Source organism: Streptomyces sp. NPDC001880 (assembly GCF_053594575.1).
In genome coordinates this window covers 1-56,503 of record NZ_JBSFET010000023.1, presented here as the reverse complement: position 1 = coordinate 56,503, position 56,503 = coordinate 1, and the positions used below count along the sequence as shown (strand labels likewise).

At 70.8% G+C, this 56,503-nt stretch carries 51 protein-coding genes (1 of these 51 cut by a window edge); 18 read left to right on the top strand and 33 right to left on the bottom strand.

Annotation, left to right across the window (positions count from 1 at the left end; all coding sequences use genetic code 11):
• The 3 genes from ACWCQ6_RS15980 to ACWCQ6_RS15970 form a co-directional block, all read left to right on the top strand.
• Nucleotides 1-595 carry the 3' portion of an AIM24 family protein gene (locus ACWCQ6_RS15980; RefSeq protein WP_451089523.1) on the top strand. The gene continues 56 nt to the left of window position 1, outside the view, so the window shows 595 of its 651 coding nt (coding positions 57-651); the start codon falls outside the window, past its left edge; it ends in the stop codon at nt 593-595.
• Nucleotides 592-1,356 carry an AIM24 family protein gene (locus tag ACWCQ6_RS15975; protein WP_451089521.1) on the top strand — a complete coding sequence of 255 codons (765 nt, stop codon included), beginning with the start codon at nt 592-594 and terminating at the stop codon, nt 1,354-1,356. Before ACWCQ6_RS15980 ends, ACWCQ6_RS15975 begins: the two co-directional genes overlap by 4 nt.
• A 125-nt stretch (nt 1,357-1,481) precedes the next feature.
• Entirely contained in the window at nt 1,482-1,958 is a 477-nt protein-coding gene (locus tag ACWCQ6_RS15970; RefSeq protein ID WP_451089519.1) for a MarR family winged helix-turn-helix transcriptional regulator, read from the top strand.
• A gap of 18 nt (nt 1,959-1,976) precedes the next feature.
• Here ACWCQ6_RS15970 and ACWCQ6_RS15965 read toward each other — a convergent pair whose 3' ends face one another.
• A complete protein-coding gene (locus tag ACWCQ6_RS15965; RefSeq protein ID WP_451089517.1) occupies nt 1,977-3,452 on the bottom strand; it encodes an ATP-binding protein in 1,476 nt (491 codons plus the stop codon).
• Nucleotides 3,449-4,111 carry a response regulator transcription factor gene (locus ACWCQ6_RS15960; RefSeq protein ID WP_451089515.1) on the bottom strand — a complete coding sequence of 221 codons (663 nt, stop codon included), beginning with the start codon at nt 4,109-4,111 and terminating at the stop codon, nt 3,449-3,451. Before ACWCQ6_RS15960 ends, ACWCQ6_RS15965 begins: the two co-directional genes overlap by 4 nt.
• 118 nt (nt 4,112-4,229) lie before the next feature.
• On the opposite strand from ACWCQ6_RS15960, the gene ACWCQ6_RS15955 reads away from it, so the two are divergent.
• Nucleotides 4,230-4,811 carry a PepSY domain-containing protein gene (locus ACWCQ6_RS15955; protein ID WP_451089513.1) on the top strand — a complete coding sequence of 194 codons (582 nt, stop codon included), beginning with the start codon at nt 4,230-4,232 and terminating at the stop codon, nt 4,809-4,811.
• Nucleotides 4,812-4,817: 6 nt separating this feature from the next.
• Here ACWCQ6_RS15955 and ACWCQ6_RS15950 read toward each other — a convergent pair whose 3' ends face one another.
• From ACWCQ6_RS15950 to ACWCQ6_RS15935, 4 genes are all read right to left on the bottom strand, one after another.
• The gene (locus ACWCQ6_RS15950) at nt 4,818-7,112 is read right to left on the bottom strand and encodes a protein kinase domain-containing protein (RefSeq protein WP_451089511.1); all 2,295 of its coding nucleotides are present in this window, start codon (nt 7,110-7,112) and stop codon (nt 4,818-4,820) included.
• Between the two features lie 35 nt (nt 7,113-7,147).
• Nucleotides 7,148-9,643 carry a protein kinase domain-containing protein gene (locus tag ACWCQ6_RS15945; RefSeq protein WP_451089509.1) on the bottom strand — a complete coding sequence of 832 codons (2,496 nt, stop codon included), beginning with the start codon at nt 9,641-9,643 and terminating at the stop codon, nt 7,148-7,150.
• A gap of 182 nt (nt 9,644-9,825) precedes the next feature.
• Complete coding sequence (gene meaB, locus ACWCQ6_RS15940) at nt 9,826-10,785, bottom strand: methylmalonyl Co-A mutase-associated GTPase MeaB (protein WP_451089507.1); 960 nt, start codon at nt 10,783-10,785, stop codon at nt 9,826-9,828.
• 61 nt (nt 10,786-10,846) lie between these two features.
• Nucleotides 10,847-12,049 (bottom strand): acetyl-CoA C-acetyltransferase, encoded by a 1,203-nt coding sequence (locus ACWCQ6_RS15935; RefSeq protein ID WP_451089505.1) that lies wholly within the window; start codon nt 12,047-12,049, stop codon nt 10,847-10,849.
• Between the two features lie 135 nt (nt 12,050-12,184).
• Here ACWCQ6_RS15935 and mce point away from each other — a divergent pair, with 135 nt between their 5' ends.
• The 7 genes from mce (at nt 12,185) to ACWCQ6_RS15900 (ending at nt 21,822) form a co-directional block, all read left to right on the top strand.
• Nucleotides 12,185-12,613 (top strand): methylmalonyl-CoA epimerase, encoded by a 429-nt coding sequence (mce, locus tag ACWCQ6_RS15930; RefSeq protein ID WP_072486742.1) that lies wholly within the window; start codon nt 12,185-12,187, stop codon nt 12,611-12,613.
• A gap of 164 nt (nt 12,614-12,777) precedes the next feature.
• Nucleotides 12,778-16,671 carry a polarized growth protein Scy gene (gene scy / locus ACWCQ6_RS15925; RefSeq protein ID WP_451089503.1) on the top strand — a complete coding sequence of 1,298 codons (3,894 nt, stop codon included), beginning with the start codon at nt 12,778-12,780 and terminating at the stop codon, nt 16,669-16,671.
• 184 nt (nt 16,672-16,855) lie between these two features.
• A complete protein-coding gene (locus tag ACWCQ6_RS15920; RefSeq protein ID WP_451089501.1) occupies nt 16,856-17,794 on the top strand; it encodes a cellulose-binding protein in 939 nt (312 codons plus the stop codon).
• 107 nt (nt 17,795-17,901) lie between these two features.
• The gene (locus ACWCQ6_RS15915) at nt 17,902-18,894 is read left to right on the top strand and encodes an ABC transporter ATP-binding protein (RefSeq protein ID WP_451089499.1); all 993 of its coding nucleotides are present in this window, start codon (nt 17,902-17,904) and stop codon (nt 18,892-18,894) included.
• A 5-nt stretch (nt 18,895-18,899) separates the two neighbouring features.
• A complete protein-coding gene (locus ACWCQ6_RS15910) occupies nt 18,900-19,679 on the top strand; it encodes an ABC transporter permease subunit (RefSeq protein WP_451089497.1) in 780 nt (259 codons plus the stop codon).
• 146 nt (nt 19,680-19,825) lie between these two features.
• On the top strand, nt 19,826-20,953 hold the full coding sequence (locus tag ACWCQ6_RS15905; protein ID WP_451089495.1) for an ABC transporter ATP-binding protein: 1,128 nt from the start codon (nt 19,826-19,828) through the stop codon (nt 20,951-20,953).
• Nucleotides 20,950-21,822, top strand: coding sequence for an ABC transporter permease subunit (locus tag ACWCQ6_RS15900; RefSeq protein ID WP_451089493.1), 873 nt, complete (start codon nt 20,950-20,952; stop codon nt 21,820-21,822). The genes ACWCQ6_RS15905 and ACWCQ6_RS15900 overlap by 4 nt, the downstream gene beginning before the upstream one ends.
• Nucleotides 21,823-21,844: 22 nt before the next feature.
• On the opposite strand, the gene ACWCQ6_RS15895 is transcribed toward ACWCQ6_RS15900, so the two are convergent.
• Nucleotides 21,845-22,174, bottom strand: a complete 330-nt coding sequence (locus tag ACWCQ6_RS15895) for an ATP/GTP-binding protein (RefSeq protein ID WP_451089491.1) — start codon at nt 22,172-22,174, stop codon at nt 21,845-21,847.
• A 212-nt stretch (nt 22,175-22,386) separates the two neighbouring features.
• Here ACWCQ6_RS15895 and ACWCQ6_RS15890 point away from each other — a divergent pair, with 212 nt between their 5' ends.
• Entirely contained in the window at nt 22,387-23,430 is a 1,044-nt protein-coding gene (locus tag ACWCQ6_RS15890; RefSeq protein ID WP_451089489.1) for an LLM class flavin-dependent oxidoreductase, read from the top strand.
• Between the two features lie 180 nt (nt 23,431-23,610).
• Here ACWCQ6_RS15890 and ACWCQ6_RS15885 read toward each other — a convergent pair whose 3' ends face one another.
• On the bottom strand, nt 23,611-24,003 hold the full coding sequence (locus ACWCQ6_RS15885; protein WP_451089487.1) for an SCO5389 family protein: 393 nt from the start codon (nt 24,001-24,003) through the stop codon (nt 23,611-23,613).
• A gap of 270 nt (nt 24,004-24,273) precedes the next feature.
• Here ACWCQ6_RS15885 and nucS point away from each other — a divergent pair, with 270 nt between their 5' ends.
• Complete coding sequence (gene nucS, locus ACWCQ6_RS15880; protein WP_365690084.1) at nt 24,274-24,945, top strand: endonuclease NucS; 672 nt, start codon at nt 24,274-24,276, stop codon at nt 24,943-24,945.
• 234 nt (nt 24,946-25,179) lie between these two features.
• Here the strand turns inward: nucS and ACWCQ6_RS15875 are convergent, their stop codons facing one another.
• The 4 genes from ACWCQ6_RS15875 to ACWCQ6_RS15860 form a co-directional block, all read right to left on the bottom strand.
• Complete coding sequence (locus tag ACWCQ6_RS15875) at nt 25,180-27,669, bottom strand: ATP-binding protein (protein ID WP_451089485.1); 2,490 nt, start codon at nt 27,667-27,669, stop codon at nt 25,180-25,182.
• A gap of 214 nt (nt 27,670-27,883) precedes the next feature.
• A complete protein-coding gene (locus ACWCQ6_RS15870) occupies nt 27,884-28,207 on the bottom strand; it encodes an STAS domain-containing protein (protein ID WP_072486732.1) in 324 nt (107 codons plus the stop codon).
• A gap of 235 nt (nt 28,208-28,442) precedes the next feature.
• The gene (locus ACWCQ6_RS15865; protein ID WP_266426553.1) at nt 28,443-29,291 is read right to left on the bottom strand and encodes a 3-hydroxyacyl-CoA dehydrogenase family protein; all 849 of its coding nucleotides are present in this window, start codon (nt 29,289-29,291) and stop codon (nt 28,443-28,445) included.
• A gap of 165 nt (nt 29,292-29,456) precedes the next feature.
• On the bottom strand, nt 29,457-29,783 hold the full coding sequence (locus ACWCQ6_RS15860; RefSeq protein WP_451089482.1) for a hypothetical protein: 327 nt from the start codon (nt 29,781-29,783) through the stop codon (nt 29,457-29,459).
• Between ACWCQ6_RS15860 and ACWCQ6_RS15855 the strand changes: the two genes are divergently transcribed.
• Both ACWCQ6_RS15855 and ACWCQ6_RS15850 read left to right on the top strand, forming a co-directional pair.
• Nucleotides 29,761-30,471 carry an ABC transporter ATP-binding protein gene (locus tag ACWCQ6_RS15855; protein WP_451089480.1) on the top strand — a complete coding sequence of 237 codons (711 nt, stop codon included), beginning with the start codon at nt 29,761-29,763 and terminating at the stop codon, nt 30,469-30,471. The genes ACWCQ6_RS15860 and ACWCQ6_RS15855 overlap by 23 nt on opposite strands.
• On the top strand, nt 30,459-31,031 hold the full coding sequence (locus tag ACWCQ6_RS15850; protein ID WP_451089478.1) for a cob(I)yrinic acid a,c-diamide adenosyltransferase: 573 nt from the start codon (nt 30,459-30,461) through the stop codon (nt 31,029-31,031). The genes ACWCQ6_RS15855 and ACWCQ6_RS15850 overlap by 13 nt, the downstream gene beginning before the upstream one ends.
• A 51-nt stretch (nt 31,032-31,082) precedes the next feature.
• On the opposite strand, the gene ACWCQ6_RS15845 is transcribed toward ACWCQ6_RS15850, so the two are convergent.
• The gene (locus ACWCQ6_RS15845; protein ID WP_451089476.1) at nt 31,083-31,625 is read right to left on the bottom strand and encodes a hypothetical protein; all 543 of its coding nucleotides are present in this window, start codon (nt 31,623-31,625) and stop codon (nt 31,083-31,085) included.
• A 151-nt stretch (nt 31,626-31,776) separates the two neighbouring features.
• Here ACWCQ6_RS15845 and ACWCQ6_RS15840 point away from each other — a divergent pair, with 151 nt between their 5' ends.
• From ACWCQ6_RS15840 to ACWCQ6_RS15830, 3 genes are all read left to right on the top strand, one after another.
• Entirely contained in the window at nt 31,777-32,973 is a 1,197-nt protein-coding gene (locus ACWCQ6_RS15840; protein WP_451089474.1) for a sensor histidine kinase, read from the top strand.
• Nucleotides 32,970-33,620 (top strand): response regulator, encoded by a 651-nt coding sequence (locus ACWCQ6_RS15835; RefSeq protein ID WP_451089472.1) that lies wholly within the window; start codon nt 32,970-32,972, stop codon nt 33,618-33,620. Before ACWCQ6_RS15840 ends, ACWCQ6_RS15835 begins: the two co-directional genes overlap by 4 nt.
• Before the next feature lie 402 nt (nt 33,621-34,022).
• Nucleotides 34,023-35,900, top strand: a complete 1,878-nt coding sequence (locus ACWCQ6_RS15830; protein WP_451089470.1) for a glycosyl hydrolase family 18 protein — start codon at nt 34,023-34,025, stop codon at nt 35,898-35,900.
• A gap of 124 nt (nt 35,901-36,024) precedes the next feature.
• On the opposite strand, the gene ACWCQ6_RS15825 is transcribed toward ACWCQ6_RS15830, so the two are convergent.
• The 20 genes from ACWCQ6_RS15825 to thrB all read right to left on the bottom strand — a co-directional run bounded on the left by ACWCQ6_RS15825 (nt 36,025) and on the right by thrB (nt 56,138).
• Nucleotides 36,025-36,471 carry a DUF2550 domain-containing protein gene (locus ACWCQ6_RS15825; RefSeq protein ID WP_072484167.1) on the bottom strand — a complete coding sequence of 149 codons (447 nt, stop codon included), beginning with the start codon at nt 36,469-36,471 and terminating at the stop codon, nt 36,025-36,027.
• A gap of 141 nt (nt 36,472-36,612) precedes the next feature.
• Nucleotides 36,613-36,987 carry a F0F1 ATP synthase subunit epsilon gene (locus ACWCQ6_RS15820; RefSeq protein WP_451089468.1) on the bottom strand — a complete coding sequence of 125 codons (375 nt, stop codon included), beginning with the start codon at nt 36,985-36,987 and terminating at the stop codon, nt 36,613-36,615.
• A 111-nt stretch (nt 36,988-37,098) separates the two neighbouring features.
• Nucleotides 37,099-38,541: a F0F1 ATP synthase subunit beta gene (atpD, locus tag ACWCQ6_RS15815; RefSeq protein ID WP_451089466.1), complete on the bottom strand. Its 1,443-nt coding sequence runs from the start codon at nt 38,539-38,541 to the stop codon at nt 37,099-37,101.
• On the bottom strand, nt 38,541-39,455 hold the full coding sequence (locus ACWCQ6_RS15810; RefSeq protein WP_451089464.1) for a F0F1 ATP synthase subunit gamma: 915 nt from the start codon (nt 39,453-39,455) through the stop codon (nt 38,541-38,543). The genes atpD and ACWCQ6_RS15810 overlap by 1 nt, the downstream gene beginning before the upstream one ends.
• Before the next feature lie 3 nt (nt 39,456-39,458).
• Nucleotides 39,459-41,030, bottom strand: coding sequence for a F0F1 ATP synthase subunit alpha (gene atpA, locus ACWCQ6_RS15805; protein WP_451089462.1), 1,572 nt, complete (start codon nt 41,028-41,030; stop codon nt 39,459-39,461).
• A gap of 138 nt (nt 41,031-41,168) precedes the next feature.
• A complete protein-coding gene (locus tag ACWCQ6_RS15800; RefSeq protein ID WP_451089460.1) occupies nt 41,169-41,984 on the bottom strand; it encodes a F0F1 ATP synthase subunit delta in 816 nt (271 codons plus the stop codon).
• The gene (locus tag ACWCQ6_RS15795; RefSeq protein ID WP_451089458.1) at nt 41,981-42,526 is read right to left on the bottom strand and encodes a F0F1 ATP synthase subunit B; all 546 of its coding nucleotides are present in this window, start codon (nt 42,524-42,526) and stop codon (nt 41,981-41,983) included. Before ACWCQ6_RS15795 ends, ACWCQ6_RS15800 begins: the two co-directional genes overlap by 4 nt.
• Nucleotides 42,527-42,564: 38 nt before the next feature.
• Entirely contained in the window at nt 42,565-42,792 is a 228-nt protein-coding gene (atpE, locus tag ACWCQ6_RS15790) for an ATP synthase F0 subunit C (RefSeq protein WP_030386954.1), read from the bottom strand.
• Between the two features lie 75 nt (nt 42,793-42,867).
• Entirely contained in the window at nt 42,868-43,704 is an 837-nt protein-coding gene (gene atpB, locus ACWCQ6_RS15785) for a F0F1 ATP synthase subunit A (RefSeq protein ID WP_451089583.1), read from the bottom strand.
• A 210-nt stretch (nt 43,705-43,914) separates the two neighbouring features.
• Nucleotides 43,915-44,352, bottom strand: a complete 438-nt coding sequence (locus ACWCQ6_RS15780) for a hypothetical protein (RefSeq protein WP_451089456.1) — start codon at nt 44,350-44,352, stop codon at nt 43,915-43,917.
• A 261-nt stretch (nt 44,353-44,613) separates the two neighbouring features.
• Complete coding sequence (locus tag ACWCQ6_RS15775; protein ID WP_451089454.1) at nt 44,614-45,999, bottom strand: MraY family glycosyltransferase; 1,386 nt, start codon at nt 45,997-45,999, stop codon at nt 44,614-44,616.
• Between the two features lie 119 nt (nt 46,000-46,118).
• Nucleotides 46,119-47,384 (bottom strand): serine hydroxymethyltransferase, encoded by a 1,266-nt coding sequence (locus tag ACWCQ6_RS15770; protein ID WP_451089452.1) that lies wholly within the window; start codon nt 47,382-47,384, stop codon nt 46,119-46,121.
• Between the two features lie 133 nt (nt 47,385-47,517).
• On the bottom strand, nt 47,518-48,159 hold the full coding sequence (locus tag ACWCQ6_RS15765; RefSeq protein WP_451089450.1) for an arsenate reductase/protein-tyrosine-phosphatase family protein: 642 nt from the start codon (nt 48,157-48,159) through the stop codon (nt 47,518-47,520).
• Nucleotides 48,156-48,803 carry an L-threonylcarbamoyladenylate synthase gene (locus tag ACWCQ6_RS15760; protein WP_451089448.1) on the bottom strand — a complete coding sequence of 216 codons (648 nt, stop codon included), beginning with the start codon at nt 48,801-48,803 and terminating at the stop codon, nt 48,156-48,158. The genes ACWCQ6_RS15765 and ACWCQ6_RS15760 overlap by 4 nt, the downstream gene beginning before the upstream one ends.
• Before the next feature lie 64 nt (nt 48,804-48,867).
• Entirely contained in the window at nt 48,868-49,713 is an 846-nt protein-coding gene (gene prmC / locus ACWCQ6_RS15755; protein WP_451089446.1) for a peptide chain release factor N(5)-glutamine methyltransferase, read from the bottom strand.
• A gap of 40 nt (nt 49,714-49,753) precedes the next feature.
• A complete protein-coding gene (gene prfA / locus ACWCQ6_RS15750) occupies nt 49,754-50,830 on the bottom strand; it encodes a peptide chain release factor 1 (protein WP_451089444.1) in 1,077 nt (358 codons plus the stop codon).
• A 155-nt stretch (nt 50,831-50,985) separates the two neighbouring features.
• Nucleotides 50,986-51,210 (bottom strand): 50S ribosomal protein L31, encoded by a 225-nt coding sequence (gene rpmE / locus ACWCQ6_RS15745; protein ID WP_189542185.1) that lies wholly within the window; start codon nt 51,208-51,210, stop codon nt 50,986-50,988.
• A gap of 142 nt (nt 51,211-51,352) precedes the next feature.
• Entirely contained in the window at nt 51,353-52,456 is a 1,104-nt protein-coding gene (locus ACWCQ6_RS15740) for an LCP family protein (RefSeq protein ID WP_451089441.1), read from the bottom strand.
• A 376-nt stretch (nt 52,457-52,832) separates the two neighbouring features.
• Entirely contained in the window at nt 52,833-54,836 is a 2,004-nt protein-coding gene (gene rho, locus ACWCQ6_RS15735) for a transcription termination factor Rho (RefSeq protein ID WP_451089439.1), read from the bottom strand.
• A gap of 384 nt (nt 54,837-55,220) precedes the next feature.
• Nucleotides 55,221-56,138, bottom strand: a complete 918-nt coding sequence (thrB, locus tag ACWCQ6_RS15730; RefSeq protein WP_451089437.1) for a homoserine kinase — start codon at nt 56,136-56,138, stop codon at nt 55,221-55,223.
• Nucleotides 56,139-56,503: the final 365 nt, after the last annotated feature.

Below are 56,503 nucleotides of genomic sequence, written 5' to 3'. Positions count from 1 at the left end.
GAAGATGTACAGCCAGCGGGGCGCGATGCTCGCCTACCGCGGCGAGGTGTCGTTCACGCCGAGCATCCAGGGCGGCCAGGGCGGCGTGATGTCGATGATCGGCCGGCGGGTGGCGGGCGAGGCGACCCCGCTGATGACGGTCGAGGGCAGCGGAACGGTGATGTTCGGCCACGGCGGCCACCACATCCAGGTGATCAACCTGACCGGCGACACCCTGTACGTGGAGGCCGACCGGCTGCTCGCCTTCGACGGGACGCTCCAGCAGGGCACGATGTTCATGGGCTCGCAGGGCGGCGTGATGGGCATGGTGCGCGGCCAGGTGACCGGGCAGGGCCTGTTCACCACCACACTCAAGGGTCACGGCGCGGTCGCGGTGATGGCCCACGGCGGGGTGATCGAGCTGCCGATCACCCCGGGCCGCGATGTGCATGTGGACCCGCAGGCGTACGTCGCGCACCACGGCGACGTACGGAACAAGCTCTCGACCGCGCTCGGCTGGCGCGACATGGTGGGGCGCGGCTCCGGCGAGGCGTTCCAGCTGGAGCTGAGCGGAAACGGCGCGGTGTACGTCCAGGCCTCGGAGGAGAAGCTGTGAGCACACCCGTGGTCTTCGACCCGATGACGCTGCCGTCGGACGACAACGTCAATTCGTACACCTTCTGCGTGGAGCTCAAGGGGAGCCAGTGGTTCCTGCAGAAGGGCAAGATGGTCGCCTACTACGGGCGGATCGATTTCAACGGCATCGGTCACGGCCGCTTCGAGCGGCTGCTCCGTACGAGCTTCCACTCGCCGCTGCACACGAGCGACTGGGTGGTGGCCGAGGGCAGCGGCAAGATGCTGCTCGCGGACCGGGCCTTCGACGTGAACTCCTACGACCTGGACGACGGGAATCTGACGATCCGGTCGGGCAATCTCCTCGCGTACCAGCCGTCGCTGGCACTCAAGCAGTCGATCGTGCCGGGGTTTGTGACCCTGATCGGTACGGGGAAGTTCGTGGCCGCCTCCAACGGCCCGGTGGTCTTCATGGAGCCGCCGCTGCGGGTCGACCCGCAGGCCCTGGTGGGCTGGGCGGACTGCCCCTCGCCGTGCCACCACTACGACCACGGCTACATGACGGGCGTACTGGGCGGGCTGCGGTCGCTGACGGGCCTCGGGGGCACCTCGGGCGAGGAGCACCAGTTCGAGTTCGTCGGCGCGGGCACGGTGCTGCTCCAGTCGACGGAGATCCTGATGGCCGAACAGCCGACGGGTGCGGTGCCGGGTCAGGCCGGGGTCCCGGGTGGCGGGAGTCAACCTGGCGCCACACCCCGCATGCCCGGTCAGCTCGGGGACCTCCAGCGTCGCTTCGGTTTGTGACCGGTACTCTGCGGAATGTGACGCCGAACGTCCGCACCCCGCTCCCGGACCCCTCTGCGGACGGGTGCCGACCGTCACGCCCCCTCACTTCGTCCGGCTTTCAACTTCTTAGGTAGAATCCAAATATGGAGACCGAGACGGCCACTCGCTGGCTGAACGACGCGGAGCAGTGCGCCTGGCGCACCCACCTGGACGTCAGCAGGCTGCTGATGCACCAGCTGGAGAAGGATCTCCAGCCGTTCGGCCTGACCAACAACGACTACGAGATCCTGGTCAACCTCTCGGAGTCGGACGACCAGCGCATGCGGATGAGCGACCTCGCCGCCGCGACGCTGCAGTCCAAGAGCAGGCTCTCGCACCAGATCACCCGCATGGAGACCGCGGGCCTGGTCCGCCGGGAGAACTGCGAGTCCGACCGGCGCGGTCTGTACGCGGTCCTCACCGAGGACGGCGCGGAGACGATGCGCAGGGTGGCACCGCACCATGTGGCCTCGGTCCGCAAGCACTTCATCGACCTGCTGACACCGGAGGCCCTGGCGAACCTGCACGCGGCACTGACTCCGGTCGCGGAACACCTCCGGGGACGACGCGGCAAGGTGTGACCCGGCACCGGGCGGCGTTCAGCGGGCTCCGGGCAGCCAGAGCTCGAACCGGGCGCCGCCCTCCCGCGCACCGTCCACCGTCAGCCGCCCGCCGTGCCGGACGGCCACGTCCCGGGCGATGGCCAGGCCCAGGCCCGCGCCGCCGTCGTCCCGGGTGCGGGCGTCGTCGAGCCGTACGAAGCGCTCGAAGATCCGCTCACGCTCCTTCGGCGGCACTCCCGCCCCGTCGTCGCTGACGGCGACGACCACACCGCCCCGTTCCGCCGCGCGCACCGAGACCGTCACCGTGCTGCGCGCATGGCGCTCGGCGTTGTCCAGCAGATTGCCGATCACCCGCGCCAACTGACCGCGCGAACCGGCCACTTCGAACCGCCCCGACTCCGCCCCGGAGTCCGGTACCGAGACCGTCACCGCGATCCGGTCCCCGGTGCGCTGCGAGACCTCCTCACGGACCAGCGCGCCCAGGTCCAGCGCCGCGAGGCCCGGCCGCTCCCCCGCGTCCAGCCTGGCCAGCAGCAGGAGATCGGCGGCCAGCGCCTGGAGGCGTACGGTGTCGGCGACCGCGCCCGGCACGTCGAGCAGTTCCGGGTGGGCCGCGCCCACCTCCAGCTGGGTGCGCAGCGAGGCGATCGGGCTGCGCAGTTCGTGCGAGGCGTCCGCGACGAACCGCCGCTGCCGCTCCACGGAGGCCTCCAGAGCGGTGAGCGTCTCATTGGTCGTACGGGCCAGCCGGGCGATCTCGTCGCGCGAGCCGGGCTCCGGCACCCGTCGGCTCAGATCCTCGGAGGCGGTGATCGCGGCCATCTCTCGCCGGATGCCCTCGACCGGGCGCAGCGCCCGCCGGGTCACCAGCCAGGTCACTCCGGCGACGACGAGCAGCAGTACCGGCAGCCCGATCAGCATCGCGCCGCGCACCGTGCCCACGGCCTCCTGCTCGGCGGCCAGCGGGGCGCCCGCGTGGACGGTCAGGGTCACCCCGGCGGGGGTCGTCGCCTGAACGGACGCGAAACGGTAGTCGGCCGTCTCGCCGTCGACGGTGGCGGTGCCGTTGCCGAAGTCCGGTTCGTCGGAGTCGACTTCACCGCGGCCGGGGGCGGGGGTGCTGTGATCGTCGTCGTCATCGCTTGCGTCGTCACCCCCGTTGTCGTCTCCGCTCCCGCCGGACTCCCCGGCGGTCGGTGACGGGACCGGTGTGACCCGGTCGGAGCCGGTGCCGGAGATCGCCTGGAGGTCCTTGGAGACGGCGACCACCCGGCCGTCCTCGTCGGTCACCTGGACCGGATGGTCCTCCTCGTCGTGCATCTCCAGCCGGTCGTACGGCACGCCGAGGGCCAGCTGCCCGGCCACTTCCCGGGCCACCACCTCGGCCTGCAGCCCCGCCTGGTCGGTGAGGTTGGCGCGCAGGACGAGGAGCACGGAGAGCCCGGCGCCGATCAGCGCGACGGCGACCACCACGGTGGCGCCGAGCGCGGCCCTGGCCCGTACCGATCTCACAGCGCCTCCAGCCGGTATCCGGCGCCGCGCACCGTGCGGATGGCGGCCGCGCCGAGCTTGCGGCGCAGCGCGCTCACGTACACCTCGACGATGTTCGGGTCGCCGTCGTAGGCGAAGTCCCAGACGTGTTCGAGGATGTCCGCCTTGCTCACCACCTGTCCGGACCGCAGCGCGAGCTGCTCCAGCACCGCGAACTCCTTGGACGTGAGGGTGATTTCGGCTTCGCCGAGGTGGACGCGGCGGGCGGCGGTGTCCATGCGCAGGGCACCGACGGTGACCACCGGCGAACCGGAGCCGCCGCCCCGGCGCCGCAGCAGCGCCCGGATCCTCGCCACCAGCACGACGTACGAGAAGGGCTTGGTCAGGTAGTCGTCGGCGCCGGTGTCGAGGCCTTCCGCCTCGTCGTACTCCCCGTCCTTCGCCGTCAGCATCAGGATCGGCATCTCGTGTCCGGCGGCGCGCAGGGCGGCGCAGACGCGGTAGCCGTTCATCCCTGGCAGCATGATGTCGAGGACGACGAGGTCGTACACGCCCTCGGCGGCCCGGTGCAGCCCTTCGAGTCCGTCGTGGACCACGTCCACGGCGAAGCCCTCGGCGGTGAGCCCCGCAGCCAGGGCCGTCGCGAGCCGCTTCTCGTCCTCCACGATCAACAGGCGCATGTACACAGGGTCGCAAACCGAATCTGAAGACGCCTTCAGGTGGCTTCAGGCTGCGTTCAGCATCACCCCGGCAATGTGGTCCTCGTCGAACCGGCCGCCCGATCGGGGAGGAACCCTCATGAAGCGCAAGATCGTCATCGCCGCCGTCACCGCAGCCGTGCTCGCCGGCGGCGGGGCCGCCACGGCTGTCGCCGTCGCGGACGACGACAGCCACGACAGCGAGACCCGGTCCAGTGTGCAGCGCGGTGACACCGCCCAGGTCGACGTGGCGGAAGCGGTCGCGGCCGCCGTCAAGGCCGTCCCGGGCACGGTCACCGAGGCCGAGCTGGACGACGAGGACGGCGGGCTCGTCTGGGAGCTCGACGTGTACGGCTCCGACAAGTCCTGGCACGACGTGACGGTGGACGCGGGCAACGGCAAGGTGCTCGGCAAGCACGTCTCCGACGATGACGACGACCGCGACCGGCACGCACCCCGTTCGGCCCCGGTGTCGCTGGACGCGGCGGTCGACGCCGCGCTGAAGGCGAGCCCCGGGACCGTGACGTCGGTCGACCTGGAGGACCACGACAACGGCAGCGGCGGCGCGACGCACTGGGAGGTCGACGTCCGGGGCAAGGACGGCAAGCAGCACGAGCTGAACGTCGACGCGGGCACGGGCACGGTGACGGCGGACCGGCCGGACGACGGGGACGACGACTAGTAGCGCTCAGGGCGTGTAGACGGAGATGACCGTCCCGTCGTCGAAGCCCAGGAACATCGCGTCGCCCCGGGCAATGTACGAGATCGATGCCGGGTCGTGCCGGGCGCCCTCCCCGCCGGGCCACTTCGAGGGGAGGCGCGAGCCCGCGTCTTCCGCCTCTCCCATGGAGGCCATGGCGAACGCGACGATCCCGTTCTCTTCCACGACAACGGCCTTGTCACCGGCCACGGCCAGCCCGCCCCCGTCGCCCAGCGCCTCGCCACCGTCGTACGACGCCCAGTACTGCTTCCCGTCGGCCAGGCCGAACGCGTACACCCGCGTCCGGCCGCTCACGACGACCTTGCCGTCGTGTGACACGACGGGCCGGTAGGCGATGTCCACGCCGTCGGCGAGCGTGCGGCGGTTCTGCGGGGCCGTCACGTCGACGACCGTCAGGCCGTTCGAACCCGCGCAGAGCAGTTCCTCGCCCTTCAGGACCGGCGTACGGCAGGTGATGTCACCGGCACCGATGGCTGCCAGCCGTGCGCCGTCCGCGCCCTTGAGGACGGTGACGCCGTCTCCGACCGCGACGAGCCGGCCGTCCGCGAAGGAGAGTTCCGCTTCGGCCGCCGGGTCGTCCCACGGCTTGTCCCACTTGCGGGACTGCTCGCCGGTGAGCTGGTGGGCGAGGATCCGGGCCGCACCCGTGCCAGTGGCCTTCGTGGCGTAGTACAGCACTCCGTCCGACTGGACGGAGTCGGTCACCCCGGTCCCTTCGGGCAGCGGCTCCCGCCACTTCCGCGCACCGTCGTCCAGGCCGAGCGCCACCAGGGCACCGTCCTGGAAGGCGTAGACGGTGGTGCCGATGACGGCGGCCACCGAGGCCGGTCCGCTGTCCGCCCGGCCCGGCTCGGTCCGCCAGCGCTGTTCGCCGTCCGCGGCGTCCAGCACGGTGATGTGCCGCGGGCCGCCGCAGACCAGGGACGTGTCCGCCAGTACACACTCCACCGGCCCGTTCTCGATCTTGGCCTGCCAGGCCTTCCAGCCCGCCGGCTTCCTGGAGACATCGGTGGCGGCCGCTCCGAAGTCCCCGGTGTGCCCCGCGTCCGCGCCCGGAATGACGGCGGGCCCGGCCTCGGTCCGCGCGGCGCCCGAAGCGGATGCGGTCGGCTGCGCGCCACCGCCCGCGTTGTCGTCGCCTCCGCCGTCGCCCTCGAAGAGCCCCGGCAGCAGCACCGCGCCCAGCACCACGCACACCGCCGTGGCCGTTGCCGCCAACGCGATCCACAGCCCCTTGTCACCCCGCCGGTCCCCCGGTACGGCCACCGGCACGACGGGCGTCGGGGCGAGGGCGGGCCCGCCGGGGTGCGGGGCGGCGGGCGGGGCCGGCGGTACCGCGGCGGACGTCGCGGCCGCCTCCGCGACGGCGCGTGCACCCGCCGCGTGCGCGGCGAGCTGCCCCCGTACCGCTTCCGTCCAGGGGAAGGCTCCTCGGGGCACAGGGGCCGGCAGCAGCAGCTCGGCCAGTTGCCGGGGCGTCGGCCGGGCCTCGGCCTCGCTGCGCAGGCACTGCTCGATGACCACGCGCAGCCGCGGGGGTACGCCGGAGAGTTCGGCCTCGCCCTGGGCGATCCGGAAGATCACGGCGGCCATGTCGGAATCGTCGAACGGGCCCCGTCCGGTCGCCGCGAAGGCGAGCACCGCGCCGAGACAGAAGACGTCCGACGCGGGTACGAGCGCCCGTGAGCCGTTGACGTGCTCGGGCGAGATGTAGCCGGGGCTGCCCACGACCACCCCGGTCCGGGTGAGCTGGGTGGCGTCGAAGGCCTGGGCGATCCCGAAGTCGATCACCTTCGGCCCGTCGGCGCCGAGCAGCACATTGCCCGGCTTGAGGTCGCGGTGGAGTACGCGTACGGCGTGCATGTCGGCGAGGGCGCGGGCGAGACCGGCGCCCATCTCGCGCACCACCGGCTCGGGCAGCGGCCCGCCGCGGATCACCGCCTCGGCGAGCGAGGGGCCGGGGACGTACTCGGTCGCCAGCCAGGGCAGCCGGCCGCTCGCGTCGCCGCCTACGAGGGATGCGGTGTGCGGGCTGCGTACGGCGCCGGCCGCGTCGATCTCGCGCCGGAAGCGGATCCGGAAGCCGTCGTCGAGGTCGAGATCGGCGCGCACGGTCTTCAGCGCGACCAGCCCGGCGAGCGGGTCCGGCGCACCGGCGGGACGGGCCAGATACACCTCGCCCATGCCGCCCGCGCCGAGCAGCCCGAGAAGCTGGTACGGGCCGATCAGCCGGGCTCTGCCGGGTGGAAGCGGCTCGATCACTGCGCGGTCCCCTCAAGCCTCAAGCGTTTCGTCGTTCATCCGGGCAGCGGTACGGAGACCGTGGTGCCGTCGTCGTACACGACGTGCACGACTCCGCCGACCGGCAGCACCTGCGGGTCGTTCAGTTCCTTGTCCAGCTCGATGCCGTTGGCCATGTCGTATTGCGGTGTGCGGCTCGGGCCCGGGGCGCCGGCCAGGCGGGTCCTGCCCAGTGCCCCCGGCGTGCCGTCGGGGCGGATCGGGACGGTGTACAGCGTCGTGCTGTCCGCCCAGACCACGGTGTCGGCGACGATCAACGCGTCGGAGGCCGGGTTGCTCATGCCCTCCTGCGCCTTTCCGGCGAGCGGGAACCTGCCGAGGGTCCGGCCGTTGTCGCGGCCGACGACGACGAGCTCCTCGGGCACGTCCGGCTCGTGTTCGCTGCTCCGGCGCAGGAGCATCACCCGGTCGCCGACCGCGGTGGGCGTCGCCTCGGCGACGAGCGCGGAGTCCACCGGCACCTTCCCCCGGGCCCTGAGCGTCCCGGCCGCGAACCGCAGCACGCTCATGTCGGTGCCGAAGCCGGAATCGCTGCCGTTGGAGGTGTAAGTGGCGCAGTAGGCGGACGCCCCCCGCAGCCGGAGATCTCCGCAGCTCTGGTCCGTGCCGTCGCCGCCCGCGGTGCCCAGCAGCGTGCCGTCCTTCGGGCGGTACGCCTTCGGCCCGCCCTCGCCGATCGCGTACACCACCTCGCCGTCGGTGGCGACCGGCCAGAAGTTGCCCCGCTCGGCCTTTGCCAGATCCTTCGGGGCCAGCGGCTCGTGCCACTTCCGGGTGCCGGTCCTCAGGTCGTACGCGGCGAGCTCGGCGTCCTCCGCCGACCAGGTGGTGGCGGCGAAGACCAGACCGTCGACGACCAGGGGCGCGCTCTCCAGGCCGTGCGCGCCGCCGGACCGGGTCTCCCAGCGGACCTTCCCCGTGCGGGCGTCCAGCGACTGCAGCCGGTCACCGGCGGCGAGCAGCACGGTGTCGTCGTGGACGGTGGGGCGGGTGGCGCCGGCCGGCATGAAGAACTGGCCGGTCGGCCCCCAGCCCGCCACCTTCGAGGTCTCCCCGGTGTCCAGCGTCCACATCCGGTGCCCGTCCGCCGCCGACAACGCCTCGTACGTGCCGTCCGCCTTCCGGCAGACCAGCACGTCCCGGCCCGTGGAGCAGCCGATCGGCGACCCGGTGAACTTCCCCTTCCAGGACTTCTTCCACCCCGCCGGACGGACGTCGCGGCCGTACGCAACCGTGCCCGAGGCGTCCGGGCCGCCGTTCTCGTCGACGCCCTCGACGATCCTGGCGTGCGGGGCCGGGCCTCCTCCGGGGGATGCCCGGCCGGGGGTGCCCCGGCCGTCGCGCCAGGCCAGGATTCCGCCTGTCGCCGCGCCCAGCACGATCAGCGCGGCGAGCGCGACGGCCAGGGCGCGCCGGGAGCGGCGCGGCGGCGGGGCCTGGGTGGTGCCAGGGGCGAGACCTGGGCCCTGGGTGGGCGCGCTGTGCGGGTCGGAGGCGACCGGCGGGGCCTGGACGGGGGCGGGGCCCTGGGTGGGCAGCTGATGGAGCGCGGGGCGGCTGTCGGAGGTCACCTCGGTCGGGGTGTAACCCGGCAGCAGCGGGCCGCCCAGCGCGACGACCCGGGCCAGTTCGCGCGCGTGCTCGGCGATGTGCTGCACCACCGGGTCCGGCCACCGGTCCGCCGCGCCGGGGTCGAGCAGCCCGGCGAGTTCGGCGGCGTCCGGGCGGGCGGCCGGGTCGGCCACCAGGCAGCGGTCCAGTACGGCCCGCAGCGCGTCCGGAACGTCGTCGAGATCGGCCTCGACGTACTTGACCCGGTAGAGCACGGCGGCGACCGGCCCGTCGCCGAAGGGGTCGCGTCCGGTGACGGCGTAGCAGAGCACGGAGGCGAGGCAGAAGATGTCCGAGGCGGGGACGACGCGTCCGCTGCCCGCCACGTGCTCCGGGGACATGAAGGACGGGCTGCCGACCATGCGGCTGGTGGTGGTGAGCGGGGTCGCGCCGGAGTCGCGGGCGATCCCGAAGTCGATCAGGCGGGGGCCGTCCGCCGCGAGCATGACATTGCCGGGCTTCACGTCGCGGTGGACGATCCCGGCCGCGTGCACGGCGGCCAGGGCGCGGGCGAGTCCGGCGCCGAGCATCCGCGCCTCGGCCTCGTTCATCGCGCCCGCCCGGCGGACGGCGGCGGACAGGTTCGGCCCGGCCACGTATCCGGTGGCGAGCCAGGGCACCTCGGCGTCGGCGTCCCCGTCGAGCAGCGGGGCGAGATGGGGTCCGGCGACGGACCTGGCGACGGTGATCTCGCGGCGGAAGCGGCTGCGGAATCCGGGGTCCTTGGCCACGTCGCGGCGGACGGTCTTGACGGCGACCGGTTCGCCGCCGCCGTCCCGGACGCCGAGGAAGACCTCCCCCATGCCGCCCGCGCCGAGCCTGGCCCGTATCCCGTACGGACCGATCCGTCTCGGCGAGTCCTCCCGCAGCGGCCCCAGCATGCGCCACTCCCCCCGTCGGTACGCATGAACGGCGGACACCCCGCGCGCGTGTCCGGCGGTAATCCTGCCACGGACACGTCATCCGCGGCAGCGCCGGACGGGACGGCCGGGAGAGACGGCCGGGCGGGTCCGGGAAGCGGCCCGCACGCCGCTCCCGGACCCGCCCGGCCGTCCTTTTCGGATCACTCCTCGCCGGTGAGTCCCGCCACCAGTTCGTCCGCCGCCGCGTACGGGTCGAGGCCGCCCGCCACGATGCGCTCGGCGAGCGCACCGAGGTGGCGGTCGCCGTGCAGATCGCCGATGCGCTCGCGCAGCCGTGTCACGGCGATGGTCTCGACCTCGTGGGCCGCACGCGCCGTGCGCCGCTCGGCGAGCACTCCGTGCTCCTCCATCCACGCCCGGTGCTTCTCCAGCGCCTCGACGACCTCGTCGATGCCCTCGCCCCGGGCGGCGACCGTCTTCACGATCGGCGGCCGCCAGTCGCCGGGGCCCCTTGATTCGCCCAGGCCCAGCATGTGGTTGAGCTCGCGCGCGGTGGCGTCCGCGCCGTCCCGGTCGGCCTTGTTGACGACGTACACGTCGCCGATCTCCAGGATTCCGGCCTTCGCCGCCTGGATGCCGTCGCCCATGCCGGGTGCCAGCAGGACGACGGAGGTGTCGGCCTGGGAGGCGATCTCCACCTCCGACTGACCGACGCCGACCGTCTCCACGAGGATCACCTCGCAGCCCGCCGCGTCCAGCACCCGGATCGCCTGCGGTGCCGACCAGGCGAGACCGCCCAGATGGCCGCGGGTGGCCATGGAGCGGATGTAGACGCCCGGGTCGGAGGCGTGCTCCGACATCCGGACCCGGTCGCCGAGGAGCGCCCCGCCGGAGAAGGGCGAGGAGGGGTCGACGGCCAGGACGCCGACCCGCTTGCCCGCCCGCCGGTACGCCGAGACCAGCGCCGACGTCGATGTCGACTTGCCGACACCGGGCGAGCCGGTCAGGCCGACGACGTACGCGTTGCCCGTCAGCGGCGCCAGGGCCGCCATCACCTCGCGCAGCTGCGGCGACGCCCCCTCCACCAGGGAGATGAGCCGGGCCACGGCCCGCGGCCGGCCCGCACGTGCCTGCTCGACCAGGGTGGGGACGTCCACCATCACCGCTCCGTTCACTCGCTGCGTGCTCTACGTGTACCGCGTACCACTGGCCCGGAACGTACTACTTGCCCGGGACCCGGATGATCAGCGCGTCGCCCTGGCCGCCACCGCCGCACAGCGCCGCCGCGCCGGTGCCGCCGCCGCGCCGCTTCAGCTCCAGCGCCAGGTGCAGCACCACGCGGGCGCCGGACATGCCGATGGGGTGGCCCAGCGCGATGGCGCCGCCGTTGACGTTCACCTTCTCCGAGGTGACGCCGAGGTCCTTCATCGACTGGACGGCGACCGCGGCGAAGGCCTCGTTGATCTCGATGAGGTCGAGGTCCGCCACCTCCAGGCCCTCCTTCTTGAGGGCGTGCTTGATGGCGTTGGACGGCTGCGACTGGAGCGAGTTGTCCGGACCCGCCACATTGCCGTGGGCGCCGATCTCGGCGATCCAGTCCAGGCCCAGTTCCTCGGCCTTGGCCCTGCTCATGACGACGACCGCGGCCGCGCCGTCGGAGATCTGCGAGGAGGTGCCCGCGGTGATCGTGCCGTCCTTGGTGAACGCGGGGCGCAGCTTGCCGAGGGACTCCACGGTCGTCTCCGGGCGGATGCCCTCGTCCTTGGCGAAGAGGACCGGGTCGCCCTTGCGCTGCGGGATCTCGACCGGGGTGATCTCGGCCTCGAAGAGGCCGTTCTTCTGGGCCGCGGCGGCGCGCTGGTGCGAGAGGGCGCCGATCTCGTCCTGGTCGGCGCGGCTCAGCCCGAGACGGGAGTTGTGCTTCTCGGTGGACTCGCCCATCGGGATGTTTTCGTAGGCGTCGGTCAGACCGTCGTACGCCATGGAGTCGAGCATCTCGATCGCGCCGTACTTGTGGCCCTCGCGGGACTTGGGGAGCAGGTGCGGGGCATTGGTCATGGACTCCTGGCCGCCGGCGACGACGACGTCGAACTCACCCGCACGGATCAGCTGGTCGGCGAGGGCGATCGCGTCGAGCCCGGACAGACACACCTTGTTCACGGTGAGCGCGGGAACGTTCATCGGGATGCCCGCCTTGACGGCGGCCTGGCGCGCCGGCATCTGGCCCCCACCGGCCTGGAGCACCTGGCCCATGATCACGTACTCGACCTGGTCGCCGCCGATGCCGGCCCGGTCCAGCGCGGCCTTGATGGCGATGCCGCCGAGGTCGGCGCCGGAGAAGCTCTTCAGCGAGCCGAGGAGACGGCCCATGGGCGTACGCGCGCCCGCGACGATCACTGAGGTGGTACCGGTCGTTCCAGACATGAGGGGCGCCCCTTGGGATGAGGAGTGAACGAGGGTTTACTTGAATGTACTGACGCGGTACGTCACCCGTCATCCGGCAGCGGGTGTGACGGCGCGCACGTTGCGTAACCAACCGTGTGGCGTTGCACTGGTTCCATGCTGACGCGAATCGACCACATCGGGATCGCCTGTTTCGACCTCGACAAGACCGTCGAGTTCTACCGCTCGACCTACGGGTTCGAGGTGTTCCACTCCGAGATCAACGAGGAGCAGGGCGTACGGGAGGCCATGCTCAAGATCAACGATACGTCCGACGGCGGCGCTTCCTACCTCCAGCTCCTGGAGCCGACCCGGGAGGACTCGGCCGTCGGCAAGTGGCTGGCGAAGAACGGGGAGGGCGTCCACCACATCGCCTTCGGCACCGCGGACGTCGACGCCGATTCCGCGGACATCCGGGAGAAGGGGGTCAGGGTGCTGTACGAGGAGCCCAGGACCGGTTCCATGGGGTCCCGGATCACCTTCCTGCACCCCAAGGACTGCCACGGAGTCCTCACCGAACTGGTCACGTCCGCAGCGGAGCACTGACCTCCGGATACCTGGCCCGGTAGAGTGGGCTGTTCCGGGCCGGGGCCGGGTCGGGGCCGCGCCGCGTCCCCAGCCGTTGATCTGTCACCATTCCCCGGGGGACCGTTCACCGGTGAACGGTACTCGTTGGAGAGTTGCGACCAGGGGACGGATGGGACCGCGCAGTGCGGGGCTACGAACGCCAGGAGAGCCACCGAGCTGACGACGACCATCTCTCGCGGTTCGAAGCCGAAATGGACCGGCTGAAGACCGACCGGGAGAAGGCCGTCCAGCACGCCGAGGACCTCGGTTACCAGGTCGAGGTCTTGCGCGCCAAGCTGCACGAGGCTCGGCGCAATCTCGCGACCCGTCCCGCGTACGACAGCGCGGACATCGGCTACCAGGCCGAGCAGTTGCTCCGCAATGCCCAGATCCAGGCGGAACAGCTGCGGACCGACGCCGAGCGGGAAGTCCGCGAAGCCCGCGCACAGACGCAGCGGATCCTCCAGGAGCACGCCGAGCACCAGGCCCGGCTCCAGGCCGAGCTGCACAACGAGGCGGTGCAGCGGCGGCAGCGGCTCGACCAGGAGCTGGCGGAGCGCCGCCAGACCGTCGAGTCCCATGTCAACGAGAACGTCGCCTGGGCCGAGCAGCTCCGGGCCAGGACGGAGTCCCAGGCCCGCCGGCTGCTGGAGGAGTCGCGGGCCGAGGCCGAGCAGTCCCTGGCGGCCGCGCGCGCCGAGGCGAGCCGGCTGGCGGAGGAGACCCGGCAGCGGCTCGGTTCCGAGGCGGAGTCGGCCCGGACCGAGGCCGAGACGATCCTGCTGCGCGCCCGCAAGGACGCCGAGCGGCTGCTGGCCGCCGCCTCCAGCCAGGCGCAGGAGGCCACCAGCCACGCCGAGCAGCTGCGTACGTCGACGACGGCCGAGACCGAGCAGACCCGGCAGCGGACCGCCGAGCTGAACCGGGCCGCCGAGCAGCGCATGCAGGAGGCCGAGACCCAGCTGCGCGAGGCCCGGCTGGAGGCCGAGAAGGTCACCGCCGAGGCGAAGGAGGCCGCGGTCAAGCGGCTGGCCGCCGCCGAGTCGCAGAACGAGCAGCGCACCCGTACGGCCAAGTCGGAGATCGCCCGGCTGGTCGGCGAGGCGACCAAGGACGCCGAGACGCTCAAGGCGGAGGCCGAGCAGGCGCTCGCCGACGCGCGGGCCGAGGCGGACCGGCTGAAGGCCGAGGCCACCGAGAAGGCCCGCACGGCCGCCGCCGAGGACACCGCGGCCCAGCTCGCCAAGGCCGCCAGGAGCGCCGAGGAGGTGCTGACCAAGGCGTCCGAGGACGCGAAGTCCACCACCCGGGCGGCGAGCGAGGAGGCCGACCGGATCCGCCGCGAGGCGGAGGCCGAGGCGGACCGGCTGCGCGGCGAGGCCGCCGAGCAGGCCGATCAGCTCAAGGGCGCGGCCAAGGACGACACCAAGGAGTACCGGGCCAAGACGGTCGAGCTCCAGGAGGAGGCGCGCAGGCTGCGCGGCGAGGCCGAGCAGCTGCGCTCCGAGGCGGTCGCCGAGGGCGAGCGGATCCGTGGCGAGGCCCGCCGCGAGGCCGTCCAGCAGATCGAGGAGGGCGCGAAGACCGCCGAGGAGCTGCTGGCCAAGGCGAAGGCGGACGCGGAGGAACTGCGCGGCGCCGCGGGCACCGAGAGCGAGCGGGTACGCACCGAAGCGGCCGAGCGGGCCGGTGCGCTGCGCAAGCAGGCCGAGGAGGCCCTGGAGCGCGCTCGTACCGAGGCCGAGCAGCTGCGTACCGACTCCGAGGAGCAGGCCGGCACGACCACCACCGCGGCCGAGCAGGCGGCGGCCGAGCTGCGCGAGGAGACCGAGCGCGCGGTCGCGGCCCGGCAGGCGGAGGCGGCCGAGAAGCTGGCCCGGCTGCACACCGAGGCGGAGGCCAGGGTCGCCACCGCCGAGCAGGAGCTCACGGACGCGCGCGCCGAGGCGGAGCGCATCCGGCGCGAGACGAACGAGGAGTCCGAGCGGCTGCGCGCGGAGGCCGCCGAGCGGATCCGGACGCTGCGGGAGCAGGCGGAGACCGAGGCGGAGCGGCTGCGTGACGAGGCCGTCGCGGATGCCTCGCAGTCGCGTGCGGAGGGCGAGTCCGTCGCCGTACGGCTGCGCTCCGAGGCCGCCGCCGAGGCCGAGCGGCTGAAGTCCGAGGCGCAGGAGAGCGCCGACCGGGTGCGTGCCGAGGCCGCGGCCGCCGCGGAGCGGGTCGGCACGGAGGCCGCCGAGGCGCTGGCCGCCGCCCAGGAGGAGGCCAACCGGCGCCGCCGGGAGTCCGAGGAGACCCTCGACGCGGCGCGCACCGAGGCGAACCAGGAGCGCGAGCGGGCCCGCGAGCAGAGCGAGGAGCTGCTCGCCTCCGCCCGCAAGCGGGTCGAGGAGGCGCAGGCCGAGGCGCATCGGCTGGTCGAGGAGGCGGACAGCCGGGCGAGCGAGCTGGTCTCCGCGGCCGAGCAGACCGCCCAGCAGGTACGGGATTCGGTCAGCGGACTGCAGGAGCAGGCCGAGGAGGAGATCGCCGGGCTGCGCTCGGCCGCCGAGCACGTCGCGGAGCGGACGAAGTCCGAGGCGCAGGAGGAGGCGGACCGGGTCCGCGCCGACGCACACGCGGAGCGGGAGCGGGCCGGCGAGGACGCGGCCCGGATCCGCCGGGAGGCGCAGGAGGAGTCCGAGGCCGCGAAGGCGATGGCCGAGCGGACCGTCGCGGACGCGATCGCCGAGTCGGAGCGGCTGCGGGCGGACACCGCCGAGTACAGCCAGCGGATGCGCACCGAGGCCTCCGACGCGCTGGCCTCGGCCGAGCAGGACGCGGCGCGCAGCCGTGCCGAGGCGCGCGAGGACGCCAACCGGATGCGTTCCGACGCCGCCGCCCAGGCCGACCGGCTGGTGGGCGAGGCGACGAGCGAGGCCGAGCGGATCGGCGCGGAGTCGACGCAGCAGGCCACCCAGCGCGTGGAGGAGTCGACGCAGCAGGCCACCCAGCGTGTGGAGGAGGCGACGCAGCAGGCCACCGCGCTGGTCGACGAGGCGAAGCAGCAGGCGGCCCGGCTCTCGGGCGAGGCCGCGGACGAGGCCGAGCGGCAGCGCGCGGAGGCGGCGGCCACCGTCGGCTCGGCGCAGGAGCACGCGGCCCGTACCCGCGAGGAGGCGGAGCGGGTGCGCGCCGAGGCGGAGGCCGCGGCCGAGCAGTTGCGCACGGAGGCCCGGCAGGAGGCGGACCGGCTGCTCGACGAGGCGCGGGAGGCTGCGGCCAAGCGCCGGGCCGATGCCGCGGAGCAGGCCGATCAGCTGGTCAACAAGGCGCAGGAGGAGGCGTTGCGCGCCGCCACCGAGGCCGAGGAGCAGGCCGACACGATGGTCGGCGCCGCCCGCAAGGAGGCCGTGCGGATCACCTCGGAGGCGACCGTCGAGGGCAACTCCCTGGTGGAGCAGGCCCGTACGGACGCGGACGAGCTGCTGGTCGGCGCGCGCCGGGACGCCACGGCGATCCGGGAGCGGGCCGAGGAGCTGCGGGCCCGGATCGAGGGCGAGATCGAAGAGCTGCACGACCGGGCCCGGCGGGAGACCTCCGAGCAGATGAAGACGGCGGGCGAGCGCGTCGACAAGCTGATGAAGGCGGCGACGGAGCAGCGCGACGAGGCGGCGGCCAAGGCCAAGGAGCTGCTGGCGGACGCCAATTCGGAGGCGAGCAAGGTCCGGATCGCCGCGGTGAAGCGGGCCGAGTCGCTGCTGAAGGAGGCCGAGCAGAAGAAGGCCACGCTGGTCCGCGAGGCCGAGAAGCTGCGGTCCGACGCCCAGGCCGAGGCGAAGCGCACGGTCGAGGAGGGCAAGCGCGAACTCGATCTGCTGGTACGCCGGCGCGAGGACATCAACACCGAGATCTCCCGCGTCCAGGACGTGTTGGAGGCGCTGGAGTCCTTCGAGACGCCGACGAGCGGCGGCAAGGGCTCGGGCGGCTCCTCGGGTAACGTCAAGGCCGGGGCCGCGGCAGGCACTCGATCGAGTGGCAAGTCGTCCGAGGGGTAGTCACCTTGTCAGTTCCCGTGCTTCGACAGGAACGTTCAACCCTCCGAGTGGCAAGAGTTGCAGGGGGCAGCCACTCAAAAGAGGTGTCATTCTCCAGACCAAAAGGGCATCCGCTCGATGACACGCCGTTCCGGCCCCTAGGATTCCCCCTAACACCTCACCGGTCTCATTCGACAGGAACCCCATGAGCGACCCTTCCTCCCCCTTCGGCTTCGAGCTCGTGCGACGTGGATACGACCGCGGTCAGGTGGATGACCGCATTACCAAGCTCGTCGCCGACCGTGATAGTGCCCTGACCCGCATCACGTCTCTGGAGAAGCGCATCGAGGAGCTCCACCTCGAAACGCAGAACGCCCAGGCCCAGGTCAACGACGCGGAGCCGTCGTACGCCGGTCTCGGCGCGCGTGTGGAGAAGATCCTCCGCCTGGCCGAGGAGGAGGCGAAGGACCTGCGCGAGGAGGCCCGTCGCGCCGCCGAGCAGCACCGCGAGCTCGCCGAGTCGGCCGCCCAGCAGGTGCGCAACGACGCCGAGACGTTCGCCGCCGAGCGCAAGGCGAAGGCCGAGGACGAGGGCGTCCGGATCGTCGAGAAGGCCAAGGGCGAGGCCGGCTCGCTGCGTGCGGAGGCTCAGAAGGACGCCGCGCAGAAGCGCGAGGAGGCGGATGCCCTCTTCGAGGAGACCCGCGCCAAGGCCGCCCAGGCCGCTGCGGACTTCGAGACCAACCTGGCCAAGCGCCGCGACCAGTCGGAGCGCGACCTCGCGTCCCGCCAGGCCAAGGCCGAGAAGCGTCTCGCCGAGATCGAGCACCGCGCCGAGCAGCTCCGTCTGGAGGCCGAGAAGCTCCGCACGGACGCCGAGCGCCGGGCCCGCCAGACGGTGGAGACCGCGCAGCGCCAGTCCGAGGACATCGTGGCCGACGCGAACGCCAAGGCCGACCGGATCCGCAGCGAATCGGAGCGCGAGCTGGCGGCTCTCACCAACCGCCGCGACTCGATCAACGCCCAGCTGACCAACGTCCGCGAGATGCTGGCCACGCTGACCGGTGCCGCGGTCGCCGCCGCCGGCACCCCCGCCGACGACGAGCCGGTCACCCGTGGCGTCCCGGCCCAGCAGGGCCGCTGACCCCCGGTACCGCAGCTGTACCCCAGGAGAACACCGAGGATCCTCCTCGCGCGCCCGGTCCCGCCCTTGTGGTGGCGCCGGGCGCGCGGCCGTTCTAGCGTGAACGCATGATCGAGCTCGATGGCCTCACCAAGCGCTTTGGCAACAAGGTTGCCGTCGACCGTCTCTCCTGCCAGGTCAGGCCCGGAATGGTGACGGGTTTTCTGGGGCCCAACGGGGCGGGCAAATCCACGACGATGCGGATGATGCTCGATCTCGACAATCCGACCAGCGGTTCGGTGCGCATCGACGGCAAGCACTACTGCGACCTCGAAGAACCCCTGAAGTACATCGGCGCGCTGCTGGACGCCAAGTCGATGCACGGCGGGCGCAGCGCGTACAACAATCTGCTCTGTCTCGCGCAGAGCAACCGCATCCCGGAGAGCCGCGTCGCGGAGGTCCTGGACACCGTGGGTCTGACCTCTGTGGCGAGGAAGAAGTCGAAGGGGTTCTCCCTCGGCATGGGTCAGCGGCTCGGGATCGCGGCGGCGCTGCTCGGCGACCCGCAGGTGCTGCTCTTCGACGAGCCGGTCAACGGCCTGGACCCCGAGGGCATCCACTGGATCCGCAATCTGATGAAGTCGCTCGCCGCGGAAGGCCGGACGGTCTTCGTATCCAGCCATCTGATGAGCGAAATGGCCCTCACCGCCGACCATTTGATCGTGATCGGCCAGGGCCGGCTGCTCGCCGACACCTCGATGGCCGACTTCATCCACCGGAACTCCCGCAGTTACGTACGGCTGCGCTCGCCGCAGCAGGAGCGGCTGCGCGACGTACTGCACGAGGCGGGCCTGGCCGTGATCGAGACGGGAAGCGGCACGCTGGAGATCGACGGCGCCACGACCGAGGCACTGGGCGAGCTCACCGCGCAGCACCGGATCGTGCTGCATGAGCTGAGTGCCCAGCGGGCCTCCCTGGAGGAAGCGTTCATGCAGATGACGGCGGACTCCGTGGAGTACCACGCGCACTCGGACCATGCCGCGGCACCACCGCCCGCGGGCCCGCAGTGGGGCGAACAGTGGAACCGGCGGACCGGTGGCAACGCCGGCAAGGAGGTGTGACGACGATGGCATCGGTACCCGCGGTCCTGACCTCCGAGTGGACCAAGATCCGTACGGTCTCCTCGACCGTCTGGACGCTGATCTCCGCGTTCGTCGTCACCGTCGCGATGAGCGCGGCGCTCTGCGCCCTGATGAACGCCCAGTTCGACGACCTCCCGGTGATGGAGCGGGCCGCCTTCGACCCGACCCTCATCAGCTTCTCCGGCATGGTCCTCGGCCAGCTGGCCATGGTCGTCTTCGGTGTGCTGGTGGTCGGTACGGAGTACAGCTCCGGCATGATCCGCACCTCGCTGGCAGCCGTGCCCCAGCGCGGTTCCTTCCTGTTCAGCAAGGTCACCGTGGCCGGTCTGCTGGCCCTGGTGGTCGGCCTCGCGACCAGCTTCGTCACGTTCTTCCTCGGGCAGGCGCTGCTCGGCGAGCACAGCACGGACATCGGCGCGGACAACGTCCTGCGCGCGGTCGTCGGCGGTGGCATCTACATGGGCCTGATCGGGATCTTCTCGATGGGTGTGGCGACGATGCTGCGCAGTTCCATGCTGTCGCTCGGCATCCTGATGCCGTTCTTCTTCCTGGTCTCCCAGATCCTGTCGGTGGTCCCGGGGGCGAAGAAGGTCGCCCAGTACTTCCCCGACCAGGCGGGGTCCAAGATCATGCAGGTGGTGCCCGACGCCATGAACAGCAGCCCGGCTCCGTACGGACCGTGGGGAGGGCTCGGGATCCTGGTCGCCTGGGTCGCGGCCGCGCTGATCGGCGGCTATCTCGTGCTCAAGAGGCGGGACGCGTGACCGTTCGCCCGGTCCGAAGAACGACGCGCGCCCGCAACGACTTGGCCGGAACCGTCAAGGCCTGGATATCCTCCTAACTCTTACGGGGGCGTGCGGTCACTCGGCCTGGGCCCCGACGACAGCTGTGAGTCGATGGGGCTGAAAGCATGATCGAGGCAGTCGGCCTGACAAAGCGCTACGGCGCGAAGACGGCCGTGTCCAACCTTTCCTTCCAGGTGCGGCCGGGTGCCGTCACCGGATTCCTCGGTCCCAACGGGTCGGGCAAGTCCACCACCATGCGCATGATCCTGGGCCTGGACCAGCCGACCTCCGGTCATGTGACGATCGGCGGCCACCCCTTCCGCAGCCTGCCGAACGCCCCGCGCCAGGTGGGCGCCCTGCTGGACGCCAAGGCGGTGCACGGCGGGCGCAGCGCCCGTAATCACCTCCTCTCGCTCGCCCAGCTCGCGGGCATCCCGGCCGCCCGGGTCGACGAGGTGCTCGGCGTCGTCGGTCTTCAGGACGTCGCGCGGAAGCGGTCCAAGGGCTTCTCGCTCGGCATGGGCCAGCGGCTCGGGATCGCGGCAGCGCTGCTCGGCGACCCGCAGGTGCTGCTCTTCGACGAGCCGGTCAACGGCCTGGACCCCGAGGGCATCCTCTGGGTCCGCAATCTGATGAAGATGCTGGCGTCCGAGGGCCGTACGGTCTTCGTCTCCAGCCATCTGATGAGCGAGATGGCGCTGACCGCCGACCATCTGATCGTGATCGGCCGGGGGCAGCTGCTCGCCGACATGAACGTCAAGGAGTTCATCTCCGCCAACTCTGCCGACTTCGCCCGGGTCCGGGTCGCCGACGGCCTCGCGGAGCGGCGCGAGAAGCTGACCGCCTCCCTCACCGAGGCGGGCGGCCGGGTCCTGTCCGAGCCGGACGGGGCCCTGCGGGTCACCGGGCTGCCGCTGCCGCGGATCAGCGAGGTGGCGCACGAGTCGGACGTCCGGCTGTGGGAGCTCTCGCCGCACCAGGCCTCGCTGGAGGAGGCGTACATGCGGATGACCCAGTCCGTCGTGGACTACCGCTCGACGGCGGACCAGAAGGCGGGTCTCCAGCAGCCGGCGGACCACGGGTACGGGCAGCCGGGGTACGGGGCGCCGCAGCCGCCGGTCCCGGAGATGCCGCAGCAGAACTGGTACGCCCCGCCGCCGCCCGGACAGCGCCCGTCCGCTGCGGCCCCGGCCGGGCCCGCAGCGGCCACCGCAGACCTGACCAAGCGCGACACCAGCGAGGACGCCCGATGACAACGCCTCCGACCCCGCAGGCGCCGTCCCAGCGGCAGGCCCCGGCCCCGCAGCACAGCCCGCAGACCGCACCGTCCGGTCCGTACACCTCGCCGATCCCGGTGCGCCGGGCCACCCTCGGCGATGCGATCGCCTCCGAGTGGACCAAGATCCGCTCGGTGCGCTCCACGATGTGGACGCTCGGCATCATGATCGTGCTGCTGATCGGGATCGGGCTGCTGGCCACGCTCGCGGTCAACACCGCCAGTTCCGAATTCGGCTCGACGCCGGTGCTCAGCCTCGGCTTCTTCGGCGTGCTGCTGGGCTCGATCTGTGTGATCACGCTCGGTGTGATGACCATCGCGTCCGAGTTCGGCACGGGCATGATCCGTACGACGCTGACCGCCTGCCCCAGCCGTGCCCGGGTGCTGAGCGCGAAGGCGATCGTCTTCTTCCTGCTCACCTTCGTGATCACGACCGTGACGACCGCGCTGGTCGGGGTCCTTCAGACGACGTTCATCGAGAGCGAGGCGCCCAGCGGCGGCGACTGGCTGCGCGCGACGGTCGGGGTCGGCCTCTACGTCGCGACGCTGGGACTGCTCTCCCTCGCGGTCGGCGCGCTCATCCGGCACTCCGCCGGTGCAATCACGATCATGATCGGGGTGGTGCTGCTGCCGCTCGTGCTGGCCATCTTCATGTTCGCGCAGTCGCTCTCCGACCTGCGGCTGGCGCTCTTGCAGTACTCGATCCCGAGTCAGCTCAGCGCTCTGTACTCCGCCTCGGTCGCCGATTCGGGGCCGTCCGGCTGGGAGCCGCTGTGGATCATGCTCGGTGTCACGGCCGTGGCCATGATCTGCGCGTTCGCCTCTCTGGACCGCCGGGACGTCTGAGCCGTCCCCGCCCCGGACGCTCTCAGTAGCGAGGCGCGTTCCTGGACCGCTGCACCTGTGTGGTGCGGCGGTCCTTCGCGTTCCAGCACGCCTTGTGCCAGTGCCTGCGGTCGTCGATCCCGCCGTACTCGGACCAGGCCACCAGATGCGGGACGCCGGACGGGATCTCCTGGTCGCAGCCGGGGCAGCGGTACCGCTTGCCCGCCGCGCTCGCCCCGCTGACCGGGCGGACGGACCACTGCTCGCCCCGCCACTCCTCGGCGCGTCCGCCACCGCCGTACCGGGCCCCCGGTACCTCGGCGCTGTCGTGGGGACTCTCGCCGCCTCGGGGGCGGTTGCGGCGCGGGGACACGTGAACACCTCACGGGGCAGTCTGGGCAGGTCCTTTCCAGCGTAGGGCCATTTGGCCGACACGGGCGTCCGGCACCTCGCGGGCAAGGTCCCGGACGGGAGTGAGTTACCGGAAAATCGCAACAGCCTGCCGGCGGACCGTGCCTTTGGCACGTGTCAGACGTTGTTGCTCTACAGGGGAGAGCCGCGTCGGCCCCAAGGAGGCAATTGGCGATGCGTGTGGGAACGTTCGTACTGGCAGCCCAGTTTCCGGGGCAGGGGCCGGGAGAAGCGCTGCACCGCGCGATCCGGTCCACCGAGGTCGCGGAGGAATCCGGACTCGACTCGGTCTGGCTGGCAGAGCATCATTTCGTGCCGTACGGGGTCTGCCCGTCCGCGGTCACGCTGGCCGCGTTGCTGCTCGGCCGCACCCGCAGAATCCGGGTCGGCACGGCGGTGAGCGTACTGCCGACCCAGCATCCGGTGGCGCTCGGCGAACAGGCCGCGCTGCTCCACCTCACCAGCGGCGGCCGGTTCACCCTCGGCGTCGGCCGCGGCGGCCCCTGGGTGGACCTGGAGGTGTTCGGAGCGGGCCTGGAGGCGTACGAGAAGGGCTTCCCGGAGTCCCTGGAGCTGCTGCTCGACTGGCTGGGCAAGCCGCGGGTGGCCGGGCGCGGGGAGCGGTACGGCTTCCGCGAGGTCGCCGTGGTCCCCCGGGCCGACGAGCTCCTCGCCGGAGACGGCGACGAAAGCACCGGCGGCCCCGAGGTGGTCGTCGCTTGCACCTCCCCGAAGACGGTGAAGCTCGCCGCGGAGAAGGGGCTGCCGATGCTGCTCGGGATGCACTGCGGGGACCAGGAGAAGGCGGACATGGTCGCCCTGTGGCGCTCCACCGCGCTCGCCGCGGGCCGCGCGCCCGAGAGCGTCCACGGGGCCGGGCATGTGTCCGCGGGGGTGGCCCAGATCGCCGACCGCCCCGAGGACGCGGTGGAGACGCTCGTGAAGGCGATGCCGGGCTGGCTGCGGCAGGGGCTGGACGCGCATGTGACGGTCGACGGCCGGCACCGGGTGATGCGTGACCCGGTCGCGTACACGGAGCTGCTGTGCGGCCTTCATCCGGTGGGCCCGCCCCGGCTCGCCGCCGACCGGCTCGCCGCCACCGCCGAGCGGACAGGCATCACCCGCTTCGCGCTGCTGGCTGAGGGGTCCGGGGATCTGGCGACCACGGAGGAGAACGTAGCGCGGCTGGGCACCGAAGTGCTCCCGCTGCTCGCCTGACGAGTCGTAAGCAGTGCGGGGCTGCCGCCCCGGAGCGAGTTGCACGATCTCGGTCCGGAACGGCAGCGAAAGCGTTCAGCGCCTGTCCCGCGAATCACGGCCGGGGTCACGGCGCCTGACACAGCACCTGGCGCCCCGACCCCGCCCTCCGGGCGGACGACGCTACTTTCGGAACACGCCCTAGCAGTCCCGGAGTTCGGGCGACTGGTTGAGCAACTGCCCCCTCACCGAGGTGAAGCGGGCCAGACGCTCGTCGACCGAGGAGTCCAGCGGGAACACCGCGACGCGGTGGCAGTTCTGAAATGCCAGGCGCACCCCGAAGTGCCGCTGCAGCGCACCGCGTATCGCATCACTCGCGAGCGCGCGCAGCAGCTGACCACGTGCCTGTTCGTTGGGCGGCGGCGTCTGGTTGTCGGCGAACTCCCCGCCGTCGACCTCCAGTTGGGCCACCAACGAGCTGATCATCTCCCATGCGTAGGGCAGGGAGGTCCGGACGCAGTCGACGAAGTCGGCTTCGTCGACCTCGCCTCGCTCGGCCTGTTCCAACAGCGCCGGTGAGACGTCGAGCGACATGGGTTCTCCTCTCGCGACCCCGACGCCGGGCCGGGGCCTTACGGGCTGGGAAGGAGGGCTGCGACGCAGCGTACACAGTCGGCGACCTCCTGCTTACACGGTACGGGCGCAGTCCTGGCCGCACCAGGAGATTGGGAACACAACCGGCCAATAACGAAGGGGCGCAAAGAGGGGCAAGCCCGGACGGCAACCCCCGGAGTCAACCCGGGTGACGGGTGCGACAGGGGGAGAATCGCGTGGAGCACCCCTTGTCGAGTAGCGTTGCCGACCATGCGTCTCGTCATCGCCCGCTGCTCCGTGGACTACGCCGGCCGACTCACGGCCCACCTGCCCTCCGCTCCCCGTCTGATCCTGGTGAAGGCGGACGGGAGCGTGTCGATCCACGCCGACGACAGGGCGTACAAACCCCTCAACTGGATGTCGCCGCCCTGCACCCTCAAGGAGGGCACCGACGACACCGCGGGTGTCTGGACCGTGGTGAACAAAGCGGGCGAGAAACTGATCATCACGATGGAGGAGATCCTCCATGACTCGTCCCATGAGCTGGGTGTCGACCCGGGTCTCATCAAGGACGGCGTCGAAGCGCATCTGCAGGAGCTGCTCGCCGACCGGATCGAGACACTCGGCGAGGGCTACACCCTGATCCGCCGCGAGTACTTCACCGCCATCGGGCCGGTCGACATCCTGTGCCGGGACGCCGACGGCCAGACGGTCGCCGTGGAGCTGAAGCGGCGCGGCGACATCGACGGTGTGGAGCAGCTGACCCGCTATCTGGAGCTGCTCAACCGCGATCCCCATCTCGCCCCGGTGAAGGGCATCTTCGCGGCCCAGGAGATCAAGCCGCAGGCGCGGGTGCTGGCGACGGACCGCGGGATCGGCTGTGTCGTTCTCGACTACGACGCGCTGCGCGGCATCGAGGACGACAAGCTGCGGCTGTTCTGACCCGTCCCGCTCCGCGGCCCCGAACGCCGGACGTGTGTGTCACGTCCGGCGTTCGGCGGTTGTGGGGCGGCTCAGAGGCTGTCGGGTGACCTCTGACCGGGCAGCCACGCCCTGGTGCGCACGCTTCCCGCGTCGTCGTCGGTCGCCAACGCCCCATCCGACTCCCTCCTCCGCCTTGGAATCGCACGCACCAGACCGCGTCAGCTTTCCGATCCGAGGTCATCCGACAGCCTCTCAGGCCACCGTCGGGCCGCTCTGCGCACTCGCCGCCGCCGATGACGAGGAGGAGGACGGCCCGCTCGCCGAGTCGGAGGTGTCGGGGGAGGACGGCTCGGGTTCGGTGGCCGTGTCCGTCGGGTCCGGGGAGCCGGTGTCCGTCGGACTCCCGGTCGGACTGGGCGACTTCGTCGGGGTGGACGACTTCGTCGGGGTGGGCGACTTGGTCGGGGTGGGCGACGACGGCTTGCCGCTGGAGGAGATGTCCGACGACGGGGTGCCGCTCGGTCCCGAGGGGTCCGTGGACGGCGTACCGCTGCCGCTCGGCGTGCTCCCGCTGCCCGAGGGGCCGGGCGTCGAAGCGCTGCCGCCCGGTGCCGTGTCGCCGGGCGTCGAACCGTCCGCCGGGCTGTCGGCCGGGGCTTCGCCCTCGTCGTCGTGGCTCTGCGACTGCTTGGTGGTGACGTCCTGGTTCCCCTGGACGCCGTCGTCGCCGGAGGTCAGCCCCAGCCCCACCACCGTGCCGAGCACGCCGGTCAGGAGGACACCCGCGGCCGTCGCGACCAGGTTGCGCCGGGCCCCGGCGAGCAGCGCGAAGCGTCCCTTCCCGGCGTCCCCGGCGGCCTTGGGGGTGCCCTGCCGCGAGATCACCGTGGGAGCGGAGGCCCCGTACAGCCCCGGCAGCGTCTGCGTCACCGACGGCGTCGCGCGGACGGGCGACGGCCTCGGCTCCTCGGTCCGCGGGACGGGCAGCTCGTCCCCCGGCGGGGTGAGGACTACGGGCAGCGGGCCGCCGGAACGGTCCGCGACCAGCGCGAGGGCGCGCCGCCCGGCAACCGCTCCGGACTTGTCGGCGAGCGCCCCGCGCATGCCGATCGAGGTCTCCAGCTCGGCCCTGGCCCGGTCCGGATTGCCGGCCAGCAGCGCCAGGACGCCCAACTCGTGGTGGAAGTAAGCCTCTTCGGCGACCTCTCCGGCGAGCCTGGCCGCCTCCTGGCCGATCCGCAGCGCCCGCTCCCAGGCTCCCCAGTGCAGACCCGCCGCGAAGGCCGGAGAGGCGCTGCGGGCCAGCAGCACGGCCACGCTGGTCTGTCCCGCCCCGTCGCCGGGCACCAGCTGCGCCATCGCCGCGACGACCGCGTCGCCCTCGGCCGTGACCCGCTCGGGAGTGACCGAGGGATGACCGGCCCACCAGGCGTAGTGCTGGGCCGCGGTCCGTGCCCGGTCGGTGGCGTCCTCGCCGTAGCCGGCGGCCTCCAGCTGGGTCACCACACCGGCGGCCAGCCGGTAGCGGGGGCCGGCCGGGGAGAGCAGCCCGCAGCCGGCCAGCTCGCCGAGCGCGGCGTCCGCGTGGGTGTCCCCGATGAGCGCCGGCAGGTGCGCCTGGTGCGGCACCTCGCCGCCGAGGGCCACCGCGAAGCGCAGGGTGTCGCGGGCGGACGCGCTCAGCCGTGAGGCCAGCAGCGGGGCGGGGGCCGCGCCCTCCCCGAGGCTGGGCAGCGGAATGTGGACGCCGTCGACGTTCTGGTCGTACCCGAAGGGGACCTCCGCGGGCCGGCCGTCGCCGCCGAACACGCCGTACGCCTCGGGGTCGGTACGCAGCATGTCGCGCTGGCGCAGCAGGGCGCCCGCCTGGACGAAGCGCAGCGGCAGCCCCTCGGACTCGAACCAGAGGTCCCCCGCCCAGTTCGCCTCCTCCTCGGTGAGCGGACGCTCGACGGCCCGCTCCAGCAGGTCGACGGCGGCGCTGCGGCCGAGGCCGGCGAGAAAGACTTCTTCGAGGTGCGATTCGGTGGTGGGCGCGGCGACGTCCGGAACCGTCGCGAACAGGAAAGCGCACTCCGGTGTCGCGTCGAGCAGCTCCTCCAGGGCGGCTCCGCCGAACTCCAGGTCGTCGAGGAGGACGACGGCGCCGATCCTCCGGACCGTTTCGAGCAGCCCGGCGCGGTCGGGTCGGTGCAGCGGCGAGTCGTGTACGGCCTCGAAGAGCCCGTACAGCAGGTCGGTGGCGGTGCGCTTGTAGCCGTTGAGCCGTACGACGCCGTCCGGTGCGAGATCCGCGCAGTCGGCCGCGACGGCGTCCAGCAGCGCGGTACGGCCGGATCCGGCCGGTCCGGTGAGCCGCACCGAGCGGCCCCGGGACAGCAGGCGCACCAGCCGTTCGCGTTCCTGCGCGCGCTCCAGGAGCGGCAGTTGGGGGGCGGGCGGGCCCGGCGGTACGGGCGGTGCGGTGGCCCGTTCACGGTCGGCGCGCCCGGTCGCGGAGCGCCGGGCCGGAGGTCCGGGCTGCTCCCCCGGCGGGCACAGCTCCACCTCGCTGCCGTCGACCGGGTTGACGGTGAGGAGGTACTCGCCCGATATGAGCCGGACGACGCGTGCCTGCGGCGGCGTCGGGTGACCGGGGTCCGGGGTCAGCTGGTCGCGGGCCGGCCGTCTGCGGCCGGGCCCCTCACCGGAGCTGTCGTTGTCACGGCTGTACTGTTCCGGTCCCCGGTGTGTCGGGTCCATCGCCAAAGCCCCCAGACGCGTCGCGCACGATTGCCCCTCCGGCCTCGCACGCCCCGCTGTCGCTTCTGGTCCGGTGTCCGCCCGGTGGGTTCGTGAATCGGCGGACGGGCCGAACCCTAGACCGTCGCCCGGTGTCCGCGCACAGTCGGGGGGTCACGCCGCCCGAAGCGCACGCTCTCATGCCAATTGCACGCTTTCGGCCGGGCGCACGCCGCTACACGCGCGGCAGCGAGTCCGCGGCGATTCCGCCCTCGATGGCCAGGATGCGGTGCAGCCGGGTCGCTACCAGCAGGCGCTGCATCTGCGGCGGCACGCCGCGGAGCACCAGCCGCCGACCGGCCCGTCCGGCCCGGCGGTGCGCGCCCATGATGACGCCGAGTCCGGTGGCGTCCCAGGAATCGAGCTCGGTCAGGTCGAGCACGAGGTCGCCGACGCCGTCGTCGAGGGCCGAGTGCAGGGCCGTACGGGCGTCCGCCGCGCTTCGGACGTCGAGGCGGCCCCCGACGACCAGCTCGGCGTGGTCGCCCCTGATGTGCATATGCGCTCCCCTGTGATGCTCCGTAGCAAGGTTCGTCTGTCTGTTCTGTCTCTCCCACAACTGACTGCGGTGGAGACAGGGAAGTTTCCGTCTGTAAGCGAACCGATACCGAATTCACTCCGCGGAGTGACTGAGGCTCGGCGAGGGCCCACTCGGAACCACTGCCTCCGGGAGATCCCCCGGTCCTCCGGGCCCGACCGGCGGGCAGATCAGGCAACCGGAGGACCGAAAACGATCAGTACGTGTAGAAGCCCTGCCCGCTCTTGCGGCCGATGTCACCTGCATCCACCATCCGGCGCATCAGCTCCGGCGCGGCGAACTTCTCGTCCTGCGACTCGGTGTAGATGTTGCTGGTGGCGTGCAGCAGGATGTCGACGCCGGTCAGGTCCGCCGTGGCGAGCGGGCCCATGGCGTGGCCGAAGCCGAGCTTGCAGGCGATGTCGATGTCCTCGGCCGAGGCGACGCCCGACTCGTACAGCTTGGCGGCCTCGACGACGAGCGCCGAGATCAGCCGGGTGGTGACGAAGCCGGCCACGTCACGGTTGACGACGATGCAGGTCTTGCCGACGGACTCGGCGAACTCCCGTGCGGTGGCGAGGGTTTCGTCGCTGGTCTTGTAGCCGCGGACGAGTTCGCAGAGCTGCATCATCGGGACCGGCGAGAAGAAGTGCACACCGACGACGCGTTCGGGGCGCTCCGTCACGGCCGCGATCTTGGTGATCGGGATGGCGGAGGTGTTGGAGGCGAGGACGGCGTCGTCCCGGACGATCTTGTCGAGGGCCCGGAAGATCTCGTGCTTGACCTCCAGCTTCTCGAAGACGGCCTCGACGACGACATCCGCGTCGGCGACCGCGTCGAGGTCGGTGGTGGTCGTGATGCGGGCGAGCGCGGCCTCGGCGTCGGCCGCGTCCAGCTTGCCCTTGGAGACGAACTTGTCGTACGAGGCCTTGATGCCGTCGCGTCCGCGGGTCAGGGCTTCGTCGGTGACGTCGCGCAGCACCACGTCCCAGCCCGCCTGGGCGGAGACCTGCGCGATGCCGGACCCCATGAGTCCGGCTCCGATGACGGCGAGCTTCCTGGCCACGTGTGCACCCCTTGGTTTCTGTCCGCCTCTGCAGATGGTCCCTGCACGGCCGGTCTGAACGGTTGTTGACATGCTCTCCGGCGGAGATTAGTACCCACGAGGGGCGCTGGGGCCGTGAAGAGATGCGCGTCACGTCTCACATGACGGACATCACACCGGCACACCTCATCCAGCGGCGCGCCGGGCGTAGTTGAGGACCCTTTCGCCGAGGAGGTCCTCGATCTCGTCGAGCACGGCCAGCGCATCGCGTGAGACCTCGGCCGCCTTGCGCCCGGCCAGCATCTCCCGGCTGATGTGGCCGACGAGGGCCCCCTCGATCCAGGCGAGCTGACCGCCGACCAGGTCCGGCAGCGGATCGTCGGCCGGTGCGCCGGTCTCCTCGCGCAGGGTCGCGACGACGGCCTCCAGGACCTCCTGCTGGAGGCGGGAGAGACGGGCCTGGAGCGTGGGCGCCTCCTCGACGACCCGCATGAAGTCGGCGAAGCCGTCCATCAGTCCGAGCTCCGGCGACACCGCGACGACCAGGGCCCGCACCGGCGGCGCGGCCACCGTCGCCGGGCACGATCTCGCCGACGACCCGGCCGCGGTCCGCACGAGGTGCGGATACGTCGCCCAGTCCGGCGGGGTCGACCCGCACCTCACCGTGCGGGAGGAGCTGGTCACCCAGGGGCGGCTGTACCGGCTGAGCAGGGCGGAGGCGAGCGAGCGGGCCGCTGAACTGGCCCGTCTGCTCGACCTCGGCGATCTGCTCGACCGGAAGGCGGCCACCCTCTCGGGCGGTCAGCGCCGGCGCCTGGACATCGCGATGGGCATCGTCCACCGCCCGCCCGTCCTCTTCCTCGACGAACCCACCACCGGCCTGGACCCGGGCAGCCGCTCCGGTCTGTGGGACCTGGTGCGCGGGCTGCGCGACGACCACGGCACGACGGTCGTCCTCACCACCCACTACCTCGACGAGGCGGACGCGCTCGCCGACCGGCTGATCGTGATCGACCGGGGCGTGGTCGTGGCCGAGGGCGCCCCGTGGACGCGGTGCGGGACGCGTACGTGGGCTCGTACGCCACCTCGCACATGCTGTACGGAACGCTGGTGGCGGTCGCCTTCGCGGTCGTGGCCACGGCGGTGGGCGCGAGGGTCTTCCGCCGGGTGGGGCACTAGCCTGGCGGCATGGTCAATCTGACACGTATCTACACGCGCACCGGCGATCAGGGCACCACCGCCCTCGGCGACATGAGCCGTACCGCCAAGACCGATCTGCGGATCTCCGCGTACGCCGACACCAATGAGGCCAACGCCGTCATCGGTACCGCGATCGCGCTCGGACAGCTCTCCGAGGACGTCGTGAAGGTCCTCGTCCGTGTGCAGAACGACCTGTTCGACGTGGGCGCCGATCTGTCGACCCCGGTCGTCGAGGACCCGAAGTACCCGCCGCTGCGGGTGGAGCAGAGCTACGTCGACAAGCTGGAGGCGGACTGCGACCACTACCTGGAGCAGCTGGAGAAGCTGCGCAGCTTCATCCTGCCCGGCGGTACGCCCGGGGCGGCGCTGCTGCACCAGGCGTGCACGGTGGTCCGGCGCGCGGAGCGGTCCACCTGGGCGGCGCTGGAGGTGCACGGCGACGTGATGAACGCGCTGACCGCGACGTATCTCAACCGCCTCTCCGACCTGCTGTTCATCCTCGCGAGGACGGCGAACAAGGAGGTCGGCGACGTGCTGTGGGTGCCGGGCGGGGAGCGGTAGCCACCGCGTACCGAAGCCGCCGGACGGGTGCGGGCCCGCCCGTCCGGCGGCTCAGCGCCCGGTCGGCTCCCGTTTCGGAAACAGCGTGTAGCTGCCCGCGATGACCACGTTGAGCCCGATGACGAACAGCATCTTCTGCTGCCACGCCTGGAGCGAGGAGACATCACCGTCCCCGCCCACGTACCAGACGGCCGCCTGGAGCAGCGCCAGCGCGGTCACCGCCGCGACCGTCCAGCGCGCCGCGACCTTCCACTCGTGCACCGCGCGCGCCGTGCCGTACTTCGGCGGCCGCACCGGCGGCGGCCCGCCCGCGAAACGGTGGGCGACCCGGGCGTCGACCCAGCGGATCGTGGAGTGGCCGAGCCCCACCGTGAAGCCGATGTAGACGGCGGCGAGCCCGTGCTTCCAGTCGGGTTGCGCCCCGTTCTTCAGGTCGATGGCCGTCACCACCAGCAGCACGACCTCCAGCAGCGGCTCGCACAGCAGCACGCCCGCGCCCAGTCGCGGCTTCTTCGCCAGGTACCGCAGCGCGAGGCCCGCGGCCAGCAGCACCCAGAAGGCGACCTCGCAGAGCACGATCAGCGTGACGATCACAACACATCTCCTTCCCGTTGCCTCCAGCCTCCCGGCCCGGCCGCGCGTCATCGTCGTCGGCAGTGACGAATCGTGACTGCATCCTTCGATGTACTCGCTCCTCACCCCCGGTAGGGAGGTCCGGGCGCGGACCGCCGTGTTGGATGGGAGGGTGTTCACCCTCGCCCGGCCGCACCGCCACGACGTGCTCATGGCCGCCATCGGACTCCTCGGCGGCCTCGTCCTGTGGGCGTTCGGCCTGCACATACAGGGAGAGCGGGCCCTCGTCGCCCCATGGGTCTCGCTGCTGCCGCTCGCCGTCGTCTCGGTGCTCGAACTGGTCCGCAGGACCGCCCCGCAGCCGGCCCTGGTCATCGGCACGTTCGCACTGGTCGCGGACCAGTTCACGGTCGGGAACCTCGCGACGGTCCTGATGTTCACGGACCTCATGTACGCGGCCGTGCTGTACGGGAAACCGTCCGCCGCCCGCCGCATCCCGGTGACCGCGTTCCTGATCACGGTCGGGATCACCGTCGGGTTCCTGGCCTGGTTCCGCAGCCCCCAGGCGCTGCTCATCGGTGTCGTCACCGGCATGGTCTCGTTCCTGCCCGCCATCACCGGGGTCAGCGTCCGCAACCACCGGGACGCCGCCGAGGCCGCCAGGCTGCGCGCCGACCAGACCGCGCTGCTGGCCGAGATGGACCGGGCCCAGGCGGTGACCGCCGAGCGCACCCGGATGGCCCGTGAACTGCACGACATGGTGGCCAACCACCTCTCGGCGATCGCCATCCACTCCACCGCCGCGCTCTCCATCGACGACCCGGGCACCTCGCGCGAGGCACTCGGCGTGATCCGGGAGAACAGCGTCGACGGCCTCGCTGAGATGCGCCGGCTGATCGGGCTGCTGCGCACCGGTGGCGGGGCCCTGGAACCGGCCGCGTCGCCCTCCCTCGCCTCGCTGGACGCACTGGTCGAGCAGACCCGTACGAGCGCCGCGCCGAGCGGCCTGACCTGCGCCTTCGAGGACACCCGGGAGAAACGGGAGTCGCTGGCCGCGCCGGTCGAGCTGGCCGCGTACCGGATCGTCCAGGAGTCCCTGACGAACGCGCTCAAGCATGCCGCGCCCGGCCCGGTCGCGGTGCGGCTCGGGCAGTCCGGGCGGCTGCTCACGGTGGAGGTCAGCAGTGTGCTCGGGGACCGCCCAGGTCCGCGCGCACCGGGTTCGGGGGCCGGCCTGGTGGGAATGCGGGAGCGGGTGGCGCTGCTGGGCGGCGCGATCGAGGCCGGTCCGTCGGCCACCGACGATGGTACGCAGATCTGGCGGGTACGGGCCGAACTGCCAGTGGAGGAAGGGGTATCGAGAACATGACGATCCGGGTTGTGGTCGCCGAGGACCAGTCGGCCGTCCGGGCGGGACTGGTACTCATTCTGAGCAGCGCGCCCGACATCGAGGTCGTGGGCGAGGCCGGGGACGGCGAGGAGGCGGTGCGCCTGGCCCGCGAACTCCGGCCGGATCTCGTACTGATGGACATTCAGATGCCGCGGCTGGACGGGGTGTCGGCGACCGGCCAGGTGGTGACCGAACGGCTCGCGGACGTACTGGTGCTGACGACCTTCGATCTCGACGAGTACGTCTTCGGGGCGCTGCGGGCGGGGGCCGCGGGCTTCCTGCTGAAGAACACCGAAGCGCGCGATCTGCTCGATGCCGTACGCACGGTGGCGCGCGGCGAGGGCCTGATCGCCCCGGCGGTGACGCGCCGTCTGATCGCCGAGTTCGCCGGGACCGCGCCCGTACGGTCGGCAAAGGGGCCCGACCTCTCGGTGCTCGACGTTCTCACCCGGCGGGAGCGTGAGGTTCTGAGCTGCCTCGGCGAGGGCCTGTCGAACGCCGAGATCGCGGTCCGGCTCACCATGGCGGAGGCGACGGTGAAGACCCATGTGAGCAGGTTGCTGGGCAAGCTGGAGCTGCGCAGCCGGGTCCAGGCAGCCGTACTCGCACAGGAGTTGGGCGTCTGAGATCCAGGGCCTCTCGTTCGGGTCAGGGCGGATCGGGGCACGCCAGTGCCGCGGCAGGCAACGTTCGCCCCGTCGCGACGCCCGGCACGCACTCTCGCCGCACCGGACGAAAGCCCGAGTACGTCCAGTACGAGGGCTTCCGGCCGGCACGCCGGGAGCACGCACCGGACGCCGCTCCTCGACGGGCAAACGTTGCCTGCCGCGACACCGGCCCGGACTGGCGCAAAGGAGAGGCCCCAGCCGCGAACTTTGGTCCAGACCTCTTGACGATTGGTCCAGACCTTCCTAATCTCACCGAACACACTGCGGTGAGCACGCCATGACAAGGCGCGCTCAGGGCGGCGCAGGGTTTGCAGTCCACGGACCACCCCCGATTGTCCGGACCTCACCCGAGGAGCACCGTTGAGCACTGAAACCCCCCTACGCCGGATCCGATTCAGACTCGGGACCGGTAGAGCCACCAGATCCAGAGCGGTCGCCGGTATCACCGCACTGCTGCTTCCACTCGCCGCGATGGTCGGCCTCGCCTCCCCCGCCGAGGCCGCCACCTCGGCGACCGCGTCCTTCGTCAAGAAGTCCGACTGGGGCTCCGGCTTCGAGGGCCAGTGGACGGTGAAGAACACCGGCACCACCGCCCTGTCCTCCTGGACCATCGAGTGGGACTTCCCCTCCGGCACCGCGGTCGGCTCCGCCTGGGACGCCACCGTCACCAGCTCCGGCACCCACTGGACCGCCAAGAACCTCGGCTGGAACGGTTCGGTCGCCCCCGGCGCCTCCGTCAGCTTCGGCTTCAACGGCACCGGCCCCGGCGCCCCCACCGGCTGCAAGCTGAACGGCGCCTCCTGCGACGGCGGCAGCGTCCCCGGCGACAACGCCCCCTCGGCACCGGGCACCCCCACCGCGAGCGCCGTCACCGACACCTCGGCGAAGCTGAGCTGGACCGCCGCGACCGACGACAACGGCATCAAGAACTACGACGTGCTGCGCGACGGCGCGGTCGTCTCGACGGTCACCGGTACGACGTTCACCGACTCCGGCCTCAAGGCCGGCACCGACTACTCGTACACCGTGCAGGCCCGTGACACCGCCGACCAGACCGGTCCGGTCAGCGGCGCGGTCAAGGTCCGCACCACCGGCGGGGGCGGCAACCCCGACCCCGGCACCGGCGGCAAGGTCAACCTCGGTTACTTCACCGACTGGGGCGTCTACGGCCGGAACTACCACGTCAAGAACCTGGACACCTCGGGTTCCGCCGCGAAGATCACGCACATCAACTACGCCTTCGGCAACGTCCAGGGCGGCAGGTGCACCATCGGTGACTCCTACGCCGACTACGACATGGCGTACACCGCCGACAAGTCCGTCGACGGCGTCGCCGACACCTGGGACCAGCCGCTGCGCGGCAGCTTCAACCAGCTGCGCAAGCTCAAGGCGAAGTACCCCCACATAAAGGTCCTGTGGTCCTTCGGCGGCTGGACCTGGTCCGGTGGCTTCGGTGAGGCCGCGAAGAACCCGGCCGCGTTCGCCGAGTCCTGCTACAACCTGGTGGAGGACCCGCGCTGGGCCGACGTCTTCGACGGCATCGACATCGACTGGGAGTACCCCAACGCCTGCGGCCTGACCTGCGACACCAGCGGCCCGGCCGCACTCAAGGGCCTCACCACCGCGCTGCGCTCGAAGTTCGGCGGCAACAACCTCGTCACGGCCGCCATCACCGCCGACGGCTCCGACGGCGGAAAGATCGACGCCGCCGACTACGCCGGCGCCGCCCAGCCCCTGGACTGGTACAACGTGATGACCTACGACTTCTTCGGAGCCTGGGACGCCAAGGGCCCGACCGCCCCGCACTCCCCGCTCACCTCGTACAACGGCATCCCGAAGACCGGCTTCAGCTCGGCCGACGCCATCGCCAAGCTGAAGGCCCAGGGCGTCCCCGCCTCCAAGCTGCTGCTCGGCATCGGCTTCTACGGCCGCGGCTGGACCGGCGTCACCCAGGACACACCCGGCGGCACCGCCACCGGCGCCGCACCCGGCACCTACGAGGCCGGCATCGAGGACTACAAGGTCCTCAAGAACACCTGCCCCGCCACCGGAACCGTCGCCGGCACCGCCTACGCCCACTGCGGCACCAACTGGTGGAGCTACGACACCCCGGCCACCATCACGTCCAAGATGAACTGGGCGAAGAGCCAGGGCCTGGGAGGCGCGTTCTTCTGGGAGTTCAGCGGCGACACCGCGAACGGTGAACTCGTCGGCGCGATCAACAGCGGTCTGAAGTAACCCTCACGGTCCGAGAACCCCCACCAGCACCGCGCACCACCCCGGAAAGCCACCGGGGAGACGGGTCCGCCCCCGTCTCCCCGGTCTTTCGTCTGCTGGGCCCGTTCCACCGGACCCCGTATCACTAAGCCACGTTGACCCGCTGGCCGGGCGGGGCCGCCTCCAGCCAGGCGAGGAACCCGGTCAGCGCGTCCTCGCTCATGGCCAGCTCCAGGCGGGTCTCCCGATGGAGACAGCCGAGCACCACGGCATCGGACAGCAGCGCAAGCTCTTCCTCGCCCTCGGGCAGCCGCCGGGCGACCACCTCGATAGCAGAACGCTCCAGGACCCGGCGAGGTCGAGGAGCGTAGGAGAAGACACGGAACCAGTCGATCTGGTCCTCGCTGTACCGGGCCACCCCGTAGACCCATCCCTTGCCCGAGAGATCGGGCTCTTCCGGAACGTTCCAGCGCAGGCTGCAGTCGAAGGTCCCGCCGGAGCGCTGAATCAGCCGCCGGCGCAGACCGAAGACGAAGAGTCCCACCAGGACCAGTGCGACGACCAGTCCGCCCACCCACAGCGCGAGGAACATCTCCACCGACCTCCTCGCGTCGTCGAGTAACGGATACCGCCAGAACTACAACCGCACCTGCATCGCCTCAGCCGCGGCACGGTCTGGAGTGGTCTCCAGCTCGGGCCGCGGCTGAGGGTAAAGCTACGTGGTCGCGGGGTGCTAGCGCACCGCCACCGCACGCAGTCGCACTTCGGCGCGCCGCTCGGAAGCGGCGTCCGTGTCCGACTTCGCACGCTCCAGCGCACGCTCGGCGCGCTGGACATCGATCTCGTCCGCCAGCTCCGCGATCTCCGCGAGCATCGAGAGCTTGTCGTCCGCGAACGAGATGAATCCGCCGTGCACAGCGGCGACAACGGTGCCGCCGCCGCTCGTGCGGATCGTCACCGGGCCCGATTCCAGCACACCCAGAAGCGGCTGGTGACCGGGCATGACGCCGATGTCGCCGGACGTGGTGCGCGCGACGACCAGGGTGGCCTCGCCGGACCAGACACTGCGGTCCGCGGCGACCAGCTCGACGTGCAGCTCAGCAGCCAAGGGTGGCTCCTCGGGTCACCACCCGGCCGTTCGAGCCGGGTGTTGGGTCAATTCTAAGGGGCGTGGTGAGGGGGACGGGACACACCCCGTCCCCCTCGATGAGCCATGGGCTCAGGAGACGCCGAGCTCCTTGGCGTTGGCCTTGAGGTCCTCGATGCCACCGCACATGAAGAACGCCTGCTCGGGGAAGTGGTCGTACTCGCCGTCGCAGATCGCGTTGAACGCGGCGATCGACTCGTCGAGCGGAACGTCCGAACCGTCCACGCCGGTGAACTGCTTGGCGACGTGGGTGTTCTGCGACAGGAAGCGCTCGACGCGACGGGCACGGTGGACAACGAGCTTGTCCTCCTCGCCCAGCTCGTCGATACCGAGGATCGCGATGATGTCCTGGAGGTCCTTGTACTTCTGGAGGATCCCCTTGACGCGCATGGCGGCCGCGTAGTGGTCCTCCGCGATGTAACGCGGGTCCAGGATGCGGGACGTGGAGTCCAGCGGGTCCACGGCCGGGTAGATGCCCTTCTCGGAGATCGGACGGGAGAGAACCGTCGTCGCGTCGAGGTGGGCGAAGGTGGTGGCCGGGGCCGGGTCGGTCAGGTCGTCCGCGGGAACGTAGATCGCCTGCATCGAGGTGATCGAGTGACCACGGGTCGACGTGATGCGCTCCTGCAGCAGACCCATCTCGTCGGCCAGGTTCGGCTGGTAACCCACCGCGGACGGCATACGGCCGAGCAGGGTGGACACCTCGGAGCCGGCCTGGGTGTACCGGAAGATGTTGTCGATGAAGAAGAGCACGTCCTGCTTCTGCACATCGCGGAAGTACTCCGCCATGGTCAGACCGGCCAGCGCGACGCGCAGACGCGTGCCCGGCGGCTCGTCCATCTGACCGAAGACGAGCGCCGTCTTGTCGATGACGCCCGAGTCGGCCATTTCCTCGATGAGGTCGTTGCCCTCACGGGTGCGCTCACCGACACCGGCGAACACCGACACACCGTCGTGGTTGTTGGCCACGCGGTAGATCATTTCCTGGATCAGAACGGTCTTGCCGACACCGGCACCACCGAACAGACCGATCTTTCCACCCTTGACGTACGGGGTGAGAAGGTCGATGACCTTGACGCCGGTCTCGAACATCTCGGTCTTGGACTCGAGCTGGTCGAAGTTGGGCGCCTTGCGGTGGATCGGCCAGCGCTCGGTGACCTCGGCCTCGGCCTCGGGCTTGTTCAGGATCTCACCGAGGGTGTTGAACACCTTGCCCTTGGTGATGTCGCCGACCGGGACCGTGATGCCGGTGCCCGTGTCGGTCACCGGGGCCTGGCGGACCAGACCGTCGGTGGGCTGCATCGAGATCGCGCGGACCAGGCCTTCGCCGAGGTGCTGGGCGACCTCGAGGGTCAGCGTCTTGAGCTTGCCGTCCTCGGCCGGGTCGGCCACCTGGACGGTCAGCGCGTTGTAGATGTCCGGCATCGCGTCGACGGGGAACTCCACGTCGACGACCGGGCCGATGACCCGGGCGACGCGGCCCGTGGCAACGGCCGTCTCAACTGTCGTCGTCATTACTTGTCACTCCCCGCGGTCGCGTCGGCCAGCGCACTGGCACCACCGACGATCTCGCTGATTTCCTGGGTGATTTCGGCCTGGCGGGCCGCGTTGGCAAGCCGGGAGAGGCTCTTGATGAGCTCACCGGCGTTGTCGGTGGCCGACTTCATCGCGCGGCGGCGGGCGGCGTGCTCGGAAGCAGCGGCCTGCAGCAGCGCGTTGTAGATCCGGCTCTCGACGTACCGCGGAAGCAGGGCGTCGAGGACGTCCTCCGCCGACGGCTCGAAGTCGAAGAGCGGCAGGATCTCGCCCTTGCCGTCCTCCTCCTTCGCGGCGTCCAGACTGAGCGGCAGCATCCGGTTGTTCACCGGGTTCTGCGTCATCATCGACACGAACTCCGTGAAGACGATGTGCAGCTCGTCCACGCCGCCCTCGGCGGTCTCCTTGGTGACCGCTTCGATCAGCGGGGCCGCGGCCCGCTTCGCATCCGCATACGTCGGGCTGTCGGTGAAGCCCGTCCACGATTCCTCGATCTTGCGCTCGCGGAATCCGTAGTAGGCGACGCCCTTGCGGCCGATCACATACGTGACGACCTCCTTGCCCTCACCGCGCAGCCGCTCGGTCAGTCGCTCCGCGGCCTTGATGGCGTTGGAGGAGTAACCGCCGGCCAGACCGCGGTCGCTCGTGACGAGCAGGACCGCGGCCCGCGCCGGAGCGTCGGCCTCGGTGGTCAGCGGGTGCTTGGTGGTGGAGCCGGTCGCGACCGCGGTCACCGCGCGGGTGAGCTCGGTCGCGTACGGCGTCGACGCCGCCACCTGGCGCTGCGCCTTGACGATGCGCGAAGCGGCGATCATCTCCATCGCCTTGGTGATCTTCTTCGTGGCGGTGACGGAGCGAATGCGGCGCTTGTAAACGCGAAGCTGAGCGCCCATCGATCAGCCCTCGCCCAGGAGCTTGCCGTCCGAGGTCTCGAACTGCTGCTTGAAGGAGGCGACGGCGTCGGCGATCGCCTGCAGCGTGTCGTCGGACATCTTGGCGCCCTCGCGGATGCTGGTCAGGAGGTCCTTGCGCTCGCGGCGCAGGTACTCCAGCAGCTCCGTCTCGAAGCGGCGGATGTCCTCGACCGGGACGTCGTCCATCTTGCCGTTGGTGCCGGCCCAGATGGAGACGACCTGCTCCTCGACCGGGAACGGGGAGTACTGCGGCTGCTTCAGCAGCTCGACCATGCGCTTACCACGCTCCAGCGACGCCTTCGAGGCCGCGTCCAGGTCGGAACCGAAGGCGGCGAACGCCTCCAGCTCGCGGTACTGGGCGAGGTCGACACGGAGGCGGCCGGACACCTGGCGCATCGCCTTGTGCTGGGCGGAGCCACCGACGCGGGAGACCGAGATACCGACGTTCAGGGCCGGACGCTGGCCGGCGTTGAACAGGTCGGACTCCAGGAAGCACTGGCCGTCGGTGATGGAGATGACGTTGGTCGGGATGAACGCCGACACGTCGTTCGCCTTGGTCTCGACGATCGGGAGGCCCGTCATCGAACCGGCGCCCATGTCGTCGGAGAGCTTGGCGCAGCGCTCCAGCAGACGCGAGTGGAGGTAGAAGACGTCGCCCGGGTATGCCTCACGGCCCGGCGGACGGCGCAGCAGCAGCGACACGGCGCGGTAGGCGTCGGCCTGCTTCGAGAGGTCGTCGAAGATGATCAGGACGTGCTTGCCCTGGTACATCCAGTGCTGGCCGATGGCCGAACCGGTGTACGGCGCCAGGTACTTGAAGCCGGCCGGGTCGGACGCCGGGGCGGCGACGATGGTCGTGTACTCGAGCGCGCCGGCCTCTTCGAGGGCACCGCGCACGGAGGCGATGGTGGAGCCCTTCTGACCGATGGCGACGTAGATGCAGCGCACCTGCTTGTTCACGTCGCCCGAGCGCCAGTTGTCGCGCTGGTTGATGATCGTGTCGACGGCCAGAGCGGTCTTACCCGTCTGACGGTCGCCAATGATCAGCTGACGCTGGCCGCGGCCGATCGGCACCATGGCGTCGACGGCCTTGTAGCCGGTCTGCATCGGCTCGTGCACCGACTTACGGACCATGACGCCAGGGGCCTGCAGCTCGAGGGCGCGACGGCTGTCGGTCGCGATCTCGCCGAGACCGTCGATCGGGTTGCCGAGCGGGTCGACGACGCGGCCGAGGTAGCCCTCGCCGACGCCGACGGAGAGCACCTCACCGGTGCGCTGCACCGGCTGGCCCTCTTCGATGCCGCTGAACTCGCCGAGGACGATCGCACCGATCTCGCGCTCCTCGAGGTTGAGGGCGAGACCGAGGGTGCCGTCCTCGAACTTCAGCAGCTCGTTCGCCATGGCCGAGGGAAGACCCTCGACCTTCGCGATGCCGTCGCCGGCAACGCTGACCGTACCGACCTCCTCGCGCGAGGCCGCGTCCGGCTTGTACGACTGGACAAAGTTCTCCAGCGCGTCCCGGATCTCCTCCGGCCGGATCGTGAGCTCCGCCATCTGGGTTCCCTGCTCTCCTTGTTGGGCCCGAAGTTTCTTAAGGGGGTCTGGGGGCCGACCCCCAGGAATCTTCTGCAATTTCTGCACGGCCCAACCGGGCCGCTGGTCTTGCTCTGTTCTCTTGCTGCGTTGCGTCGGTCAGCCGGCCATGCGACGGGTCGCCTCGTCGAGGCGCTCCGAGATGGTGCCGTCGATGACCTCGTCGCCGACCCTCACCGCGATCCCGCCGAGGACCGTCGGGTCCACGTCGAGGTTGAGGTGCATCGGGCGGCCGTAGATCTTCGCCAGCGCGGCGCCGAGGCGCTGCTTCTGCCGATCACTGAGCGGCACTGCCGAGGTGACCACGGCGACCAGGCGTTCCCGGCGCTCCGCGGCCAGCTTGGAGAGGGACTCGAGTCCCTCTTCCAGGCTACGTCCACGCGGCTGGGTGACAAGACGCGTGATGAGCCGCTCGGTGGCGGGCCGTGCCTTGCCGCCGAGCAGGCTGTGCAGCAGCTGCCCCTTGGCGGACGCGGACGCGGACCGGTCGGTGAGCGCGGCGCGCAGCTCCTTGTCGGAGGCGACGATCCGGCCGAACCGGAACAGCTCGTCCTCGACGTCGTCGAGGTCTCCGCTGCGCTGGGCGGCGGTGAGGTCTGCGGTGTTGGCCAGTTCCTCGACCGAGTCGACCAGGTCGCGCGACTGCGACCAGCGGGAGCGGACCATGCCGGAGATCAGGTCGACGGCCTCGCCGCCCACCTGACCGCGCAGCAGTCGTCCGGCCAGCTCCGCCCTGGCCTCGCCGGGCTGCGACGGGTCGGTGAGGACCCGTCGCAGGGAGACCTCGCGCTGGAGCAGCGCCGTTACGGCGGCCAGCTCCTCGGCGAGCTTCGCCACGTCGACCGAGGTGTTGTCGGTCAGCGCGTCGAGGGACTCGCGTGCGGCAGCCAGCGCCTCGCGGCTCGCGCCGTTCATCGGACGGCCTCGGCCTTCGCCTCGAGCTCGTCGAGGAAACGGTCGACGGTGCCGCTCTGCCGGGCGTGGTCCTCAAGGGACTCGCCGACGAGCTTGCCGGCCAGGTCGGTGGCGAGCTTGCCCACGTCCTGACGCAGCGCGGCAGCCGCGGACTTGCGGTCGGCCTCGATCTGGGCGTGGCCGGCAGCGATGATCTCCTCACGCTGCCGCTGGCCTTCCGCCCGCATCTCCTGCAGGATCACAGCGCCCTGCTCCTGCGCCTCCTGGCGCAGGCGCGCGGCCTCGTGACGGGCCTCGGCGAGCTGAGCCTTGTACTGCTCAAGAACGCTCTGGGCCTCGGTCTGGGCCGCATCGGCCTTTTCGATACCGCCTTCGATGGCCTCGCGGCGCTCTTCCAGAACCTTGTTGATGTTCGGGAGAAGCTTCTTGGCGAGGAAGCCGAAGACGATGACGAAGGCGATCAGACCGATGACGAGCTCAGGAATCGGCGGAATAAGCGGATTCTGCGCCTCTTCGGCCGCGAGCTGAACCAGGTGGTTCACATCAGTGCCTTTCGTCGGAACGGACTAGTCGCGGTTCGTCAGCTGTAGACGAACGGCATGACCAGACCGATCAGGGCAAGCGCCTCACAGAAGGCGAAGCCGAGAATCTGGTTGGCGCGGATCAGGCCGGCAGCCTCGGGCTGACGGGCGAGGGCCTGGGTGCCGTTACCGAAGATGATGCCGACGCCGACGCCGGGGCCGATGGCGGCCAGGCCGTAGCCGACGGAGCTGAGGGAACCGGTGACGGCGGCAAGGGTCTGGGACATGCCAGTTCTTCCTTCTTCTCTTTCACGGACCGGTGGGGGTTGGCCACCGGACGACTGGGGGTATGGGAGGCGCGATCAGTGGTGCTCGGCGACAGCGCCCTGGATGAAGCTGCACGCCAGGAGCACGAAGACGTACGCCTGAACAGCCTGGATGAAGAGCTCGAAGACCGTCATCACGATGACCATCACGAACGAGACGCCCGCGTAGGCGATACCGATGCCGTTGAGCAGGTACCAGCTGGCGATGGTGAAGAGCAGCAGCAGCGTGTGACCGGCGAACATGTTCGCGAAGAGTCGGACCGCGTGCGTGAACGGGCGGACCAGGACGTTCGAGAAGAACTCGATGACCATGACCAGCGGCAGCACCGGGCCGAGCGACTTGTCGTAGCCGGTCAGGTTCTTGAAGCCGCCGACGAAGCCGTGGCGCTTGAAGGTGAGGCTCATCCAGATGATGTAGACGATCGCGGCCAGGCCGGCCGGATACGCGATGATCGACGTCACCGGGAACTGGGCGAGCGGGATGATCGACCAGAGGTTCATCATCCACACGAAGAAGAAGATCGAGACCATCAGCGGGACGTACTTCTCGCCCTCGCGCTTGCCGAGCGTCTCGTAGACGATGCCGCGGCGTACGAAGTCGTATCCGGCCTCGGCGACCATCTGCAGCTTGCCCGGAACGACCTTCGGCTTGCGGAAGGCGGCCCAGAAGAAGCCGACGATGATGACCGTACCGAGGAGCGCCAGCAGCATCGTCTTGTTGAAGTAGATGTTGCTGTCCGCGTCACCGAAGATCGGCTCGAACAGGAAAGAGTGCAGGCCAGGACCCGGGAAACCACAACCGGAGAAGATGTGGCAATCGGTCTCGAAGGCGAGCACCTGCGTCGGGTCAGCACTCACCGCGGGCTCCTTCAGCGTGGCGCATAGGTACGGCAACCTCGTTGTGTCGGCGCGGCGCACAGCCGCGGTTCGGCACTGGACTGGTGTTACGGATGTGTGAGCGGCAGTCAGGCATTGAGCCTCGCGATCGAGCAGGCGTCAGCTCACATGCCCGCGCCCGCAGTGCCGCAGTTGGAACCGGACGATAGCAGGGTCTTGAACCCGCACTTATCCCGCCCCTACCCTTCACGACTTCGAGCCCGTGTTCTTGGGCTTTTCCGCCTTGTCGGACTCGGGTTCGACGTAAAGGATCTTGGCCTTCATGTGCGCACGCGTCTGTGCGCCGATCCACACGAGGGTCATCGCGACCAGCGTGATCGCGAAGGCCTTCGGATTGAACATCGTCGTGTTCTTGAATGCGGCGACAAAGATGAACAGAAGAAGAAGCTGAGCCGTGTACAGCATCAGCCCCATCGCCTGGAACAGGTGAGGCAGGGACCGCGCGGTCCGCAGCAGGACCAGCAGTCCGATCCCCATGAAGAGGATCACCACGATCGTCGCAACGCCCGCGCCGAGGGCCCCCTTGCCGCCCGCGACACCAGCGCCGACAGCAACGGCGACAGCGCCGGCGACAGCGGTGGGTACGGCGGCTTGAAGGAGAGTCCGGACGTCGTTGGACGGCATGGCGGCAGCTCCGCTTGCAGGGGGTGGGCAGTGTGTCGTCATGGACGAGCCTAGGCCCGGTCCGAGTCAATGCCTCGGGCCAGTGGACCGCGTTACTCGGGTCCTTCGGCTCCGTCACCGGGCTTCGTGAACGGTATCACAAACTATTTGATGAGGTCTTTACCAAGAAAGTGTGCTTACTGTCACACATGGGAGTGAATTCGCGCATGTGAGCAAGACAACTCAATATGTTGCCTGGTATTGCCCCCTGATGCCCGATTCTCAGCGCGCGGATTCAGCCCTGTCTCTGTCCGAAAAACGCGAACGAGGGCCGATGGCGGTCGCCCCGTTGACGCCCGAGACTCCCACGACGACCCGGGCCCGCTCCTGCGCCTCGGGCCCCGTCCGCCCCATCCCGCCCTCCAGCGGCTCCTGTTGGGCCCTGGGCGCCGACGCGGGTTCCTCCCCGGGCTCCTCACCCTTGCCCCGCCTCTGGCGATAGCGAGGCGGTACGAGGCGTTCCGCCCAGTACGGCGCGCGCGGGGTGAAGCGGGGCATCAGCAGCAGTACGAGACCCACCGCGCTCATCCCCATGATCACCAGCACGATCCACAGGGACGCCGAGTGCACCGAATAGCCGACCGCCCCGAAGGCGATCAGGGCCGACCAGAAGTACATGATCAGCACGGCCCTGCTGTGCGAATGGCCGATCTCCAGCAGCCGGTGGTGCAGATGGCCGCGGTCCGCCGCGAACGGCGACTGGCCGTTCCACGTGCGGCGCACGATCGCCAGCACCAGGTCCGCGGCCGGGATCGCGATGATCGTCAGCGGCAGCAGCAGCGGGATGAAGACCGGCAGCATCGCTTGGGTGGCCTCGCGCTCACTGCCCGCGAAAAGCTTCATCGTGTCCGGGTCCACCAGGCCCGTCACCGAGATCGCACCGGCCGCGAGCACCAGGCCGATCAACATCGAGCCCGAGTCGCCCATGAAGATCCGCGCCGGATGCATGTTGTGCGGCAGGAAGCCCAGGCACATGCCCATCAGGATCGCCATGAAGAGCGTCGCCGGGGCCGCGGCCTCGATCATGTGCCCGTACCAGAGCCGGTACGTGTACAGGAAGAACGCGGCGGCGGCGATGCACACCATGCCCGCCGCGAGGCCGTCCAGCCCGTCGACGAAGTTGACCGCGTTGATCGTGATGACGACCAGGGCGACCGTGAGCAGCGTGCCCTGCCACTGGGTGAGCGCCACGGTGCCGACGCCGGGGATCGGCAGCCACAGGATCGTCAGACCCTGGAGGACCATCACCGCGGCGGCGATCATCTGCCCGCCCAGCTTGATCAGGGCGTCGAGCTCGAACTTGTCGTCCAGGACACCGATCAGCCAGATCAGCGCGGCCCCGGAGAGCAGCGCCCTGGGCTCCGTGGAGAGCTGGAAGACCCAGTCGAGGTTTTGGAGATGGGCCGCGACGATCAGTCCGGCGCACAGCCCGCCGAACATGGCGATGCCACCGAGCCGCGGTGTCGGTTCTCGGTGGACGTCACGCGCACGGATCGCGGGCATCGCCCCGATCGCGATGGCGAACTTACGCACCGGACCGGTCAGCAGATAGGTCACCGCGGCCGTGACACAGAGCGTCAGCAGGTAATCACGCACGGGCTGCCCCATAGATTTCGCCGGCCATCTCAGCCCACACCTTAAACCGTCCGGCCGTCGGGGACTGCCGCGCTGCACGGGCCTCATGACCGAGGACACGTCCTTCGGACCGATCGGTTCCGCACCGACGCCTACCCCGGATACGGCGGATGGTTCTCCACCAGCTCCCGCACCTGCGCGCGGATGTCGTTCTCCTCACGCACCGCGGTTCCGAAGAGCACCGCCAGCCTGGCCATGTCGGCATCGTCCATGCCCTGCGTGGTGACCGCCGCGGTGCCGAGCCTGATGCCCCGGGCGTCCCCGTACGGCAGCGCGCAGGTGTCCAGCACCAGGCCGGCCGCCACCAGCCGGGCGCGGGCGGTCGGGCCGTCGACGCCCAGCGGGGCCGGGTCCGCGACGATCAGGTGGGTGTCCGTGCCGCCCGTGGTGACCTCGAAGCCCTCCGCCTCCAGACCGTCGGCCAGCACCCGGGCATGGGCGACCACCTGATGCGCGTACGTCGCGAACGCCGGGGTGGCCGCCTCCCCGAACGCGACGGCCTTCGCGGCGACCGTGTGCATCTGCGCGCCGCCCTGCGTGAACGGGAAGACCGCCCGGTCGATCCGCTCGGCCAGTTCCGCGCCGCACAGGATCATCCCGCCGCGCGGCCCGCGCAGCACCTTGTGCGTCGTCGCGCAGACCACGTCGGCGTACGGCACCGGGCTCGGCGCCGCTCCCCCGGCGATCAGCCCCATCGGGTGCGCGGAGTCGGCGATCAGATACGCGCCCACCTCGTCGGCGATCTCCCGGAACAGCTCGTAGTCGGGATGGCGGGGGTACGAGATGGAGCCGCTCACGATCGCCTTGGGGCGGTGGGCCCGGGCCAGGGCGCGCACCTGCTCGTAGTCGATCAGGCCGCTCTCGGAGTCCACCCCGTAGCCGACGAACTCGAACCAGCGGCCGGAGAAGTTGGCGGGCGAACCATGGGTGAGGTGCCCGCCGTACGAGAGACCCATCGCGAGCACCGTGTCACCGGGGCGGAGCAGGGCGGCGTACGCGGCGAGGACCGCGGAGGAGCCGGAGTGCGGCTGGACATTGGCGTGCTCGGCGCCGAAGAGCGAGGTGGCGCGGCGGCAGGCGATGCGTTCGGCGGCGTCGGCCTGCTCGCAGCCGCCGTGGTGGCGGGCGCCGGGATAGCCCTCGGCGTACTTGTTCGCGAGGGGTGAGCCGAGGGCGGCGAGGACCGCGGGCGAGGTGAAGTTCTCGGCGGCGGTCAGCTGCAGGGTGCTGGACTGGCGGTGCAGCTCCCCCAGCAGCACGGCTGCGATCTCCGGGTCCTCCCGGAGCAGGGCGCCGAAGTCCTGCGGCAGGGCGGTGCCGGGGGCGGAGGACGGTGCGGCTGGAGTGGTGACCGGCATCGATGGGCTCCGGGCCTGGGGAGGGGTGCTGGCGTCAGCTCCAAATGTAGGCCCGCGAAGGCCCGCCTGCCCGCTGTGCGGCGCCGCGGCGCACCCGTTGGGACCAGGGGTGCCCGGCAGGCGCGTACGCCCGTCAGTGCGGCGCGGGCACGCCCGTCAGCGCCGTGACCACCGGGTCGAGGGCCTGGTTGATCTCGTCGCCGATGGAGCGGAAGAAGGTGATCGGGGCACCGTAGGGGTCGTACACCTCGTCCGCGTCGGCGGTGGGGGCCAGCAGCCAGCCGCGCAGCGCGGCCGCGGCCCGGACCAGCGCGCGGGCGCGCTCGACGACGCCCTCGTCCCGCGGGTCGGGCAGCGTGGCGGGGTCTATCGCCCGGACCAGGCGGGTGAATTCCTTGAGGGTGAAGGTCCGCAGGCCGGCCGAGTGACCCATCGAGATCACCTGCGCGCGGTGGTCACGGGTGGCGGTGAGCACCAGGTCGGCGCGGATCACGTGCTCGTCGAGCAGTTCCCGGCCGACGAAGCCGGTGGTGTCGGCGCCGAAGTCGGCGAGGACGGTCTCGGCGTTGGCCTCCATGGGGGCGCCTTCGTGGCCCCAGGTGCCCGCGCTCTCCACGATCAGTCCGCCGCCTAGCGGATCGCCGAGGCGGTCCACCAGGGCATGGCGGGTGAGCCGCTCGGTGATCGGCGAGCGGCAGACGTTGCCGGTGCTGACGTGGAGGATGCGGAAAGAGCCGGCCCGCCCCGCTATGCCACGCCCCTCAGGGGCGGTCAACTGGCCACCTCGAGGTCGGGTACCACCTTGCGGAGCTCCTCCACGGAGAGCGCGCCGGCACGCAGCAGCACGGGGACCTTGCCGGTCACGTCGACGATCGACGAGGGCACGATGCCGGGCGTCGGGCCCCCGTCCAGGTAGACGGAGACGGAGTCGCCGAGCATCTCCTGGGCCGCGTCGCAGTCCTCGGGGGCCGGGTGACCGGTGAGGTTGGCGCTGGAGACGGCCATCGGGCCGACCTCCGTGAGCAGCTCGATGGCGACCGGGTGCAGCGGCATCCGGATGGCGACGGTGCCGCGGGTGTCCCCGAGGTCCCACTGGAGCGACGGCTGGTGCTTGGCGACGAGCGTGAGGGCGCCGGGCCAGAAGGCGTCGACAAGCTCCCATGCCTGCTCGGAGAAGTCGGTGACCAGGCCGTGCAGGGTGTTCGGGGAGCCGATCAGGACGGGGGTCGGCATGTTGCGGCCGCGGCCCTTGGCGTCCAGCAGGTCGGCGACGCCCTCGGCGCTGAAGGCGTCCGCGCCGATGCCGTACACGGTGTCGGTGGGCAGCACGACCAGTTCGCCGCGGCGGACGGCCGACGCGGCCTCACGCAGACCCGTCGTACGGTCGGTCGCGTCGTTGCAGTCGTATCGCCGTGCCATCAGCCGGCCTCCTCAAGCGTGTACGGGTGTCGCGGGTACGGGTCGTGCGGGTGGTGGCCGCCGGTCACGGCGTGGCCTTGCGGGCCGTGGCGAACCGCGGCCGGTTGTTCAGGTCGGGGTGGTCGGCCGCGTCCGCCCAGCCTCGTTCCTCGGTGAAGATCCACGGCACCTGGCCGCCCTGGGTGTCGGCGTGCTCGATGACGACGAGGCCGCCGGGGCGCAGCAGGCGGTGTGCGGTGCGTTCGATGCCGCGGATGGTGTCGAGGCCGTCCTCACCGGAGAAGAGAGCCATCTCCGGGTCGTGGTCGCGGGCCTCGGGCGCCACGTACTCCCACTCGGTGAGCGGGATGTACGGCGGGTTGGAGATGACCAGGTCGACCTGACCGTCCAGCTCGGGGAGGGCGGTCAGTGCGTCTCCCTGGTGGACGGTGACCCTGGATCCGGCGGCGTTCTTCCTGGTCCACTCGATGGCGTCGTCGGAGAGCTCGACGGCGTGCACGCGCGAGCGCGGCACCTCCTGGGCCATGGCCAGGGCGATGGCGCCCGATCCGCTGCACAGGTCGACGACGACCGGCTCGACGACGTCCATCGCGCGCACGGCGTCTATCGCCCAGCCGACGACCGATTCGGTCTCCGGGCGGGGGACGAAGACACCGGGGCCGACCTGGAGCTCCAGGTAGCGGAAGAAGGCGCGGCCGGTGATGTGCTGGAGCGGTTCGCGGGCCTCGCGGCGGGCGATGGCCTCCCAGTAGCGGGCGTCGAAGTCCGCGTCCGGCACCCGGTGCAGCTCGCCCCGCTTGACGCCGTGCACGAACGCGGCGAGTTCCTCCGCGTCGAATCGCGGCGAGGGCACACCGGCGTCGGCCAGCCGCTGGGTGGCCTGGGCCACCTCGGCGAGCAGCAGGTTCATCGCGGTTCTCCGTACGGTTTACGGGTGGGGCGGGCTTTGCTCACGCAGCGGCGAGCTTGGCGGCGGAGTCGGCGTCGACACACGCCTGGATCACGGAGTCCAGATCGCCGTCGAGCACCTGGTCCAAGTTGTACGCCTTGAAGCCGACGCGGTGGTCCGAGATCCGGTTTTCCGGGAAGTTGTACGTACGGATCTTCTCGGAACGGTCGACCGTGCGCACCTGGCTGCGCCGTACGTCCGAAGCCTCCTGCTCGGCGGCCTCCTGGGCGGCGGCGAGCAGCCGCGAGCGCAGGATGCGCATGGCCTGCTCCTTGTTCTGGAGCTGGCTCTTCTCGTTCTGGCAGGAGGCGACGACGCCGGTCGGCAGGTGGGTGATGCGGACCGCCGAGTCCGTGGTGTTGACGGACTGGCCGCCGGGGCCCGAGGAGCGGTAGACGTCGATACGGAGATCGTTGGCGTGGATCTCGACGTCGACCTCCTCGGCCTCGGGCGTGACGAGCACACCGGCGGCGGAGGTGTGGATGCGGCCCTGCGACTCGGTGGACGGCACCCGCTGCACGCGGTGCACCCCGCCCTCGTACTTCAGCCGGGCCCACACACCCTGGCCGGGCTCGGTGGCGCCGTTTCCGCCCTTGGTCTTCACGGCGACCTGGACGTCCTTGTAGCCGCCGAGCTCGGACTCGGTGGAGTCGATGATCTCGGTCTTCCAGCCGACGCGCTCGGCGTAGCGCAGGTACATCCGCAGCAGATCGCCGGCGAACAGGGCGGACTCGTCGCCGCCCGCGCCCGCCTTGATCTCCAGGAGCACGTCCTTGTCGTCGCTGGGGTCGCGCGGGATCAGGAGCAGGCGGAGCTTCTCGGTGAGCTCTTCGCGCTGCTTCTCCAGCTCCTTGACCTCGGCGGCGAAGTCGGGGTCGTCGGCGGCGAGCTCGCGGGCCGTCCCGATGTCGTCCCCGGCCTGCTTCCAGGCGCGGTACGTGGCGACGATCGGGGTCAGCTCGGCGTAGCGCTTGTTGAGCCTGCGCGCGTTGGCCTGGTCGGCGTGGACCGCGGGGTCCGCGAGCTTCTTCTCGAGATCGGTCTGTTCGCCGATCAGTTCCTCGACCGCCTCGAACATCTTCGGGCTCCTGGTTTCTTCACTCGGGCGTGCCTGCTGGACGGCGTGATGCCGGCCGGGCGGGGATACGTGACGGGGCCGCGTACCCCCGGCCGGAAAAAACGCCGGTCCCGACGCCCCCGCTAGAGGGCGCCGAGAACCGGCGCAGTGGCTCGCTACTTGCTGGCGGAGCCGGCAGCCTTGCCGAAGCGGGCCTCGAAGCGGGCCACGCGGCCACCGGTGTCGAGGATCTTCTGCTTGCCCGTGTAGAACGGGTGGCACTCGGAGCAGACGTCGGCGCGGATGGTGCCGCCGTCGATGGTGCTCCGGGTCGTGAACGACGCGCCACAGGTGCAGCTGACCTGCGTCTCGGCGTACTCGGGGTGGATGTCGCGCTTCAAGGGTTTCTCCTAGGTTCGGGAGGGCACCGGGTCGCACGCGCGGATTGCGCGTCCGTGAACCGGGGCCGACGTACCAGTTTGCCAGGACCGGCCGTATCTCCCAAAACCGGGGGCGGGCCGTACCTATTCCCGGCCCGCCCGGTCACTGCACGATGTCACCCGCGTCGCCCTTGTCGCCCGCCGACTTCTCGGTGGCGGAGGCGGGGATCGGCTGGTCCTGCGCGAGCGCGGTCCACACCTGACGGGCGGCGTCGTCCAGCGGTACGACGCGGTTCGGGTCGGCCGGGTCGTACTGCACGGGCAGCGTGACCATGTGGACGTTCTTCGAATCGAGCCCCTTGAGGCCGTTGGCGAAAGCCGTGAGTTCCTTGACCGAGCCGAGGTCGGAGTCGGTGGTGACGGTCTTGGTGGCCGTGTCCGCGAGGTCGTACAGGGTCTTCGGGTTCGTGAACACCCCGACGGTCTGGACCTGTTCCATCAGCGCCTTGATGAACGCCTGCTGGAGCTGGATGCGGCCGAGGTCGCTGCCGTCGCCGACGCTCGTGCGGGTACGGACCAGCCCCAGCGACTGCTCCCCGTCGAGGGTGTGGGTGCCGGGTTCGAGCTTCAGATGGCTCTTGGGGTCGTCGATCGCCTGAGTGGTGGTGATCTCCACGCCGCCCAGCTCGTCGATGAGCTTCTTGAAGCCGGTGAAGTCGACTTCGAGGTAGTGGTCCATGCGGATGCCGGACATGGCCTCGACGGTCTTGACCGCGCAGGCCGGTCCGCCGACTTCGTACGCCGTGTTGAACATCGCGCGCTGCTGGCCCTCGATGGTCTGCCCGGTGGTGTCACTGGTGCAGTCGGGGCGGGTGACGAGGGTGTCACGCGGGATGGAGACCACGGAGGCCTTCTTGTGGCCCTTGTTGACGTGGAGGACCATCGCGGTGTCGGAGCGGGCCGTTCCCTCGTCGGCGCCGTACTCGGAGTTCGCGCCCGACCGGGAGTCCGAGCCGAGCACGAGGATGTCCTGGGAGCCGTCGTCGATGTCGTCGGGGCGGTCCTTGCCCAGTGCCGCGTTGATGTCGACGGCCTTGAGGTTGCCGTTGAGCTTGAAGTAGGCGAATCCCAGTCCGGCACCACCGACGACGAGCGCGCCGGCCAGGGCCCAGGCGGCGATCGCGGTCGCCCTGCGGCGACGGGAGGGTTTCTTCCGGCGCTTGCCGGTGGGGCGTATTCGGCCGCCTCTCCCGTTCTGCTCAATCATCGGTCTCCTTCGGTCGTCAGTTCTCCCCGGCTACCCCCAGCAGCGGTGTTCGGGCAATGAGACGTCGACATGTCGCTACCGCGTACGACGCCGTGGCACGAAGAAGGGTTACACAGCCACCTGTTGTTTCCACGTGAGGACGAAACGGACACCGGATACGGCTCAACAGCCAGTGATCCCGCGTTCACCTGCGGTTTCTTGGGCGGTACAGGCATCACGGCGGGCCCGGCGGCACGTCCGGCATGTGGCAAAGGTCTCGGTTCGACCACAGGCGGCGGGGTCGGCTGCGTCACATTCGCCCCGCCCACGGCACAGGGCCGCCCCCGGCACCGAAGTGCCGGGGGCGGCCCTGTGATTCGACCGGTCCGGTACGACGTCAGTCGTTGCCGTTGCCCGGAGCCGGCGTCGTCTTCTGGATCTGGAGCAGGAACTCGGCGTTGGACTGGGTCTTCTTCATCCGGTCCAGGAGGAGCTCGATCGCCTGCTGCTGGTCGAGCGCGTGCAGCACCCGGCGCAGCTTCCAGACGATCGCCAACTCCTCGCTGCCCAGGAGGATTTCCTCCTTGCGGGTGCTGGACGCGTCGACGTCCACCGCCGGGAAGATGCGCTTGTCCGAGAGCTTCCGGTCGAGCTTGAGCTCCATGTTGCCGGTGCCCTTGAACTCCTCGAAGATCACCTCGTCCATGCGCGAGCCGGTCTCGACGAGCGCGGTGGCCAGGATGGTCAGCGAACCGCCGTCCTCGATGTTGCGCGCGGCACCGAAGAACCGCTTCGGCGGGTACAGCGCGGTCGAGTCGACACCACCGGACAGGATGCGGCCGGAGGCGGGGGCCGCGAGGTTGTACGCACGGCCGAGTCGGGTGATGGAGTCCAGCAGGACGACCACGTCGTGACCCAGCTCGACGAGACGCTTGGCGCGCTCGATGGCCAGCTCGGCGACGGTGGTGTGGTCCTCGGCGGGACGGTCGAAGGTCGAGGAGATGACCTCGCCCTTCACCGACCGCTGCATGTCGGTGACCTCTTCCGGACGCTCGTCGACCAGGACGACCATCAGGTGGCACTCGGGGCTGTTGACGGTGATCGCGTTGGCGATCGCCTGCAGGATCATGGTCTTGCCGGTCTTCGGCGGGGCCACGATCAGCCCTCGCTGGCCCTTGCCGATGGGGGCGACCAGGTCGATGATCCGCGTCGTCAGGACGTTGGAGTCGGTCTCCAGACGGAGCCGGTCCTGCGGGTAGAGCGGGGTCAGCTTCTGGAACTCCGGACGGCCGCGGCCGGTTTCGGGCGCCATGCCGTTCACCGAGTCGAGGCGGACCAGGGCGTTGAACTTCTCCCGGCGCTCGCCGTCCTTGGGCTGGCGCACCGCACCGGTGACGTGGTCACCCTTGCGCAGGCCGTTCTTGCGGACCTGGGCGAGCGAGACGTACACGTCGTTCGGGCCCGGCAGGTAGCCGGAGGTCCGGATGAACGCGTAGTTGTCGAGGATGTCCAGGATGCCCGCGACGGGGATCAGGACGTCGTCCTCGGAGACCGGGACCTCGTTGGCGAAGTCGTCGCGGCCACGGCGGCCGCGACGGTCGCGGTAGCGGCCGCGACGGCCGCGACGGCCGCCCGCCTCGTCGTCGTACCCGTCGTCCTGCGGGCCGCCGCCCTGCTGACCCTGGCGCTGCTGACGCTGGCCGCCCTGCTGGCCCTGGCCACCGCCCTGCTCGTCGCCCTTGCCCCTGCGGTCGCGCTGCCGGTCGCGGCGCTCCCCGCGCTCCTGGCGGTCGCCGCGCTGGCCGCGGTCCTGGCGGTCACCCCGGCGGCCCTCGGCCGTGTCGGCGGCGGCTTCGGCCTTGGCCTCGGCGCGGTCGTCGCCCTTGGGCTCGGCCTGCGCCTCCGTCTTGGCCTCGGCGGACTTGCTCTCCGCCTTGCTCTCCGGGCTGCCCGCCTGCGCGGTCGCACGGCGCCGACGGCGCTCGCCCGCGGGCTGGTCGTCGCTGGCCGGCTGGCCGGGGATGTCGATCTGCTGCTGGGCCGCAACCTTCTCGGCGGGCGCGGCGGCCGTCGGCTCGTCCCCGGTGCGCGCCTTGGAGGTGGCGCGGCGCTTGGGCTTGGTCTCGGACGCCGCGGCGGGCGCGGCGGCCTTGGGCGCGGCGGAGCTACCGGCCTGCGCCTCCTTGATGACCTCGATCAGCTGGCCCTTGCGCATCCGCGCAGTGCCCTTGATGCCGAGGCCGGACGCGACCTGCTGCAGCTCGGCCAGGACCATGCCGTCAAGGCCGGTGCCGGAGCGGCGGCGCCGTGCGGTGGTGCCAGTGGCAGCACCTGCGGCGGGCGCGGCGCTGTCGACGCTCTTGTCGGCAGTCACGCCCATCAGATCGGTGGTGTCGCTCACGAAGGGTCCTTCCCTGGAGCGGACGTCGGCCTTCTGGCTCGGCGACCGGTTGTGCTGTCCGACTGCGGTCTTTTTCTTGCGGACCGTGCCGGGGCGGTGGTCCGCCGGGTACGGCGGAGAGATGAAGGTGTGCAAGGGCCCGGCGCGAGCATCCCCTGCTCGGCCCACTCCTGGACGAGCGAGGGGTGTCGTGCCGGTTCCGGAGCGTGCGCGAAACTGCTCAGGCAGGCTGCTCAGGCAGTTGGGGAGGCTCCCGGAAGAATTGGTGGTCCCGGAAAGGGACACGAAGCAACGCGCCACATAGACGTCGGTTGCAGACTTGAGGTTAACACTACCGGCTCCAACAAACATTCCCCCTCTCACTCACCGGCAATCACTTCTCGGCTAAGGAGCGAGCGGCAGCACACTCGCGCCCGGGGCGTCGAGAGCGAGGCGATTGGCCGCCCACCCCTCGCCCGCCAGCTGTGCGACCTTGTCGGCCGCACCGTCCTCGGCCAGTGCGAGCACGGTCGGCCCGGCACCGGAGATGACCGCGGGGACGCCGTCCGCGCGCAGTCGGTTGACGAGTTCCACGCTCTCGGGCATCGCCGGGGCGCGGTACTCCTGGTGCAGCCGGTCCTCGGTGGCGGTGAGCAGCAGCTCGGGGCGTCTGGTCAGCGCCTCGACGAGCAGTGCGGCACGGCCGGCGTTGAAGGCGGCGTCGACGTGCGGGACCGAGCGCGGGAGCAGTCCGCGGGCGGTTTCGGTGAGGACCGGCTTGCTGGGTACGAAAACCACCGGAACGATGGATTCTGCGGGATCCATCCTGATCGCGCGCGCCGATCCGCCGTCCATCCATGCCAGCGTGAAGCCGCCGAGCAGGCAGGCCGCGACATTGTCGGGGTGGCCCTCGATCTCGGTGGCGAGCTCCAGCAGCGCCGCTTCGTCGAGTCGGGCGTCCCCGCCGGTCGTCACGGCGCGGGCGGCGACGATGCCCGCACAGATGGCGGCGGAGGAGGAGCCGAGGCCGCGCCCGTGCGGGATGCGGTTGGCGCAGACGATCTCCAGGCCGCGGGGCTGTCCGCCGAGCAGGTCGAAGGCCGTGCGCAGGGAGCGCACGAGGAGGTGGCTCTCGTCGCGGGGCAGCGTGTCGGCACCCTCACCCGCGATGTCGATGTGCAGTCCGGAGTCGGCGACGCGGACGACGACGTCGTCGTACAGACCCAGCGACAGGCCGAAGGCGTCGAAACCCGGGCCCAGGTTGGCGCTGGTCGCGGGGACGCGCACCCGGACGGCGGCGGCTCGGAAGGCGGGACCGGCCATCGGTTGGACGACTCTCCTTGTGTGACAGCGGGGGTGGTGAAGCGTTTTCTCCGTGGTGGCGGGAGGTCGTGGTGACGGGGAGTGGAATTCCGGGGAACCGACGGCCACAACGGCCCATGCACCGCGGCAGATGCGGCAGGCAGGTTGAGTACAGCTTATCGAAGGAAGGTTCTGTGGCGACATAGGGCGCACGGGAGGCGCACGATGCGTGTCGCACACCTCCTATGCGCTCGCCGCCCCGAAAAGGGGCGGTTGAGCTGGGTTCTTCCCTGATCCGTCGGGCAGGCCCCGGGGCGTCGTACGGAAGGACGGGGCCCCGGTCGTGGCGCGCCGGCTCCTGGTGACCACCGGCCTCGTCGACGAAC

Excerpts from the sequence above, each read along its gene's own strand:
- ACWCQ6_RS15970 (WP_451089519.1), top strand. The coding sequence starts at position 1,482 with ATGGAGACCGAGACGGCCACTCGCTGGCTGAACGACGCGGAGCAGTGC.
- ACWCQ6_RS15960 (WP_451089515.1), bottom strand. The coding sequence starts at position 4,111 with ATGCGCCTGTTGATCGTGGAGGACGAGAAGCGGCTCGCGACGGCCCTG.
- ACWCQ6_RS15955 (WP_451089513.1), top strand. The coding sequence starts at position 4,230 with ATGAAGCGCAAGATCGTCATCGCCGCCGTCACCGCAGCCGTGCTCGCC.
- ACWCQ6_RS15945 (WP_451089509.1), bottom strand. The coding sequence starts at position 9,643 with ATGCTGGGGCCGCTGCGGGAGGACTCGCCGAGACGGATCGGTCCGTAC.
- meaB (WP_451089507.1), bottom strand. The coding sequence starts at position 10,785 with ATGGTGGACGTCCCCACCCTGGTCGAGCAGGCACGTGCGGGCCGGCCG.
- ACWCQ6_RS15935 (WP_451089505.1), bottom strand. The coding sequence starts at position 12,049 with ATGTCTGGAACGACCGGTACCACCTCAGTGATCGTCGCGGGCGCGCGT.
- mce (WP_072486742.1), top strand. The coding sequence starts at position 12,185 with ATGCTGACGCGAATCGACCACATCGGGATCGCCTGTTTCGACCTCGAC.
- ACWCQ6_RS15920 (WP_451089501.1), top strand. The coding sequence starts at position 16,856 with ATGAGCGACCCTTCCTCCCCCTTCGGCTTCGAGCTCGTGCGACGTGGA.
- ACWCQ6_RS15915 (WP_451089499.1), top strand. The coding sequence starts at position 17,902 with ATGATCGAGCTCGATGGCCTCACCAAGCGCTTTGGCAACAAGGTTGCC.
- ACWCQ6_RS15910 (WP_451089497.1), top strand. The coding sequence starts at position 18,900 with ATGGCATCGGTACCCGCGGTCCTGACCTCCGAGTGGACCAAGATCCGT.
- ACWCQ6_RS15905 (WP_451089495.1), top strand. The coding sequence starts at position 19,826 with ATGATCGAGGCAGTCGGCCTGACAAAGCGCTACGGCGCGAAGACGGCC.
- ACWCQ6_RS15900 (WP_451089493.1), top strand. The coding sequence starts at position 20,950 with ATGACAACGCCTCCGACCCCGCAGGCGCCGTCCCAGCGGCAGGCCCCG.
- ACWCQ6_RS15890 (WP_451089489.1), top strand. The coding sequence starts at position 22,387 with ATGCGTGTGGGAACGTTCGTACTGGCAGCCCAGTTTCCGGGGCAGGGG.
- ACWCQ6_RS15885 (WP_451089487.1), bottom strand. The coding sequence starts at position 24,003 with ATGTCGCTCGACGTCTCACCGGCGCTGTTGGAACAGGCCGAGCGAGGC.
- nucS (WP_365690084.1), top strand. The coding sequence starts at position 24,274 with ATGCGTCTCGTCATCGCCCGCTGCTCCGTGGACTACGCCGGCCGACTC.
- ACWCQ6_RS15875 (WP_451089485.1), bottom strand. The coding sequence starts at position 27,669 with ATGGACCCGACACACCGGGGACCGGAACAGTACAGCCGTGACAACGAC.
- ACWCQ6_RS15870 (WP_072486732.1), bottom strand. The coding sequence starts at position 28,207 with ATGCACATCAGGGGCGACCACGCCGAGCTGGTCGTCGGGGGCCGCCTC.
- ACWCQ6_RS15855 (WP_451089480.1), top strand. The coding sequence starts at position 29,761 with ATGAAGTCGGCGAAGCCGTCCATCAGTCCGAGCTCCGGCGACACCGCG.
- ACWCQ6_RS15860 (WP_451089482.1), bottom strand. The coding sequence starts at position 29,783 with ATGGACGGCTTCGCCGACTTCATGCGGGTCGTCGAGGAGGCGCCCACG.
- ACWCQ6_RS15850 (WP_451089478.1), top strand. The coding sequence starts at position 30,459 with ATGGTCAATCTGACACGTATCTACACGCGCACCGGCGATCAGGGCACC.
- ACWCQ6_RS15835 (WP_451089472.1), top strand. The coding sequence starts at position 32,970 with ATGACGATCCGGGTTGTGGTCGCCGAGGACCAGTCGGCCGTCCGGGCG.
- ACWCQ6_RS15825 (WP_072484167.1), bottom strand. The coding sequence starts at position 36,471 with ATGTTCCTCGCGCTGTGGGTGGGCGGACTGGTCGTCGCACTGGTCCTG.
- atpD (WP_451089466.1), bottom strand. The coding sequence starts at position 38,541 with ATGACGACGACAGTTGAGACGGCCGTTGCCACGGGCCGCGTCGCCCGG.
- ACWCQ6_RS15810 (WP_451089464.1), bottom strand. The coding sequence starts at position 39,455 with ATGGGCGCTCAGCTTCGCGTTTACAAGCGCCGCATTCGCTCCGTCACC.
- atpA (WP_451089462.1), bottom strand. The coding sequence starts at position 41,030 with ATGGCGGAGCTCACGATCCGGCCGGAGGAGATCCGGGACGCGCTGGAG.
- ACWCQ6_RS15800 (WP_451089460.1), bottom strand. The coding sequence starts at position 41,984 with ATGAACGGCGCGAGCCGCGAGGCGCTGGCTGCCGCACGCGAGTCCCTC.
- atpE (WP_030386954.1), bottom strand. The coding sequence starts at position 42,792 with ATGTCCCAGACCCTTGCCGCCGTCACCGGTTCCCTCAGCTCCGTCGGC.
- ACWCQ6_RS15780 (WP_451089456.1), bottom strand. The coding sequence starts at position 44,352 with ATGCCGTCCAACGACGTCCGGACTCTCCTTCAAGCCGCCGTACCCACC.
- ACWCQ6_RS15775 (WP_451089454.1), bottom strand. The coding sequence starts at position 45,999 with ATGGGGCAGCCCGTGCGTGATTACCTGCTGACGCTCTGTGTCACGGCC.
- ACWCQ6_RS15770 (WP_451089452.1), bottom strand. The coding sequence starts at position 47,384 with ATGCCGGTCACCACTCCAGCCGCACCGTCCTCCGCCCCCGGCACCGCC.
- ACWCQ6_RS15760 (WP_451089448.1), bottom strand. The coding sequence starts at position 48,803 with ATGGCACGGCGATACGACTGCAACGACGCGACCGACCGTACGACGGGT.
- prmC (WP_451089446.1), bottom strand. The coding sequence starts at position 49,713 with ATGAACCTGCTGCTCGCCGAGGTGGCCCAGGCCACCCAGCGGCTGGCC.
- prfA (WP_451089444.1), bottom strand. The coding sequence starts at position 50,830 with ATGTTCGAGGCGGTCGAGGAACTGATCGGCGAACAGACCGATCTCGAG.
- ACWCQ6_RS15740 (WP_451089441.1), bottom strand. The coding sequence starts at position 52,456 with ATGATTGAGCAGAACGGGAGAGGCGGCCGAATACGCCCCACCGGCAAG.
- thrB (WP_451089437.1), bottom strand. The coding sequence starts at position 56,138 with ATGGCCGGTCCCGCCTTCCGAGCCGCCGCCGTCCGGGTGCGCGTCCCC.